Annotated in this window: 50 protein-coding genes (1 of these 50 cut by a window edge); 34 read left to right on the forward strand and 16 right to left on the reverse strand. The window is 60.4% G+C overall.

Annotation, left to right across the window (positions count from 1 at the left end; all coding sequences use genetic code 11):
• Together ACILSI_RS15440 and ACILSI_RS15445 are read right to left on the reverse strand one after the other, a co-directional pair.
• Positions 1-492: hypothetical protein (locus ACILSI_RS15440; RefSeq protein WP_395722791.1), on the reverse strand; the 492-nt coding region annotated here is incomplete at its 3' end.
• Between the two features lie 4 nt (positions 493-496).
• Entirely contained in the window at positions 497-715 is a 219-nt protein-coding gene (locus tag ACILSI_RS15445; RefSeq protein ID WP_395722792.1) for a hypothetical protein, read from the reverse strand.
• A 337-nt stretch (positions 716-1052) separates the two neighbouring features.
• On the opposite strand from ACILSI_RS15445, the gene ACILSI_RS15450 reads away from it, so the two are divergent.
• The 5 genes from ACILSI_RS15450 (at position 1053) to ACILSI_RS15470 (ending at position 7011) form a co-directional block, all read left to right on the forward strand.
• Positions 1053-1466, forward strand: coding sequence for a hypothetical protein (locus tag ACILSI_RS15450; RefSeq protein WP_395722793.1), 414 nt, complete (start codon positions 1053-1055; stop codon positions 1464-1466).
• 71 nt (positions 1467-1537) lie between these two features.
• A complete protein-coding gene (locus ACILSI_RS15455; RefSeq protein ID WP_395722794.1) occupies positions 1538-2668 on the forward strand; it encodes a tetratricopeptide repeat protein in 1131 nt (376 codons plus the stop codon).
• A gap of 150 nt (positions 2669-2818) precedes the next feature.
• Complete coding sequence (locus ACILSI_RS15460; RefSeq protein WP_395722795.1) at positions 2819-4591, forward strand: polyprenyl synthetase family protein; 1773 nt, start codon at positions 2819-2821, stop codon at positions 4589-4591.
• An 87-nt stretch (positions 4592-4678) separates the two neighbouring features.
• Positions 4679-5776 (forward strand): sensor histidine kinase, encoded by a 1098-nt coding sequence (locus ACILSI_RS15465; protein ID WP_395722796.1) that lies wholly within the window; start codon positions 4679-4681, stop codon positions 5774-5776.
• A complete protein-coding gene (locus ACILSI_RS15470) occupies positions 5773-7011 on the forward strand; it encodes a sigma-54-dependent transcriptional regulator (protein ID WP_395722797.1) in 1239 nt (412 codons plus the stop codon). The genes ACILSI_RS15465 and ACILSI_RS15470 overlap by 4 nt, the downstream gene beginning before the upstream one ends.
• An 86-nt stretch (positions 7012-7097) precedes the next feature.
• Here the strand turns inward: ACILSI_RS15470 and ggt are convergent, their stop codons facing one another.
• Together ggt and ACILSI_RS15480 are read right to left on the reverse strand one after the other, a co-directional pair.
• Positions 7098-8759, reverse strand: a complete 1662-nt coding sequence (gene ggt, locus ACILSI_RS15475; protein WP_395722798.1) for a gamma-glutamyltransferase — start codon at positions 8757-8759, stop codon at positions 7098-7100.
• A gap of 68 nt (positions 8760-8827) precedes the next feature.
• Entirely contained in the window at positions 8828-9061 is a 234-nt protein-coding gene (locus ACILSI_RS15480) for a PEP-CTERM sorting domain-containing protein (RefSeq protein ID WP_395722799.1), read from the reverse strand.
• 205 nt (positions 9062-9266) lie between these two features.
• Between ACILSI_RS15480 and ACILSI_RS15485 the strand changes: the two genes are divergently transcribed.
• Complete coding sequence (locus tag ACILSI_RS15485) at positions 9267-10589, forward strand: homoserine dehydrogenase (protein WP_395722800.1); 1323 nt, start codon at positions 9267-9269, stop codon at positions 10587-10589.
• A gap of 75 nt (positions 10590-10664) precedes the next feature.
• Positions 10665-11708, forward strand: a complete 1044-nt coding sequence (gene lpxD / locus ACILSI_RS15490; protein ID WP_395722801.1) for a UDP-3-O-(3-hydroxymyristoyl)glucosamine N-acyltransferase — start codon at positions 10665-10667, stop codon at positions 11706-11708.
• On the opposite strand, the gene ACILSI_RS15495 is transcribed toward lpxD, so the two are convergent.
• From ACILSI_RS15495 to ribD, 4 genes are read right to left on the reverse strand one after another with little or no spacing between them, the layout of a single operon-like run.
• Positions 11709-12455 carry a CAAX prenyl protease-related protein gene (locus ACILSI_RS15495; protein WP_395722802.1) on the reverse strand — a complete coding sequence of 249 codons (747 nt, stop codon included), beginning with the start codon at positions 12453-12455 and terminating at the stop codon, positions 11709-11711.
• A gap of 12 nt (positions 12456-12467) precedes the next feature.
• A complete protein-coding gene (locus ACILSI_RS15500) occupies positions 12468-13757 on the reverse strand; it encodes an NAD(P)/FAD-dependent oxidoreductase (protein ID WP_395722803.1) in 1290 nt (429 codons plus the stop codon).
• Positions 13758-13762: 5 nt separating this feature from the next.
• Positions 13763-15133 carry a class I adenylate-forming enzyme family protein gene (locus tag ACILSI_RS15505; RefSeq protein WP_395722804.1) on the reverse strand — a complete coding sequence of 457 codons (1371 nt, stop codon included), beginning with the start codon at positions 15131-15133 and terminating at the stop codon, positions 13763-13765.
• Between the two features lie 52 nt (positions 15134-15185).
• Complete coding sequence (gene ribD, locus ACILSI_RS15510) at positions 15186-16250, reverse strand: bifunctional diaminohydroxyphosphoribosylaminopyrimidine deaminase/5-amino-6-(5-phosphoribosylamino)uracil reductase RibD (protein WP_395722805.1); 1065 nt, start codon at positions 16248-16250, stop codon at positions 15186-15188.
• A 133-nt stretch (positions 16251-16383) separates the two neighbouring features.
• Between ribD and ACILSI_RS15515 the strand changes: the two genes are divergently transcribed.
• From ACILSI_RS15515 to ACILSI_RS15525, 3 genes are all read left to right on the forward strand, one after another.
• Positions 16384-17379, forward strand: a complete 996-nt coding sequence (locus tag ACILSI_RS15515; RefSeq protein WP_395722806.1) for a type II secretion system F family protein — start codon at positions 16384-16386, stop codon at positions 17377-17379.
• Positions 17380-17510: 131 nt separating this feature from the next.
• A complete protein-coding gene (gene recA, locus ACILSI_RS15520; protein WP_395722807.1) occupies positions 17511-18617 on the forward strand; it encodes a recombinase RecA in 1107 nt (368 codons plus the stop codon).
• 111 nt (positions 18618-18728) lie between these two features.
• Entirely contained in the window at positions 18729-19166 is a 438-nt protein-coding gene (locus tag ACILSI_RS15525; protein WP_395722808.1) for a hypothetical protein, read from the forward strand.
• A 5-nt stretch (positions 19167-19171) separates the two neighbouring features.
• Here the strand turns inward: ACILSI_RS15525 and ACILSI_RS15530 are convergent, their stop codons facing one another.
• Together ACILSI_RS15530 and ACILSI_RS15535 are read right to left on the reverse strand one after the other, a co-directional pair.
• The gene (locus tag ACILSI_RS15530) at positions 19172-19642 is read right to left on the reverse strand and encodes an RNA pyrophosphohydrolase (RefSeq protein ID WP_395722809.1); all 471 of its coding nucleotides are present in this window, start codon (positions 19640-19642) and stop codon (positions 19172-19174) included.
• A 13-nt stretch (positions 19643-19655) separates the two neighbouring features.
• Entirely contained in the window at positions 19656-20171 is a 516-nt protein-coding gene (locus ACILSI_RS15535; protein ID WP_395722810.1) for a peptidoglycan endopeptidase, read from the reverse strand.
• A gap of 88 nt (positions 20172-20259) precedes the next feature.
• On the opposite strand from ACILSI_RS15535, the gene ACILSI_RS15540 reads away from it, so the two are divergent.
• Both ACILSI_RS15540 and ACILSI_RS15545 read left to right on the forward strand, forming a co-directional pair.
• Positions 20260-21195: a ThuA domain-containing protein gene (locus ACILSI_RS15540; RefSeq protein ID WP_395722811.1), complete on the forward strand. Its 936-nt coding sequence runs from the start codon at positions 20260-20262 to the stop codon at positions 21193-21195.
• Between the two features lie 26 nt (positions 21196-21221).
• Positions 21222-23264 carry a carbon starvation CstA family protein gene (locus ACILSI_RS15545; protein ID WP_395722812.1) on the forward strand — a complete coding sequence of 681 codons (2043 nt, stop codon included), beginning with the start codon at positions 21222-21224 and terminating at the stop codon, positions 23262-23264.
• Here the strand turns inward: ACILSI_RS15545 and ACILSI_RS15550 are convergent.
• The gene (locus ACILSI_RS15550) at positions 23224-23697 is read right to left on the reverse strand and encodes a hypothetical protein (RefSeq protein WP_395722813.1); all 474 of its coding nucleotides are present in this window, start codon (positions 23695-23697) and stop codon (positions 23224-23226) included. The genes ACILSI_RS15545 and ACILSI_RS15550 overlap by 41 nt on opposite strands.
• A 218-nt stretch (positions 23698-23915) precedes the next feature.
• On the opposite strand from ACILSI_RS15550, the gene ACILSI_RS15555 reads away from it, so the two are divergent.
• From ACILSI_RS15555 to ACILSI_RS15605, 11 genes are all read left to right on the forward strand, one after another.
• The gene (locus tag ACILSI_RS15555) at positions 23916-25151 is read left to right on the forward strand and encodes a PQQ-binding-like beta-propeller repeat protein (RefSeq protein ID WP_395722814.1); all 1236 of its coding nucleotides are present in this window, start codon (positions 23916-23918) and stop codon (positions 25149-25151) included.
• Positions 25152-25158: 7 nt separating this feature from the next.
• Positions 25159-25362 (forward strand): hypothetical protein, encoded by a 204-nt coding sequence (locus ACILSI_RS15560; RefSeq protein ID WP_395722815.1) that lies wholly within the window; start codon positions 25159-25161, stop codon positions 25360-25362.
• A 57-nt stretch (positions 25363-25419) separates the two neighbouring features.
• A complete protein-coding gene (locus ACILSI_RS15565) occupies positions 25420-27495 on the forward strand; it encodes a DUF1549 domain-containing protein (protein WP_395722816.1) in 2076 nt (691 codons plus the stop codon).
• Positions 27496-27761: 266 nt separating this feature from the next.
• Positions 27762-29489 (forward strand): biosynthetic-type acetolactate synthase large subunit, encoded by a 1728-nt coding sequence (gene ilvB, locus ACILSI_RS15570; RefSeq protein WP_395722817.1) that lies wholly within the window; start codon positions 27762-27764, stop codon positions 29487-29489.
• 48 nt (positions 29490-29537) lie between these two features.
• Complete coding sequence (locus tag ACILSI_RS15575; protein WP_395722818.1) at positions 29538-30413, forward strand: DNA-methyltransferase; 876 nt, start codon at positions 29538-29540, stop codon at positions 30411-30413.
• Between the two features lie 56 nt (positions 30414-30469).
• Complete coding sequence (ilvN, locus tag ACILSI_RS15580; protein WP_395722819.1) at positions 30470-31015, forward strand: acetolactate synthase small subunit; 546 nt, start codon at positions 30470-30472, stop codon at positions 31013-31015.
• Between the two features lie 78 nt (positions 31016-31093).
• Entirely contained in the window at positions 31094-32389 is a 1296-nt protein-coding gene (locus tag ACILSI_RS15585; protein ID WP_395722820.1) for a glycosyltransferase family 4 protein, read from the forward strand.
• Positions 32390-32419: 30 nt separating this feature from the next.
• Entirely contained in the window at positions 32420-32833 is a 414-nt protein-coding gene (locus ACILSI_RS15590; protein ID WP_395722821.1) for a Minf_1886 family protein, read from the forward strand.
• A complete protein-coding gene (locus tag ACILSI_RS15595) occupies positions 32830-35397 on the forward strand; it encodes a M16 family metallopeptidase (RefSeq protein ID WP_395722822.1) in 2568 nt (855 codons plus the stop codon). Before ACILSI_RS15590 ends, ACILSI_RS15595 begins: the two co-directional genes overlap by 4 nt.
• Positions 35398-35526: 129 nt before the next feature.
• Positions 35527-35952: a hypothetical protein gene (locus ACILSI_RS15600; protein WP_395722823.1), complete on the forward strand. Its 426-nt coding sequence runs from the start codon at positions 35527-35529 to the stop codon at positions 35950-35952.
• A 283-nt stretch (positions 35953-36235) separates the two neighbouring features.
• On the forward strand, positions 36236-36817 hold the full coding sequence (locus ACILSI_RS15605) for a D-glycero-alpha-D-manno-heptose-1,7-bisphosphate 7-phosphatase (protein WP_395722824.1): 582 nt from the start codon (positions 36236-36238) through the stop codon (positions 36815-36817).
• Between the two features lies 1 nt (position 36818).
• Here the strand turns inward: ACILSI_RS15605 and ACILSI_RS15610 are convergent, their stop codons facing one another.
• Positions 36819-38264 carry an N-acetylmuramoyl-L-alanine amidase gene (locus tag ACILSI_RS15610; RefSeq protein WP_395722825.1) on the reverse strand — a complete coding sequence of 482 codons (1446 nt, stop codon included), beginning with the start codon at positions 38262-38264 and terminating at the stop codon, positions 36819-36821.
• Positions 38265-38461: 197 nt separating this feature from the next.
• On the opposite strand from ACILSI_RS15610, the gene gpmI reads away from it, so the two are divergent.
• The 4 genes from gpmI to ACILSI_RS15630 all read left to right on the forward strand — a co-directional run bounded on the left by gpmI (position 38462) and on the right by ACILSI_RS15630 (position 40991).
• The gene (gene gpmI / locus ACILSI_RS15615; RefSeq protein WP_395722826.1) at positions 38462-40012 is read left to right on the forward strand and encodes a 2,3-bisphosphoglycerate-independent phosphoglycerate mutase; all 1551 of its coding nucleotides are present in this window, start codon (positions 38462-38464) and stop codon (positions 40010-40012) included.
• 7 nt (positions 40013-40019) lie between these two features.
• Positions 40020-40154 carry a hypothetical protein gene (locus ACILSI_RS15620; RefSeq protein WP_395722827.1) on the forward strand — a complete coding sequence of 45 codons (135 nt, stop codon included), beginning with the start codon at positions 40020-40022 and terminating at the stop codon, positions 40152-40154.
• A gap of 30 nt (positions 40155-40184) precedes the next feature.
• Positions 40185-40340, forward strand: coding sequence for a hypothetical protein (locus ACILSI_RS15625; protein ID WP_395722828.1), 156 nt, complete (start codon positions 40185-40187; stop codon positions 40338-40340).
• Between the two features lie 171 nt (positions 40341-40511).
• Entirely contained in the window at positions 40512-40991 is a 480-nt protein-coding gene (locus ACILSI_RS15630; protein ID WP_395722840.1) for a peptidylprolyl isomerase, read from the forward strand.
• Positions 40992-41058: 67 nt separating this feature from the next.
• Here ACILSI_RS15630 and ACILSI_RS15635 read toward each other — a convergent pair whose 3' ends face one another.
• Positions 41059-41907, reverse strand: coding sequence for a PIG-L deacetylase family protein (locus ACILSI_RS15635; protein ID WP_395722829.1), 849 nt, complete (start codon positions 41905-41907; stop codon positions 41059-41061).
• A gap of 129 nt (positions 41908-42036) precedes the next feature.
• Here ACILSI_RS15635 and ACILSI_RS15640 point away from each other — a divergent pair, with 129 nt between their 5' ends.
• From ACILSI_RS15640 to ACILSI_RS15650, 3 genes are read left to right on the forward strand one after another with little or no spacing between them, the layout of a single operon-like run.
• On the forward strand, positions 42037-42489 hold the full coding sequence (locus tag ACILSI_RS15640) for a GatB/YqeY domain-containing protein (protein ID WP_395722830.1): 453 nt from the start codon (positions 42037-42039) through the stop codon (positions 42487-42489).
• A gap of 17 nt (positions 42490-42506) precedes the next feature.
• Positions 42507-43172, forward strand: a complete 666-nt coding sequence (gene ispD, locus ACILSI_RS15645) for a 2-C-methyl-D-erythritol 4-phosphate cytidylyltransferase (protein WP_395722831.1) — start codon at positions 42507-42509, stop codon at positions 43170-43172.
• Positions 43173-43182: 10 nt separating this feature from the next.
• Positions 43183-45666 (forward strand): MFS transporter, encoded by a 2484-nt coding sequence (locus ACILSI_RS15650; protein WP_395722832.1) that lies wholly within the window; start codon positions 43183-43185, stop codon positions 45664-45666.
• Here the strand turns inward: ACILSI_RS15650 and ACILSI_RS15655 are convergent.
• On the reverse strand, positions 45626-48349 hold the full coding sequence (locus ACILSI_RS15655; RefSeq protein WP_395722833.1) for a DEAD/DEAH box helicase: 2724 nt from the start codon (positions 48347-48349) through the stop codon (positions 45626-45628). The genes ACILSI_RS15650 and ACILSI_RS15655 overlap by 41 nt on opposite strands.
• Positions 48350-48361: 12 nt before the next feature.
• Positions 48362-50872, reverse strand: coding sequence for a transglycosylase domain-containing protein (locus ACILSI_RS15660; RefSeq protein ID WP_395722834.1), 2511 nt, complete (start codon positions 50870-50872; stop codon positions 48362-48364).
• Between the two features lie 74 nt (positions 50873-50946).
• Here ACILSI_RS15660 and ACILSI_RS15665 point away from each other — a divergent pair, with 74 nt between their 5' ends.
• Together ACILSI_RS15665 and nagB are read left to right on the forward strand one after the other, a co-directional pair.
• A complete protein-coding gene (locus ACILSI_RS15665; protein WP_395722835.1) occupies positions 50947-51984 on the forward strand; it encodes a class I SAM-dependent methyltransferase in 1038 nt (345 codons plus the stop codon).
• A gap of 157 nt (positions 51985-52141) precedes the next feature.
• Complete coding sequence (nagB, locus tag ACILSI_RS15670; protein WP_395722836.1) at positions 52142-54028, forward strand: glucosamine-6-phosphate deaminase; 1887 nt, start codon at positions 52142-52144, stop codon at positions 54026-54028.
• Positions 54029-54051: 23 nt separating this feature from the next.
• On the opposite strand, the gene ACILSI_RS15675 is transcribed toward nagB, so the two are convergent.
• Entirely contained in the window at positions 54052-54528 is a 477-nt protein-coding gene (locus ACILSI_RS15675) for a Fur family transcriptional regulator (protein ID WP_395722837.1), read from the reverse strand.
• 389 nt (positions 54529-54917) lie between these two features.
• Here ACILSI_RS15675 and ACILSI_RS15680 point away from each other — a divergent pair, with 389 nt between their 5' ends.
• Both ACILSI_RS15680 and ACILSI_RS15685 read left to right on the forward strand, forming a co-directional pair.
• A complete protein-coding gene (locus ACILSI_RS15680; RefSeq protein ID WP_395722838.1) occupies positions 54918-55427 on the forward strand; it encodes a hypothetical protein in 510 nt (169 codons plus the stop codon).
• Positions 55428-55466: 39 nt separating this feature from the next.
• Positions 55467-57169 carry the 5' portion of an ATP-binding protein gene (locus ACILSI_RS15685; RefSeq protein ID WP_395722839.1) on the forward strand. It continues 310 nt past the right edge of the window, so only the first 1703 of its 2013 coding nucleotides appear in the window; its start codon is at positions 55467-55469; the stop codon falls past the right edge of the window.

Below are 57169 nucleotides of genomic sequence, written 5' to 3' on the forward strand. Positions count from 1 at the left end.
GGCGCTGGTGCCAAGATTGCCAAAATGCTGGGACAGCAAGACGGCAGGCCCTGTTCCTGTTAGCGAGGCCGCATCCACCCGTCCTTCGTTGCCGCCTAAACCACCGATAAAATCCGGGCTATGAATCCGCAGGTAGAGAGAGTCCTGTGGCTCATTGCCATAACTGGAGTTAGGCACTCCAGACCCAAGCCCCACAAGCATCAGCCCTTGTGTGTCAAAGGGGGAGTTCAACGTGACCTCAAAAATGAAACTTGTGTTGAGGTAGTCACCTGAAATCGTGCTGATGTAGGCGCGGTCTGCCGGGCCTGTGGAACTGGCCCTCTGAATCGTGCCTCCGGAGATCGTGAAAGCAGCGGATGGGTTCTGGAGGTTCGCATCGAGGCTGCCGCTAAAATCTTCCGTGAAAAACGCGGCCGCACTGACTGGAGTTACAGATGTGCCGGCTAACAGAAGCAGGGTGGCGAACAGATGGGGGGGGAAGGGCGGTTTCATCAATTTAGGGCGTGGCGTATTGGGAGAGCGATCCTCTTAGCGGCCCGGTGGCCTGCGTCACCGCCGCCGGGTCAGTGTTGTTGGTGAAGGAGAATGGCAGCGCTGTCTGATCATTGATGGATGCGCTAAAATCCACCAGCACAGCCGCAGCATAACTCACCGATGGTTGTGCGAGCAAAAACATGCCCACAGCAGCCATCAGAAGAGCACTGTTCGTCTTCATGGGACCTATGTTCTTAAATTTGGCCTGGTAGTTCAAGATGAATTTTTTGGGGGGATGGAGCATCCTGCTGTGCTGCGGACCAGGGCGCGGACAATGACTCCAACGAGAGGGAGCCGCCGTTGCGCTGGCCATCAGCGAGCTATGCTGCCGCTACTGGTATCCCATTTATGCCTACCTGCGCTGTCGTGGCTTTGACCGGCTGGATGCGCAGGACATTAAACAGACTTTTTTCCTTGCCCTCACCGCAGGTCTTGTGCAAAACGCGGATCAAAGTCGCGGACGCCTGCTCTCTTTCCTTCTCGGCTCGCTGGGCCGCCATCTGGCCACTACCTGCTCCATGAGAACGCCGAAAAGCGTGGCGGTTGCGCCATCGTTTTGCCGCAGGAGTGCCAGACGGCGGGAGGTCGCTACCGGCGCGAACTCATTGAGCATCGTGATTCAGAATTCCTGTATCTATCAACCTGGGCGCGTGAGTTGGTCGACCGGGTGCGCGAGAAACTGCGCACCCATTCAGCGTGGGGAGTTGTTCGATGCCCTGCAGGCGTGCCTGGGGATGGAGGATGAATCCACGCCCTACCGCGACCTTGCGCGGCAGTTCGAGGCCAGTGAGACCGCCATACGCCTCCAGGTTTTCCGTTTGCGCCGTCGCTTTGGTAAAATGCTGCGTGAGGAAGTCTCACAAACCGTGGAGACTCCGGCGGAACTGGAGCAAGAGCACGCATGGCTCGCCAAGACTCTGCGCCAGATGTGAGGGGCTGGTTCTTTTGCAGCCCCTCTGCATTTTGATGGTTGAGAGCGCCCGTGCCGGGCGTAATCTCCGGCATGAAGCGAGCGTTCTCCCCCGTGTTTCACCTTTGCATACTTCTCTTGGCGACTTTCATCGCAGGGCCGCTTTCCGCCCAGTCACAGCAGGTGGATGAGAAAGATCTGCGAAACTGGGCCGATCGTGGTGATGCCGACGCACAGTTTGAGCTGGGGCTGCGCATGATCACTGGCGAAGGGGTGAAAAAAAATCTCGCGGAAGGTGTGAAGTCCATCGAGAAGGCCGCGAAACAGAAACACCTCCGCGCCCAGCACATCCTCGGAACGCTGCATGAGGATGGCGTCGGGGTGAAAAAAGATCTGGCCAAGGCGGCAGAGTGGTACAAGACCTCGGCTGATCTCGGCTTCGCGCTTTCCCAGCACAGCCTGGCTGCGATGTATGAGGAAGGCAAAGGAGTGAAGAAAGACCCGGTCAAGGCGGCGGAGTGGTTCAAAAAAGCGGCGGACCAGGGGAATCCTCCTTCACAGACCGTTTACGCCTCCAAGCTAGAACGTGGCGACGGCGTGGCGAAAAGCACCGCCAAGGCCGCGCTGTGGTACCTCAAGGCCGCTCAGCAGGACTTCGTGCCTGCCATGACACGTCTGGCCAACTTGTACTACACCGGCCAGGGCGTGCCAGTGGACTATCGCCGTGCCGGTGCCTGGTACCAACGCGCCGCCCGCTCCGAAGATCCCTGGGCCTCGAACAATCTCGCCTGGTTCCTCGCTACCTGCCCCGAGGAGAACCTCCACAATGGCGAGACCGCCGTGCTGCTCGCCCGCCGTGCCTTGAAACTCGTCGCCGAAGTCGCTCAGAGCGATGAACAGCCTTATGAGATGATCGACACCATGGCCGCCGCCCTGGCCCGTAACGGTGAGTATAAGGAGGCTGAGCTTTGGCAGCAGCGTTCCCTGCTCATGCTCAAGGATGACAGCGATCTGCCCCAGGATGATCGCCAAAAGCTCAAGAGTGAGTTTGAGACACGCCTGAATCTTTATCAAAAAGCCACTCCCTTTGTCGAACCCGGCCCAAAGGGCGAGGATGACGCCGAGCCGCTGCCCCAGGACACCATTTTGCAAGATGAGGGGCTGCCTGACTCCAAACCGCGCAACAAAACCACGCCGAAGAGCAGTCGTGGCACGGTGGTGTGACAGGTCGTTTCAGGCAACAGGGCACCCTTCGGAGTTTTTTGTCAGCGAGCAAGATTCGCACACCGCGCCGCAATATCTGCAAGACAACCGGCCTCTCACACGGTTAAAGCGGCACATTCGTCATTCTGAATTCGTCATTTTCCTTCCCTCATGTCCACAGTCGCCGTCCGTTCTGCCGCTCTTCCGCCGCCCATTCCCGGCCTGAACCGTCGTATCCGCCAGCCGAAGAAGAATATCCCGCAGACCAAGCCGGAGCGTGATCAAATCCTCGGTTGGGTGCGTGCCTATGCGGAGGAGCAGAAACTCGTACCGCCGGTGCCTCTGGCAGAGCTTCAGGAGCACACGGACAAAATCATGGCCATCTACGCCATCGACAAAATTCACCGCGATTACGTCGGCGTCCTGCTTGCCAATGAAACCTGGCGTGAGTCCCTCGCCACCGTGCCGTATGAAAAGCGTCTGCTGCTGATGCCGAAGTGCCTGCGCGTCGAAAGCAAATGCCCCGCGCCTTTTGATGAATTTGGCCTGCTCTGCAAACAGTGCGGCCTCTGCTCCATCCAGGACTTCCAAAACGAGGCCGAGAAGCTTGGTTACGCCGTTCTCGTCGCCGAAGGCAGCGCCATCGTCATGTCGCTCATCCAGACCGGTAAGATCGAAGCTATCGTCGGCATTTCCTGCCTTCCCGTGCTTGAGCGCACCTTCCCCTACATCGAAGCCGCCGCCATTCCCGCCGTCGCTGTGCCGCTGCTACAAGATGACTGCATCGACACCCTCGTCGATATCGATTGGGTCTGGGATTACATCCATCTCACCAGCGACGACAAAACCCGCCGCTTAAACCTCAACGCGCTTCACGACGAGGTGAAGACTTGGTTCACTCGCGAATCGCTGGATGCCCTCATGGGTCCGTCGCGCGGTCACAGCGACGACATCGCGCGCGAATGGCTTGCCCGTGCCGGCAAGCGCTGGCGTCCCTTCCTCACCGTCGCCGCTTATCAGGCGCTGCGCGAGGATCCTGAAGGCCCGGTCTCCGACACCGTTAAAAAAGCCGCCATCGCTGTTGAAATCTTCCACAAAGCCTCTCTCGTTCACGATGACATCGAGGACGGCGATGCCGAACGCTACGGCGAAACCACGCTTCACACCGAGCACGGCATTCCCGTGGCCTTGAACATCGGCGACCTGCTCATCGGCGAAGGCTACCGTCTCCTCGCCGACAACGATGCCGCCGCGCACATTCGTAGTGCTGCCATCCTTGTGGCGGCTGAAGGTCAGCGTGAGCTCTGCATCGGCCAGGGTGCCGAACTGCTCTGGACGCGCCATCCGGTCGCTCTCAGCAGCACCCAGGTGCTCGAAATCTTCCGCAGCAAGACCGCGCCTGCCTTTGAAGTCGCTCTCAAAGTCGGTGCCGCGCTCGCAGGCCAGCTCGACGAATGCGCTGACGTGCTGCACGCCTACAGCGAGAACCTCGGCATTGCTTATCAGATCCGCGACGACCTCGACGACCTCGGCGAAGACTCCGCCGCCGGCAACGAGTGGAACATGCGCCCCAGCATCGTCCTGTCCCTCCTGCGTGAAAAAGGCAAAAACGAGGTCAAAGACCAGATGGAAGCCCTCTGGAACGGCGTCGCCGCCACCAAGCCCGACAACGCCACCATCCGCCAATGGGCACTCGACAGCGGCGCTCATGAAAAGGCGATGACCCTCCTCGAAAGCTACAAGGAAGCCGCCATCCGCTCCCTCCAGGAAGTCGAACTCCCCAACCTGAAAGGCCTTCTGCGCCGCGTGATCGGCAAAATCTTCAACGAACTCGAGATCAAAGGGTGGTGCCGCGAGTTCGAGCAGAAGAACCTCAATCCCGAACTCCGCGCCGAAGCCGCCAAAGCCGCCGAGCACCTCGTGCCGAACGTCGTGTCTGCGTAAAGTGTGATTCGCTCACTTCCAGTGCGGCAGGCGAGCGTTCCTTGATTCCGAGCGCCGCACAGAGGACTGTGCGGACCACTTTCCCGCGTGTCCGCCTCCTCCACCAGACTCCGCCTCACCTTCGGCCTCGGCTTTCTCGCGTTTGTCGTCGCGGGATCGTTGTTGCTGCTAGCTTGGTTGCGCCAGCGCGAGCGTGAGGAATCGAATCGCTTGTTTCATGCGCTGGCACAAGCCGATGCCGAGTTTGTGCGCCGGATGAATCTGCCACGCAGCGAAAAACTCGCGGGTGATCTTGAGCAGCTCCTTGGCATGCAGATTGAGTTCCGCGAAGCTGGCAAAGGCGTGGCGAAGGACGACGACACGCTCGTCGTGCGCCTCGATGACAAGAACGACATGGTTTTCACGCGCAGTTCTGTCCCATCACAACTTTCGTTGCGTGATCCCGCCACGCGGAATGCCTTCATCACGTTCTGGCTTGTCTCCGGCGTTGTGGGATGGCTGCTCGCGCGTGAACGCCTCAAGCGTGCGCAGTCCGAACGGCTCGCGATGCTGGGTCGTGTGGCGACGAGTCTGGCGCACGACATCAAGAATCCGCTCGCCTCGATTCAACTGCATGCGCAGTTGATGACTCCGAATGATGGCGAGGATGCGAAGGCGCTGAAGATGATCGAGAGCGAGGCCGAGGTCATCGCCGGACTCGTGAATCAATGGCTGCATCTCGCCAATCCTTTGCCGCCGAAGCTGGTGGAGCTCGATGCGGCCGAATGTGTTGCCGCCGTGGCTCGAAATCTGGAAGCGCAGGCATGGCATGCCGGGGTTGAGATCGAAAACGGCCTCATCGGCCCGCTTTGGGTGATGGGTGATGCGCAGCGGCTTTCACAGGCGTTTCGGAATCTTCTCGTGAATGCGTTCCAGGCGATGCCACGAGGTGGGAAGCTGCAAATCAGCGCCGAGAGCCATGAAAACACCGTTTCGCTTCGTTTTGCCGACTCAGGCCTCGGTTTCTCCGAGCCCGCGCTCGCTCGCGGCACGGAGTTGTTCTTCACGGAGAAGGAAGGCGGCATGGGCGTAGGGTTGAACATCGTCGCCACCATCGTGACGGCGCATGGCGGGCGGCTTGAATTGCAGAATGACCCCAAGGGCGGGGCGGTTATCCTCGTGTCGCTTCCCTCACTCGCCGCATGAACGCCCATATCCTCATCATCGAAGATGAATACGCCCTCGCCGCCGCGCTCTCGACCGTGGTGCGGCGTCTCGATGCCACGCCAGTCGTCGCGGCAAGCGGGCAGGGGGGAATTGACAAACTCGGCTCGCAGAACTTCGCGCTCGTTATTCTTGATGTTGGATTGCCGGACATGAGCGGACTGAAGGTGCTTGAGAAGATTCAGGCGCTGCCAAAGCCGCCGCCAGTGCTCGTCATCACCGCGCATGGCACGCTCGACACCGCGCTGGAGGCCCGCAGGCTCGGCGCGCGCGAGTATTTCCTAAAACCGCTGAATCTCGCGGATCTCCAGCGGACGATCCGCGAGATCCTCACGCCTGCGAAGATGGAAGCGCCTGCGCAGACGACTATGATTGGCAGCAGTGCGCTGATGCAGCGCGCGTTTGCTGTCATCGCCCAAGCGAGCGGCAGTGACGCGCCGGTGTTGCTCCAAGGCCCGCCCGGCAGCGGCAAAAACCTCGCCGCCGAGGTGATTCACCGGCATAGCGCGCGCGCGGGTGAGCCGTTGGTCGTGTTTCGCGCCGATGAATGGCCTGCGGACCGTGTGGAGGCTGCTTTGGACGACGCCATCGAAAAAGCGGGCAAAGGCGTGTTGTTTCTGGATGAGATCAGCACCTGGTCAAAGCCGCTCCAAGCCGCGCTGATGCACCGCTTGGGCGCTTTGAGGGCGCGGTTGTTCAGCGCATCAAGCAGTGAGCTGGCGGCTCTGCGTGAAGATCTGTTTTACGCGCTGGCGGTGCTGCAAGTGACGCTGCCACCGTTGACGGAGCGCACGAGCGACATTCCGTCGCTGGCCGCGTCATTTCTCGATGATCGCGTGCTCTCCGCCGAGGCCATGGCCGCGCTCAAAGCACACCTTTGGCCGGGCAATGTGCGTGAGCTGAAAGCGGCGATGGCCCATGCCTCGGCGGTTTGCAGCGGCAGCACTCTTCTGCCTCATCATCTGCCTGCGAATCTTCAGAACACCGAGGATGGAAATCATCTCGAAGACACCATGAAGCGCGGCCTTGCCGCCTGGCTTGACCAAAAGACCACCGGCGCGGACGAAACGATGCCTGCCTATGATGATCTGCTCGAAACGGTGGAAGCTGCGATGCTGGAAACGCTCTTGAAGCGCTTCGATGGCAAACCGACACGCCTTGCCGCTGCATTGAAGATGAACCGGGCGACGCTGCGTAGGAAGCTGAAAGAGGATTGATGGCGGAAGCCGTCAAGACTTGTCAAGCATCGTCAAGACGTCACCTGCTTGACCTCTTGACGGCGAGCCATCTTGACGCCGCTCTTTCACTTGCCGTCCGCCTTGCCTGGCACGCGGGGATCGTTCGCGGGGAAGAAAAGTTTCTTTTCCTGATCGAAGAAGATGGCCTGGCAGGCACCGAAGGTGGTTGTCTCTGCGAGTTTGTGGCCGAGGGCTTTCACGCGGCTGAGAGTGCCTTCGCCGAAGGCTTTTTCGATCTTGAGCTCGTCCGGGTTCCACTGGTGGTGGAAGCGGGGTTCGGCCAGGGCGGCGGCAGGGAGCATGCCGTCGTCGATGATGTTGCTGATCAACAGGAGTGCTTGGGTGATAATGGTGGGACCGCCGGCAGCGCCGGTGACGATGAAGGGTTTGCCGTCTTTGAGCACGATCGTCGGACTCATGCTGGAGAGCGGACGTTTGCCGGGGGCGATGGCATTGGCTTCGGCTCCGATGAGTTTGAAGGCGTTAGGCACACCGGGCTGCACGGCAAAGTCATCCATTTCGTTGTTGAGCAGGACACCGGTGCCAGGGATGACGACTTTGCTGCCGAAACCGGTGTTGATGGTTTGATTGAGGGCGACCCAGTTGCCCTGGGCGTCGGCGGTACATAGGAAGGTGGTGTGCTTGCCGAATATGTCGCCCTCCCAATGCGGCGGCATGCCGTGGCCGGTCACCTGCGTGGCATGGTCGAGGTCGATTTTCTTCGCAAGTTCGGCGGCGTAGGCAGGATCGACGAGACCACGCGGCACTTTGGCGAAATCGGGATCGCCCAGCCAGTGAGCGCGGTCGGCAAAGGCGAGCTTCATGGCCTCGGTGATGACATGGATGCGGCTGCTGGCGCGGAAATGGCGGATGGGGAAGTGTTCGAGGATGTTGAGGATTTGCGCGACGTGGACGCCACCGGAACTGGGCGGCGGCATGGTGATGAGGTCGTAGCCGCGATATTTGGAGCGGATGGCCTCACGTTCGGGTGCTTTGTAGTTCGCGTAATCAGCGGCGGTGGTGATGCCGCCGTTCGCTTTCATCCATTCCTCGGTTTTTTGGGCGAATTCGCCTTCATAAAACCAGGCGATGCCTTTTTCAGCCACGGCTCGGTAAGTGGCCGCGAGGTCGGCTTGGACGAGCGTCTGGTCCTTTTCGAGCGGTTTGCCGTCCTTGAGGAAGATGGCGGCCGAGGCGGGGAACTGGGCGAGTTTGGCAGCCGTGGCGGCGAGTTTGCGGGCATAGACCTCATCAAGGGGGAAACCCTTTTCGGCGATCTCGGCGGCGGGGAGCAGCAGATCGGCGAGTTTGAGCTTGCCGTGCTTCGCTTGGGCGGCGGCGCAGGCTTTGAGGTAGCCCGGCACACCGGAGGCGAGCGCACCGGTCTTGCTGGCCTCGTCGTCGAGCTTGCCGTTGATGACATACATGTCCCGTGATGCCTTGGCGGGGGCCATTTCACGGCCGTCAATGCAGGTGACGGTGCCGTCAGCGGCGTGGATGACGAAGAAACAGCCGCCGCCGATGCCTGAATTGTGCCCGTCCACGACGCCGAGCGTCAAACCGGCGGCGATGGCCGCGTCGATGGCATTGCCACCCTTTTCAAAAGCCTGCATGCCCGCCTGTGTGGCCAGCGGATGCACGGTGGCGATGGCATGTTTTGGAAACGAGACGTCTGCGGCATGCAGGAGACCGCCGACAAGGCAAAGCAGGGCAGGGAGCACTTTCATGCCCTGAGGCTAGCAACGCCCGCACGGGCGTCGATGAAAAAAGCCTCGCCAAAATCAGCGACCCAGCCTCAGATCCCGCGCTTCCAGTTCAGCCAAGCTTTGCGGTAGGTGAAAGCCATGGCCATGATCCCGGCGAACAGCAGCAAAGCTCGGCTGGGTTCTGGCACAGGCTTCACGGAACTGGCATCCAAGTTGGTGAGGTTGAAAACATCAGGATTCACCAGCCCGGGCTCTGCCGCGCCGACAGCAATGACGGCGAGGGCGCTACAAGCGAGCCAGTAGATGACAGGTCGGAATGACATGGAATTAACTAAACCTTTATTCAATGAATGGGGGGATAGACAAGACTTATTTTGCGACAGTTCTGTTCTAATGATCTCATTTTCAGGCGTTTGATGTACTATACTTAGGAGATTGGCTTGTGTGTTCAAAGGGTGCCTTCCTGCTTGCGAGTTCACCGGGCCTCCGCCATGACTACGGCCCTTCAACCCCGGCTTCTCTTCCATCATGTCCAACGTTAGTTCTCCGCGTGTCATCAACATAGGCTTGGCCGGTTTAGGCAATGTGGGGGCGGGTGTGTTCAAGAATCTCGAAAAGAATCGCGCCCTGATCAGCCAGCGCATCGGTGCCGAACTGCGCATCACACGTGTGGCGGTGCGTGATCTGACCCGTCCGCGAGATGTCGAGGTGCCGAGTGAGCTTTTGACCACGGATTGGAAGGACTTGGTCAACGACTCGGCCATTCCAGTGATCGTCGAACTGATCGGCGGCACGACGACGGCTTACGAGATGGTGGCTGCAGCCCTGCGGGCCAAAAAAATCGTCGTCACGGGCAACAAGGCGCTGCTGGCCGAGCGCGGGAAGGAATTGTTCGCATTGGCCGAGGAGTGCGGCGTGCCGATTTACTTCGAGGCGGCGGTGGCGGGCGGCATTCCGATCATCCAGGTGCTGCAGGAGGGCTTGGTGGGAAATCACATCCGCTCCATCCACGGCATCATCAACGGCACCTGCAACTACATCCTCACCCGCATGTCCCAGGCCGGACTGAGCTACACGGACGCCTTGGGCGAGGCGCAGGAAAAAGGCTATGCCGAGGCCGATCCCACGCTGGATGTCAGCGGCTGGGACGCGGCGCACAAGGCGATCATTCTCGCCTCCTTGAGCTACGGCTTCTGGATTCCGCAGGACAAGGTGCATGTCGAGGGCGTGGAGCGCGTGAGCATCACGGATTTCAAATTCGCCGCCCGCCTCGGCTACACGATCAAGCTGCTCTCGGTGATCCGTGCGGATGAAAACGGCCTCGTCGAGGTGCGCACGCAGCCCACGCTGGTCCCGCTTTCGCATGTGCTGGCCAATGTGAGCGGTGCGTTCAACGCCGTGCTGGTCAATGGCGATGTCGTGGGCGAGACGCTCTTTTACGGCCGTGGCGCAGGGCAAGATCCGACCAGCAGCAGTGTGATCAGCGACCTTTGCGAAGCCGCCGCCGTGCTGATGCATGGGGCGCGTCACAGCGGCTTCGTGCCGCATGGCCTTTACGGCAAATCCAAGCCGATCGATGACACAATCTCCCATTACTACCTGCGTCTGACCGTGGACGACGTGCCTGGTGTTCTTGCGCAGGTTGCCACGGTGCTGGGAGAGCGTGGTATTGGTATTTCGTCGATGATTCAGCCGGAAGATCTTGAGGACACCAGCGGCGAGACCTCGCTGGTGCTCATGATCCATGATGCACGCCTGGGTGACATGAAATCAGCCCTGGCGGCCATCAGTGAACTCAAGTGCGTGCGCGGCGAACCAAGCTGGATGCGTGTGGAAACGCTCCAGGGCTGAAGGGTTGCGTGACAAAAGTCCAGCGGCCCAAGTTTGACATGGCGACAGCCTAAAAAGCGTGAGAGTTTGCGATTCATGAAAATCGCTCTCACAGAACTCGCCACCCTCGTCGGAGGCACACTCAAAAATGGTGATCCCACGCTGGAAATCACCGGCTTTGCCTCGCTCAAGGAGGCGGTTTCTGGCGATCTGAGCTTCTTTCATGACACTCGCTACAACGACCGCCTGCTGAAAACAAAGGCATCGGCTGTGCTGGTGCCTGCTGATTATGCGGAACTGCCGCCGCAAGCGGCCTACATCGCGGTGACGGACCCTTCACGTTCCTTTGAACTCATCGTGGAGACCTACGGCTTCCAGCCTGCGCCGTTTGAGCCGGGCGTTCACCCCTCGGCTGTGGTCGCGGATTCGGCCAAGTTTGACGCGACGAAGGTTTGCGTGGGCCCGAACGCGGTGATCGAGGCCGGAGTCGAGCTGGCGGATGGAGCCGAGATCGGCGCGGGCTGTTTTGTCGGACGTAATGCGAGTATCGGCGGCGGGTCCAAGATGTTTGCCAACTCGACCGTGCATGCGGAGTGCATTCTCGGCAGCGGAGTCATCCTGCATTCCGGTGTGGTCATCGGCGGGGATGGATTTGGTTACGAGTTCAGCCAAGGGCGGCATCGCAAGGTGCGCCAGGCGGGCATCGTGCAGATCGACAACGATGTCGAGATCGGCGCTGGCACCACTGTGGACCGTGCGCGTTTTGGCCGCACCTGGATCGGCGAGGGCACAAAGATCGACAACCTCGTGCAGATCGGCCACAACGTGGTCATTGGAAAGCATTGCATCATCGTCGCCGGCACCGCCATCGCGGGCAGCGCGATCGTGGGAGATTATGTGGTGATCGCGGCGCAGGTCGGCATCGCCGGGCACGTCACCGTTGGCTCGCAGGCCACCCTGGCTGCCCGCTGTGGCGTCACACGCGACCTTCCAGGCGGGCAGACCTATCTTGGGTTCCCGGCGATTCCGGCGTCTGATGAGAAGCGCCGCCTTGCCAGCATCAACCGCCTGCCGCAGTTGCAGGCCCGTGTGAAGGAATTGGAAGCGCAGCTCAAGAGCAACGGCAGCAGCGCTGCCTGATCACCAAAAGCCCCACTGCTGCGTCTTCATGACGTAAAGACCGAGCGCCAGATTGCCGACGGCGTGCATGAACACGCACGCGCCGAGGTTTTTCGTCCGCACGGCCACGAAATACATCAGTGATCCCCAGACGAACGCGCCGAGGTAGTCCTCCGTGTTGTGAATCAGCATCACAGCCACGGTGACAATCCAAAACACCTTCCAGGCATGCGTGCCGAAGGCGATTTTTTCAAAGCGCCCGTCTTCGGTGAGCAGAAAGCGCATCAAAAAGCCGCGCCAGAACAATTCCTCGACCAGCGGCACCACCAGCACCATGCGCGCAAAGCGCAGACCTACGACCACGCCGAACCACAGCGGCGAATCCTTTGCGATCATCGGATCGAAGCCTTCAGTGCGCTCAGCGAGTCCAAACCACTCCCACCATTTCGCTGGTTCATGTCCGCCTTGAATCAAGGCCTCACGCAGTAGCGCCGGAGCGACCCAGAAGGCGATGCCAACGATGCCGAGCACGAAAGCGAGACCCAAACCACGCCATGGCGCCAGCGTGTAGTGTTTGCGAAACAGCACGAGCATCACGGCGCAGATCACAGTCTGCAGCGGATAGACCCAGTGCTCCGGCGCACGCACATGCCAGGGCAGCTCGGAGTTTTCGATGCGGAAGATGCCGGGGACGGCGTTCAGCAGTGTGAACAGCACCAGCGGCAGCACATGCGCGGCGGTGGGGGAGGCAAGCAGGCGCGCAAACATCAGGAACGAGGGTTAGGGCAGTGCCAGTTCCTTGGCACGATCCTGATTGAGCAGCCATTTGGCGCAGTGTCGCAGGTAGCCACGGTTCATCGGTGACCTCGTGGAGGCACCGGTCGCCATCATGGCAAGCATGCGCGAGGTGACGCTCTCCATCGTGTTGCTGAACCAGCCGGGGTGGTCCGTCTTCAACTGCATGCCGCGCTCGTAGAAGGCCACGATGCGGCCGTCGTAGAAATACTCGATCAGCTCATGCCACGCGGCGTGCCAGGCGCGCTGGCGCTTCTCGTAGCGGCCGAGTTCCCTCATCAGGCGCTCCGGTGAGTCGAGCAGCTTCTCGCCATGCTTCGCAAACATCGCGCCCAGGGTTTCGGCGGCATCCAGGGCCAGGAAAACGCCCGGTGAGAGCATCGGATCGACAAACCCAAACGCATCTCCGGCTGCCACCCATCCCGGACCATGCGCACGGTCGGAAATGAGCTGGTAGTTCGTGTAGGTGTACACATCGGTCACGCGCTGGCGGTTCTGCGCGAGGGGTGAGAGGATGCCATCCGTCGTCAGCACCTTTTCAAGCCGGGCTTCGGCGGTCGCGCCGAACTCGGGCAGTGATTTCGGGTTCATCACGATGCCGAAGGAGAGCCGGTCCGGCAGCGGAATGCGCCAACTCCAGCCCCAGGGATGATAAGTGATCGCGATCTGCCCCGGCTCATACGGATGCTCAATGCCGGTGAAGTGCGCGAAGTGCGCTGTGTCACGACGCGGGCCTGTTGTAGACCCGATGCCGAGCAGCTTGGCCGAGGTGCGCGAGCGTCCGCTGCAATCGACGATGAGATCCGGCTTGGCACCGTGGTGATAGCCACCTGCCTCAAGCGCCGCCACATCGAGCTCCAGTTCCGGTTTGCCACCCGGATGCGCCACGAGCCCGGCGCGGTGTTTCACAAATGGCACGCCGAGTTCTTTGGCGTAATCTTTGAGTACATCATCAAACGCGGGGCGCGGGATGTTGTAAGCATAAGGCGGCAGACGGCCCTTCACCGACATGAAATTGAAGTGCATCTGCGTGCCGCGATGATGGATGAAGCTGGCCCCAGGCTTGCGCTGCGCGATGGCCGCCACGCGGTCCTCAATGCCCAGGCGCTGGATGATCGCGACGATGGCGGGGATCATGGACTCGCCGACAAGCAACGGCGGACGCTTTTCATCATCATAGACGATTGGCTGGATGCCCTGGCGAGCGAGCAGAGTTGCCAGTGCGCTGCCCGCAGGCCCGGCGCCGAGGATGGCAATGCGTGGGGGACGATTCATGGGTTTCAGTAGCGGCGGAGTTTGCCGCTGGGGGTCAGCGGCAGCTCGGAAACAAACGTGTAGAACAACGGCACTTTGTAGGCGGAGAGTCGCTCCTGGCAAAGTTTTCTCAACTCATTCACCGGTGGCGGCGATTCGGCGTTTTGCGGGATGATTTCCGCCGAAGGCATCGCTCCAAGTGCCGGATGCGCACGACCGGAAACGCGGGCGGCTTTCACACCTGGATGGCTGCAAAGAACGGCCTCAACCTCCTCAGGAAAGCACTTCAGCCCGCCCACATTGATCACACTGCGCACCCGGCCACGCAGGTAAAGACAACCGTCCTCGTCCATTTCGGCGATGTCGCCGGTCGCGAACCAGCCATCGTGCAACACGGCATCACGCGGCTGCCAGGGCGTTAGATAAGCGTCAAAAATGCCCGGACCGCGCAGCATGAGTTCGCCATCGTTCAGTTTGACCTCAAAGGCGGGTTGAGGCTGGCCGATTGAGGTCGGTTTGTCCTTTGCATGTTCCAGATTCAAGATGGGAAGACCCGCTTCGATGATGCCCATGCCCTGCGTGAGATGCAGCCCGGTTTTGCTCGCGAAAAGTTCGGCCACTTCATTCGTCAAAGCGAACGCCGTGGAAACCGCGAGACGCAGCGAGCCGAGCGATGCCGCGTCCGACTGGCCGGAGAGCATCGTGTAATGGTAGGGCGAGCCATACATCACCGTCGCGCCATGTTCGCGCATCATCGCGAGCATCACCTTCGGGTCACTTGCGGGAGCGAGGATCGTGGTGGCGCCGTGGTAGAGATAAAGAATGATCGAAACCGCGAAGTGGTGCGCCATTGGCAGCACCCACAGCACGCGATCCTGCGACCCGATGCGCAAACCCTCGTTCGCCGCCGTGATGCGGCCCAGCAGTGTCTCATGCGAGATCACAATGCCCTTCGACGTGCCCGTCGTGCCGCTGCTGAAGCGGATGAAAGCCGGATTCAGCGCTTCGAGGGCCGATTCATCGAACGCAGGCGGTGAGTCATGTGCCACCGCCTCAATGCGCCAGTCTTTCGCGTTCTTGGCAAACACGATGGCATCGAGTGCCGTCGATTTTGCGAGCTGCGCACGCTCGCTGGCCGTCAGCTCGGCCGGGATCGGCACAAAGCACGCGTTTTGCTTCAAGATAGCCAACGCCACCACGATGTAGTCCGCGCCGCTCGGCGCATCGAGGCCAATGCGCGGACGATTTTTCCCCGGCCAGGCCGGATCGGCGTTCATGCGCTGCGCACAGGCGTTCATGCGAGCCTGAAGCTCGCCAAAGGTGAGCTGGAGTTCCGGGCTGATGACGGCGGGATGCGCGGCTGTGCTGCGTGCAAAGATGAGATCGACGATGTTCACTGAGGCCGGGATATGAACGCTCTCGCATGCGCTGGCAAGGCGAGGCTTTGCGTCAGTCCTGTTGGCTCTGCCATGTCGGAAAGCCGTGCATCATCACATTGTCGCCCATCGGGCGGACGGTGACGTTTTCGAGCTCGATGGACTGCGGCAGAGCGGGTCCGGCCAGGGAAGGGCGGCCGCCACCGCAGAAGCGCGGGGCGATATACCAATAAACCTCGTCCACGAGTCGCTCGCGGAAGGCCTGGCCGAGGAGGATGCCGCCGCCTTCGATGAGAACGGAGAGGACGCCGCGTCTGGCCAGATCTTTGAGAACGTCCGGCAGATCCTTGCCGAGCATGATGAGCGTGCGGTCCTTGAACTCGTCAGTAAGGATGTGGGAGTGCGGTGGAATCTCGCCGCTGCGGGTGAGGACGACGCGCCAGGGCTGCAATTTACCGCTGCCCACGCTGCCATCCCGCAAGGTGAGCTGCGGGTTGTCTTTGCGGATGGTTTCTGCGCCAACGATGATGGCGTCCACGCGCATGCGCAGTCGGCGTCCATGAGCGCGGGCGGCGTCATTGGTGATCCACTGGCTTTCACCGGCGGGACGTGTGATGCGGCCGTCGAGGCTCTGTCCGGCCTTGGCGATGACATAAGGCATGCCAGTGGTGATCCATTTGGAAAAGGGGCGAATAAGCGCAGCGCATTCGGCCTCCAGCACACCTGCAGTGACTTCGATGCCGGCGAGCAGAAAAATATCGCGGCAGCGTCCGGCGTGCTGCGGATTGGGATCGTTCGCGCCATAGACGACGCGTTTGATACCCGCGGCCTTAATGGCCTCTGTGCAGGGCGGCGTGCGGCCCTGCGTGCAGCAGGGTTCGAGCGTGACATAAATCGTCGCTCCCGGCAGCAGCTTGGGATTGAACTGCCGGGCATCGCGGATCGCCTCCACCTCGGCATGCGCCTCTCCTGCTTTGTGATGATAGCCCTGCCCGATGACTTTCCCCTGCGCGACGATGACAGCTCCCACAGGAGGATTCGGACTGGTCAGGCCGACGCCACGCTGCGCCTGGTCGAGAGCGAGGTGCATCCAGCGCTGGTCAGAGGTACTGTCTTTTTTGTCGGAGGGAGGCGGCATTGGGAAGAGAAGAGAGTAAACAACAAAGCCGGTGTGAGAAGCAAGAATTCCGTCACGCGGCGAACAGGATGGCAGGCGGAATGATTTTGTGCTCGCCGTGGCGTGTGGGTGGCGGTTTACTCTGTGGCAGTTGATGAAACTCTCCCAAAAAGCGCTGCTCTACCGCGAACTGGCCAAGCTGGTGGGCGCGGATTTTCATCTGGACCGGACAATCCAACTGCTGCTCAACCAACGGCCCTCGCATGCGCGTCAGACGTGGCTGCTGGGGCTTCAACGCGGTCTGGCGGAGGGGAAGGGGATCACCGAGTCGCTGCGAATCCACTGCGAGGTGTTCACTGGCACGCTGGAGCTGGCCTTGATCGAGGCCGGGGAGCGCAGCGGACGCCTCAGCGACGCGTTCAGTCATCTGGCGCGTTATTTTGAGGCATGGGACGTGGCGATGAGGCAGGCAATGAGCGCGGTGATCTATCCGCTGGTGCTCGCACACCTTGGCATCGTGCTGCCGGAACTGCCCGCGCTCGTGATGGCGTCGATGGAGGGGCAGAGTCTCTCGTTGCGTGGTGTTTTCATGCCGCTGGCCGTGCTGTGGCTCATTTTGCTGTCGTCGTTTTTGCTGTGGCGCTGGTTCTCGCGGCGGGGGGCGGAGTCGGCGGTGATGGATGAATGGCTGGGGCGCATCCCGCTCATCGGCGGTGTGCGGCGGCATTGGGCGCTGGCGCGGTTTGCGCAGGTGTTTCATGCCTGCCTGCTGGCCTCGATGCGGATGACGGAGTGCATGCAATTGGCTGGGGCGGCCTCGCACAGCGGGCTGCTGCGACGCGCCTCGAAGGATGCGGCACAGCGCATTGCTGCTGGTGAGACCATCGCCGGGGCGATGGCGGACGTGCATGGCTTTCCCATCGTCTTCGTGCATGGCGTCTCCACAGCGGAGGAGGCGGGCACTTTGGACCACGAGATGAACCGCTGGGCTGCCGCCGAAGCCATTGAGGCCAACGACGCCGTGCAGCGGGCGGCGCAGTGGCTGCCGAAGATCGGGTATGGCATCGTGGTGCTCTATGTGTCGTATCGCATCATCAGCATGATGAGCGGTTATTACGGTGGCATGCTGAAGCAGCTCGAAGCCCTTTGATTCGGGCCGGTTTGACCGGTCTGGTTGAAATAAATCCCCGTTGTCGGGTGAAAAGGCTTTACGTCTCGCTTTGAATGCGCTTTCTGTTCGGCCGAACAGCTTTTTAATCACCAACACACACCTCCACGACCATGGCCCGCTCCCCTTCCAAAGAAACCGCCGAAGCGACCCCGAAGACCGACAAGCTCGCCGAAGCCCGCGGCCGCAACCTCGACCTCGCCATCCAGCAGATCCAAAAAGACTACGGTGAAGGAGCCATCCTCCGCATGGGCGGCGAAGGCATCAAATCCGACATCAGCGTCATCCCCACCGGCAATCTCCTGATCGACCAGGCGCTCGGCACCGGCGGCTTCCCGCGTGGACGTGTGGTGGAAATCTACGGCCCGGAATCTTCTGGTAAAACAACTCTCACCCTCACCGTCATCGCCCAGGCGCAGAAGACCGGCGGCCTTGCCGCCTTCATCGACGTGGAGCACGCCCTTGATCCTGCCTACGCCCGCCGACTCGGTGTTAAAATGGACGAGTTGCTCGTCTCGCAGCCCAGCTCCGGTGAGGAAGCCCTGCGCATCTGCGAAACGCTCGTCCGCTCCAATGCGCTTGATGTCATCGTCATCGACTCCGTGGCCGCGCTCGTGACACGTCAGGAATTGGAAGGCGAGATCGGCGACTCCACCGTCGGCGCCCAGGCACGTCTGATGAGCGCCGCCTTGCGCAAACTCACCGCCATCATCGCCAAGGCCCGCACCTGCTGCATCTTCACCAACCAGATTCGTGAAAAGATCGGCGTCATGTTCGGCAACCCCGAAACCACCCCTGGCGGCAAGGCGCTCAAGTTCTACGCCAGCGTGCGTGTGGACATCCGCCGCATCGGTGCCATCAAGACCACCGACGGCACCGTCACCGGCAACCGCACCAAGGTCAAAGTGGTCAAAAACAAGCTCGCCCCGCCCTACACCGAGGCCGAGTTCGACATCATGTACAACGAGGGCATCTCCAATGTCGGTTCCTTGCTCGATCTGGCGATGGACTTCGAGATTCTGCAAAAACGCGGCTCCTGGATCAGCTACAAAGGCACCCAGCTCGCCCAAGGCCGTGACGCCGCCAAGGAAGTCCTCCGCAACGACGCCACCGTCTATGCCGAGATCGAGGCCGCCGTGAAAGCCAAGCAGGCCGAGAAGGGTGCTGCCGCCGAGAAAGGCTCGTCGAAAGCCGCTCCTTCTGCGGATGCTGAGGAGTAAGTTCGCAGAAAGTAGATGGCGGGTAGAGAATAGAAGGTAGGGGCTGGCTTCTCTATCTTCTTCCCTCTGGTTTCTATTCTCTGGCAGGATGCCTCATCGTCACCTCCCCGTTTGACTTTCCTGCCGCTGTGCGCCTCTTTTCGCGGTCACTCCGCGACTCGTATGGCTAAACACGGCCAGCACCAGCAGGAAACCTCCGCGCACGATGCCAAGTCGTCATGCGGTGGACGGCAAATCGTCGTCGAGCTGTGTGAGGTCTCCGCCTGCGGGCTGGTGTTCTGGTCGCGCTGTCGTTTTGACATCGGCGCCGAGGTGCAGGTTCGCATCCGGCGTTCCTCCCTACCACTGCATTCACAGATGGTGGTCGATTCGGACAGCCCTTGGGTCACACTGAAGGGGCTGGTGGTCGCCTGCCCGGCCCTGCGGCGTGAGGATGGTTCTTCCGGCTTTGAAGTCTCGTTGCTCGTCGAGCAGTTGCCAAAGATCCGGTCGAAAATGCGCTGGTTCAAACCACGGCTGCCTGGTTTGCGGTGTTTTGGCCTGAACTGAGCCGACTACGCGAACTCGACGCCGAAAAAGTCGAGCATCACCTGCCGGTAGACCGTGCGCTTGAACTTCGGCACCCAGTCCATCTGAAACTCAGACGGCTTGATCCAGCGAAAGCTGGCAAACTCCTGGTGGGTGGCGGCGAGATTGAAATCGGTGTCCTGGCCCAGGAAGCGGCACAAAAAATACGTCTGCTCCTGCCCACCGTAGATGCCGTACTTCAGCCGTCCTTTGGCAAAGGCGTAGCGGTAGCCGTCGCGGCGTTGCAGGATCTTCAGCAGGTCACGCTTCACGCCGATCTCTTCCTCGATCTCACGAAACATGGCCTGCTCCGCGTCCTCCCCCTCGTCAATGCCGCCCTGCGGGAACTGCCAGGCGCCTTTGATGTTGATGCGCTCGGCCACAAAGATGTCCCCGTTCTCACGCTGGAGGATGGCGGCGACGTTCGGGCGATAGACGATGGCTTCGGCGGGGATCATGGTTGGAAAATCATCACAGGCCTGAGGGATGCCTCATTGAATAACCCTTCGAGGGGCGCGAACGGCTGCTCCAGCGCGGGCCATCGCTGTCAGCATCACTGTAACCCGTGTCGAGCCTCAGCCCGGCCACTTCCATGAACACATGCCCCTTGCGGGCATAGACGGTGATCCACTTGCCCTTGCCGCTGCGACCATAACTGCGAAACGCTGACGAAATAGTGGGCGCGTCCAGCTTGCCCGCCGCATGCAGCACATACGACACGGTGCCGGAGCAGTCATAGGCGCTGTCCTCGAATTTGGCATGCCCGCCACCGCGACGATAGGGCTTGGTGCAGATGCGATTGCCCGCCGTGACCGCCCGCAGCACTTCCTCTGGGGCGTTTGCAGGCGGAACAGCCCTGCCACCGATGATAACCGCCGTCTTGCCCGGCGCATATTTGTACTCCCAGCGGTTGCTGGCACTGGAGCCGCATTGGCAAAGCAGCACACACAGCGGCAGCAGAAGAAGATTCAGGAGAAGTCGCATCATCGCCGCCATCGTATTACGCACTTGTGAAATGACAAGGTGCGCAACACTGCCTTGCCTTGTTTTCAAAAACCCGCCAGAATCGCCCGCCATGCTGAAAAAACTCGCCGCTCCATTGCTTCTCGCCGCCGCTGTCTGCGCCGTGGCGTTTGCCGCCGCTCCTGCCAAGCGCAAGATCCTCTTCTTCACCAAATCGAGCGGCTTTGAGCACAGCGTCATCTCCTGGAAGAACGGCCAGCCCAGCCATGCGGAAAAGGTGCTGCTGGAGCTCGGCGCAAAGAACGGCTGGGACTTCGAGTTCTCCAAGGACGGCTCCAAGTTCAGCAAAGATTACCTGAACCAGTTTGACGCCGTCTTTTTCTACACCACTGGCGATCTGTGCAGCGAAGGCACCGACAAGCAGCCGCCGATGTCCCCCGAGGGCAAGCAGGCGCTGTTTGATTATGTGAAGGCGGGCAAGGGCTTCATCGGCACCCATTCCGCCAGCGACACCTTCCACACCAACAACGAGTCGAAAAAAGGCCCGGATCGTTATTTGAACCATGGCGAGAAGGCCGATCCGTATGTTCGCTTCCTCGGTGGCGAGTTCATCAAGCATGGTGCACAGCAGGTCGCCAAAAACACCGTCACCAATCCCAAATTCCCCGGCTTTGAGAATGTCGGCGCCGAATACGGCTTCCAGGAGGAATGGTACTCGCTCAAGGACTTCACGCCTGACATTCATGTGCTCAGTGTGATCGACTCCCCGGCCATGACCGGCAAAGAATACGAGCGCCCGGCTTTCCCGAGCACCTGGGCCCGCAAAGAGGGCGATGGCCGCGTTTGGTACACCGCCATGGGCCATCGCGAGGACGTCTGGACCAATCCTACCTTCCAAAACATCCTCGTCGGCGGCGTGAAATGGGCGCTGGGCGATGTCGAAGCTGACATCTATCCCAACCTCAAAGAAGCCGCGCCCAACGCATTGACCAACCCGCCCTACGTCGAACCTCCGCCGCCGAAGCCTGCCAAACCGGCCGCCAAGTAACTAAAAAAACGCGCACAGACACGACCATGCCCAAACCCCTGCAAGTTCTCATCTGGATCGCCATCTCCGCACTCGGTGCTGGTTCCGTCGCATTCTCCGCTTTCCACAAAGGCGAAACGATCAACGCCCTATGGCTCGTCGTTGCCGGCTTGTGTTCCTTTGCCGTCGCGTATCGCTTTTACAGCAAGTGGCTCATCACCAAGGTGCTCGTTTTGGACGGCCACCGTGCCACGCCCGCGCACACGAAGCAGGACGGCAAGGACTTCGTGCCCACGAACAAATGGGTCGTCTTCGGCCATCATTTTGCGGCCATCGCCGGACCTGGACCGCTGGTGGGGCCGGTGCTCGCCGCGCAGTTTGGTTATCTGCCGGGCATGCTGTGGATTTTGATTGGTGCCACGCTCGGCGGTGGTGTGCATGACGCGATTGTGATGTTCGCGTCCATCCGTCGCGGTGGCAAATCAGTGGGCCAGATGCTCAAGGAGGAGGTCAATCCCCTCGTCGGCTTCGTGGCGATGGTTTCCGTGCTGGCGATCATGACGATCCTGCTCGCCGTGCTCGGCCTTGTGGTGGTCAAAGCGCTCGCCGAAAGCCCATGGGGTCTCTTCACCATCGCCATGACGATCCCGCTGGCCTTCATCATGGGCTTCGGTCACACGATCTTCAAAGTCAGTGTGCGCGACATCACCATCTTCGGCATCGTCGGCCTCATCGTCAGCGTGTGGGCTGGCAGCAATCTCAAGGAATGGGGCATCGAGGACTTCTTTGACTACAAAGGCGAGACCATCGCGTGGTCGATCATGATTTACGGCTTCGCTGCCTCGGTTCTGCCGGTGTGGATGCTTCTCGCGCCGCGTGATTACCTCAGTACCTTCATGAAGATCGGCACCGTGGCTGTTCTGGCCGTGGTGGTCATCTGGGTGGCTCCTGATCTTCAAATGCCGAAGCTCACGAAGTTCGTTGATGGCTCCGGCCTCGTCTTTCTCGGTTCCGTTTTCCCGTTTGTGTTCATCACCATCGCCTGCGGAGCCATCTCTGGCTTCCACGCGCTTATTTCATCGGGAACAACACCGAAACTGCTCGATCGCGAAGATTCTATCCGCAGCGTCGCTTATGGCGCGATGGTCACAGAAATGCTCGTCGCCTTGATGGCGCTCGTCGCCGCTTGTGCGCTGCAACCCGGCGAATACTTCGCTATCAATGCCGGCATCAACAAGACTATGGCCCCGCAGGAAGTGGTCGGCGTCATCTCCACCGCCGGATTCCCCGTCACCGTGGCAGGCATGGACAAACTGGCCGCCGACATCGGCGAAAAGACCATGTTTGGCCGAGTGGGTGGTGCGCCGACCTTTGCCGTCGGCATGGCGCAGATGTTCGCACGTGCTTTTGGCCCGGCGTGGATGTCGTTCTGGTATCACTTCGCCATCATGTTTGAGGCGCTGTTCATTTTGACGACCATCGATGCGGGCACACGAGTGGGGCGATTCATTCTGCAAGACTTCCTCGGCGGTATCTGGAAGCCACTGGGCAACACGCGCAGCCTTCCGGCGAACATTTTCGCCAGCGCCCTGCTCGTCGCCGCGTGGGGTTACTTCCTGTATCAAGGCGTGGTCGATCCGTTGGGCGGCATCAACACGCTGTGGCCGCTCTTTGGCATCGCGAACCAGCTCCTAGCGGTGATCGCCTTCTGCCTCGGCACCACCATCCTCATCAAGATGGGCAAGGCCCGCTACTTGCTCGTCACCGTGATCCCGCTGCTCTTCCTCATGAGCGCCACCTTCACGGCTGGCTACATCAAGCTCTTGGACAAAGATCCGCGCATGGGCTTCATCTCCGGCGCGAAATTCTACGGCGACAAAATGGCTGCCGGAGGCACGCCGCAGGAAATGAAGACCTGGGCCGCGCAGCAGTTTAACTTCACTGTCGATACCGTTGTCACCGCCTTCTTCCTTTTCGCCGTCGCCATCATCTTCCTCGGCTGCCTGCGCGAGTGGATCAAGCTCCTCAGCGGCTCGAAGAAGATCGTGCTCAACGAAGATCCGTACGTGGCGCTGCCTGAGAGCGCGTGATGGGGCTGACCCATTTCTCGTATGCTTCGTCAAAGATTGCGCTTCGCGTCATGGAATCTGAAGCGTCGAAGTAACGACGGGCGGTGGCAATGACTTGTTCCTTCTCACGTTCTCCTGCCTGCTGATAGAAATCCCAAAATAGGGTGCGCAGCGGGTAGTGCCCTGGTGGTGGGCCATGGCGAGGGAGTTGTAACCAAAGATTGTTGCTTTCGAACAGCCACCAGACGGGTTCATGCGCCCCTGCAATCACCTTCTCACTGAGCCACCGTGTGGTCTCGCTGGGTTTTCCCAATACATAAGGGCTGATGCGCATCGTGGCCCAAGTCAGGCAACTCCGCATGGCTGCCGTGCGATCTTCCATCTCTTTTCTCGTGCCTAAGGGCAGCAGCACAAAGAGAGCTCCCAAAGCGATATGTCTCTTGCGGAGTGACATGGGTCAATGGTGTGGATTTAATCCTGGCACAACAAGCACATTTTATTGTCCCGCTGCTGAAGACGCTTGATTGGCGCGTCAGCGTCCTGGAGTGCTCCAGCCCTCTGGAGCTTTTCGTGAACCTGGAGACTTTCGAAAGCGCCGGAGGACCGGCGCACTCCAAAACACTGACCTGCTCTTTGCAAACGCCTCCTTTTTGCGTGCGTTCTTTCCGCCTCATGCGCACCACTCTCGTCCTCCTTCTCTCGACCTCGTTCCTCTCCGCCGCCGACTGGCCGGAATTTCGTGGCTCCAATGCCCAAGGCCATTCGGAAGCCACGAATCTGCCGCTGACTTGGAGTCCGACGGCGGGCATCGCTTGGAAGGCGCCGTTGGAGGGCATCGGCTGGTCTTCGCCAGTGGTGATCGGGGAGCGCATATTCCTCACTTCCGCGCTGCCTGTCGGTGGTGTGGAAGATCCGAAGGCTGACCGCTCGCTGCATGCGCTGGCGCTCGATGCGGCCACGGGGAAGCCGGTTTGGGACGTTGAAATCTTCACCGCTACCTCGCCGCGCACGCATCGCAAGAACAGCCATGCCAGCCCGACGCCAGTCTATGAAGATGGCAAACTCTACGTCCACTTCGGCCACCTGGGCACCGCCTGCCTCGATGCGGCGACCGGGAAAACGATCTGGAGCACGCAGGAGTTTGCTTACTCGCCTGTGCATGGCAATGGCAGCAGCCCGGTGCTGTTTGAAGACCTGCTCATTTTCTCCGCCGATGCCGAAACGGACCCCAAGGTCATCGCGCTCGACAAAACCACCGGCAAGCAGCGCTGGGCCTTCGCGCGGCAGTCGGACGCAAAAAAGAAATTCTCCTTCTGCACCCCGCTCATCATTGAGGTGAACGGCCAGAAGCAGCTCATCACTCCCGGCAGCGGCGTCGTGAACGCGTTGAACCCCAAGGAAGGCACGGAGATCTGGCGCTTCAACTACGACCAAGGCTACTCCGTCGTCCCGCGTCCCATCTTTGCTCACGGCCTGCTTTTCATCAGCACCGGCTTCGACAAACCCGTCGTCCTCGCCATCAAGCCGGATGGCAAAGGCGATGTGACCGCCACACATCTCGCCTGGAGCATCGACAAAGCCGCCCCGCACGACCCCAGCATGGTTGTCATCGGCGATGAACTCTACTTCATCGCCGACAACGGCATCCTCTCCTGCGTCGATGCCAAAACCGGCCAGGTCCACTACCAGGAACGCTGCACCGGCCCCATCTCCGCCTCCCCGCTCTTCGCCGACGGCAAACTCTACCTTCAGGACGAAAAAGGCCTCGGCGTCGTCGTGAAACCCGGCAAGACCTTCCAAATCCTATCCAAGAACGACCTCGGTGAGCACACATTGGCCTCCTATGCGGTCGTCGGCTCTGATCTGCTCATCCGCACGGAGGGGAATCTGTACCGGATCAAAAAGTGATGCTTTCATGCTCGACTTCTTGCACGCCATCTTCGAATTCTTTGCGGCAATCGGTTCTGCCGACAAATCACTAACCGAGAACTCCCTACTCGGTGAAACGGAGCTGAATCGGGAGGCTCGGCGGTCCTGGATGCGCCTTGGATTCGGCTGCATCGCGTTGGTGGTGTTGGGTGCCTTGACCGCCATTGGCATCTTCTTGCTATGGGGCTGAGTAGCGGGTTGAAATCGCAATTGCACAGCGGCGGGAGTTGATCAGACTGCGTGCACTATGAAAACGAAGCTCTTGCTTTTGATCGGCCTGCTGACCACTGCGGCACTCGCGCAAACGACGCCGCGCACCTGGACCGATGTGCAAGGGCGCAAGGTGCTGGCGGTTTTTGCTGGCCTGGATGGCGAGTTCATCAATCTGCAAACGAGCGACGGGCAACTGCACCGCTTTCCATTCGCGTCGCTGAGCGCGGAGGATCGTGAGCTGGCGAAAAAGCTGCCCGCACCGCAGATCAACGTACCTTCCAACATGAACGCGGCCCAAGCGGCGGCGAAGATGGACGCGCTGGTGAACAAGATGCTGGTAAAGCAGGGTTTGAAGCCGAATGGCCCAAGCAGCGATGAGGAATTCGTGCGCCGGGCCTTTTTGAACATCGCCGGCCGCATCCCGATGGCAGATGAGGCCGCAGCATTTCTAAATGACAGCGCACCGACGAAGCGCGGCAAGCTGATCGACATGCTGCTCGATTCGCCGGGTTATCAGAGTCATCTCTACAATTACTTTGCCGACATGTTTCGGGTACGTGATCCCGAAGGCATCGCGATGGTCACGGCGCAGCCATACATTGACTGGCTGAAGGAGCAGATCGCGGCGAACCGGCCCTACGACCGCATGGTTTACGACATGCTCACTGCTACCGGCAAGCTTTGGGACAACGGTGCCACGGGTTACCTGCTGCGTGACAGCGGCATGCTGCTGGACAATTTGGCAAACACCTTCTCCGTCTTTTTGGGCACGGACGTCGCCTGTGCCCAGTGCCATGACCATCCGTTTTCCGAATGGACTCAAATGCAATTCTACGAGTTGGCAGCGTTCTTCGGCGCGACGATCACTCAGGTCACCGATCAGAATCTGGAGAACGGTGACCCGCAGGAGCGCATCATGGCGCAGCTGCGTGAACTGGCGGAAAAAAGCGGCGGCGATCCGAAGACGGTTGAAGACGCCGCTGGTCGTGTGGGAGACATCATCAATGCCAACCGTGTCGAGGTGCGTGACATCAAGGAAAACCGCCTGCGCCTGCCGATGGACTACAAGTATAAGGGCGCCAAGCCAGGGGAGATGGTGAAGCCCAAATTCATCCGCTGGAGCGCCGAGGATCGCAACAACGGTGCCTACCAGCAGAACCGCAACAAGGAAGAAAAACTGCGCATTTCCTTCGCCTCATGGATGACGCATCCTTCGAACCCGCGCTTCGGCATCACCATTGCCAATCGCCTCTGGCAGCGGGCCTTTGGCTATGGCGTCGCGGAGCCGGTGCGCAATGTGGATGATCCAAAAAGCGCGGCCAATCCTGAACTGCTGGCGCACCTCGGCCGCGAGATGCTGCGGTTGAAGTTCAATTTGAAGGAGTTCATGCGCGTCGTGTACAACACGCAGGCCTGGCAGCGGGCCGCCACGACGACTCCGGTTCTCATGGGTATGCCATATTACTTCCAAGGGCCGCTGCTACGCCGCATGTCGGCGGAGCAGACTTGGGACAGCTTCATGACTCTCGTGCTCGGTAATCCCGACGCTTATCGCAATGAGATGGGCACCTATTATGAGCGCAGCATTGACATCGACATCGACAAGAGCACTGGGCTGACAATGGCTTCGAAACTGGCGGCGTTCGAGAAGCTGGAGCAGATGAAGCAAGCCAAGATGGGCGGCTCCATTGCCGATGCGGGCGGGATGAAGGGCAAAATTTTGACCTATAACGGCATGCAACTGATGCGTGCGGCGGAGCTGGAGCAGCCCGCTCCCCCTGGGCACTTCCTGCGCGACTTCGGGCAGAGCGAGCGCATGTTCATTGATGCCAGCCACACGATGGGTAGCCAGCCACAGGTGCTGCTTCTCATGAATGGGCCAGTGCAGGAGATGATCACGAACCCCGACTCTCTGCTGATCCGCAGCGCGAAGAAAAACGAGACTACGGAAGATCAGGTGAAAAACGTGTTCCTCACCATCCTTTCCCGCCACCCCACCCCCCGTGAACTGGCTCAATCGCTGGCCTTGCTCAAGGAATCTGCGGACACTGGCAGTTCGGACCTGATCTGGTCCCTGCTCACGGGACTGGAGTTCTTGTTCATCCAGTAGCCGCCTACAGCAATCGTGGTCGGTTGAACGCTCCCGCAAGTCATCCGCTTGACGCGAACGAATGCTGGAAAGTGTCCAGCTTGACTGACGATCATTTTTCGATCATCACATCTTGATTTTCGATGTTTTGGTCAAAATGGGTCATTTTTAAAGGTGAGTCGCCTGTATAAATTCACTTTTGCTGCCTAAACGGCAAACTTTAGATTGATAAATTCACTTCCAATCCCATTTTGCCCATCTAAACCGCAATTTTCACCCCAATCACCATGAGTCAGCAAAAAATGGACGGCGCACAGGCGCTCATCAAAACCCTCGCCGACCTCGGCATCGAATACATCTTCGGCTACTCCGGCGGCGCTGCGATTCCGATCTTCGATGCCTTGGAGACGGTCAAGACGGACATGAAGTTCATTCTCGTCCGCCACGAGCAGGGAGCCGTTCACATGGCCGATGGTTACGCTCGTGCCACCGGCAAGCCCGCCGTCGTCCTCGTCACCTCCGGCCCCGGCGCTGGCAATACCGTCACCGGCCTCATGACCGCACAGATGGACAGCGTGCCGATGATCGTCCTCTGCGGCCAGCAGGTCACCTGGATGCTCGGGAAGGATGCCTTCCAGGAGGCGGACATCTTTAACATCACGGCCCCGGTCGTGAAGCACAACTTCCTGGTGAAGAGCTCGAACGCGCTGCCCCGCATCGCCAAGGAAGCCTACCACATCGCCACCACGGGCCGCCCAGGTCCGGTGCTCATCGACATCCCGAAGGACATCAGCCAGGGGCCTTTCACCGGCACGTTTGACGAGCCGATGGATCTGCCTGGTTATCATCCTGAGGAGAACTTCAAAATTGATCAGACGGGTATTAAAGAAGCCGCTCGCCTCATTTCCCAGGCCAAGCGTCCCGTGATCCTCGCCGGTCAGGGAGCCATGATCGCCCGTGCGGACAAGGAACTGCTCATGCTGGCCGAAACCCTCGGCTGCCCGGTCACCACGACCCTGCTCGGCAAAGGCATCTTCCCCGAAACGCACCCGCTTTCGCTCGGCATGCTCGGCATGCACGGCACCGCGTATGCGAACAAGGCCATCTGCGAAGCCGACCTCATCTTCAATGTCGGCTCCCGCTTTGACGACCGCATCATCGGCAAACCGCACATGTTTGGCCGCAACGCCAAGCTCATCCACATCGACATCGACGCGGCGGAGTTCAACAAGATGATCAAGGTGGACGTCACGATCAAAGGCGACGCGAAAGCCGCGCTGAGTGACCTCCTTCCTCTCGTCGAGAAACTGCCCACCGAAGACTGGCTCACCCACCTCGACGGTTACAAGAAAAAGTTCCCCCTCTCTTATAAGAAGCAGGGCGGTCTGCGCATGCAGCAGGTCATTGATGAACTGTACAACCTCACCAAGGGCAAAGCCATCGTCTCCACCGACGTGGGCCAGCACCAGATGTGGGCCGCACAGTTCTACAAGAACGACTCCAGCTACCACTGGCTCAGCTCCGGCGGTGCCGGCACCATGGGCTTCGGCTTCCCCGCCGCCATCGGTGCCCAGCTCGCCTGCCCAGACAAGACGGTCGTCTCCATCTCCGGCGACGGCGGTTTCCAGATGACTCTCTTTGAACTCGCCACCGCTGCGATTCACAAGCTGCCGATCAAGATTCTCATCCTGAACAACAGCTACCTCGGCATGGTCCGCCAGTGGCAGGAGCTCTTCTTCGAGAACCGCGAAAGCGGTGTCGATCTCATCGGCAACCCCGATTTCGTGAAGCTCGGCGAAGCTTACGGCATCAAAGGCTGGCATATCCGCCGCCCCGCTGACGTGGAGCGCATTCTCCAGCAGGCCCTCGATTACAACGACGGCCCCTGCATCATCGAAGCCGAGTGCATCAAGCTCGAAAACGTCTTCCCCATGATCCCTGCCGGTGCCGCTCTCGAAGACATGCTCACCGAGGCGCCGAAAACGAAAATGGAGAAGCCCACCGGTTCGACCTAGTCGCATCTCCCGGAGTGCGGATGACATCATCCGTGTTCCCATCGGCCGATGAAAACCAACTGCATCATCCACGGCGACGCCCTCCAGGAACTCCAAAAGCTCCCCGATGCCGTCGCCCAAGCCATCATCGCCGATCCGCCTTACTTCAACGTTCTCGAAAATGAAGCCTGGGACACCCAATGGAAAACAGCCGCCGACTACCTCGCCTGGTGCGAGGCGTGGGTGGCTGAATCCATGCGCGTCCTTCGCGAGGACGGCCTCTGCTTCATCTTCGGCCAGCTAGGCAAACGCGAGCACACTTTCCTCCACCTCATGTCCCGCCTCACCCAGCAGCACCAGTTTCACGATCTCATCATCTGGGATCGTGCGGTGGGCTATGACGAGCGGCGGGACAGCTTCACGCCGCAGTACGAGATGGTGCTCGTGATGCGCAAAGGCGCGAAGGTGAAGTTCAACAAGGACGCCGTGCGCATCCCCTACGATGCGAAGACCATTGAGACCTACCTCAAGGACAAGCGCTACAAAGACATGGACGCCCGCCGTGCTCATCTCGAAGCCGGCAAGTTCGCCACCAACATCCTCCGCGTGCCCAGTTTGAAGGGCATCTCGAAGGAAAAGTGCGGCCACCCGTCGCAAAAGCCCATCGACCTCATCGAAAAACTCGTCGCCTGCTCCACGGACGAAGGCGACCTTGTCCTCGACCCTTTCCTCGGCTCTGGCACCACCGCCGCCGCTGCTAAACGTCTCCAGCGCAAGTGGCTCGGCATCGAAAAAGACTCCAACTACATCCAGATCGCGACCGAACGGCTCAAGGCGATTGGAAGCGGTTCAGCCAGTGTGAAATCAAGTGCTCAGTGCTCAGTGCCGAGTGCTCAGTCTTCGCATTCGCTGCCTGACCTCTTTGAACTGAGCACTGAGCACTGAGAACTTCCCTCGCCACCCACGATCCTTTTTTCATCAACCCGCCCCCGTCACACGCCATGCCCGACCGCATCCCCGCCACCACCGACAAAAAGCCCGCCCCGCAGGCTGACATCATCAACATCCACACGCTCAGCGTCATGGTGAACAACCAGCCTGGCGTCCTCGGCCGCATCTGCGCCGTGTTCAGCCGCCGTGGCTTCAACATCGAGTCGCTCGTCGTTTCCCAGACGCGTGATCCGCGCTTCAGCCGCATGACCATCGGCATTAGCGGTCATCCCGAAGGCCTGCACCAGATCATCATGCAGGTGAACAAGCTCATCGACGTCATCCACTGCATCGAGCACACCGACCGCGACGCCGTTTCCAAGGAAATGGTGCTCATCAAGATCGCCGCCGGAGCCGGGGAGCGCACCGAGATCCTCCAGATCATCGAGCACTACAACGGCAAGACCGTCGATCTCCAGGAAGACAGCCTCATCGCCCTGATCAGTGGCAACACCGACAAGCTCGACGCTGCCGTCCGCCTGCTCACCAAATTCGACATCGTCGAGACCGTGCGCACCGGCAAAGTCGTCATGGCTCGCGGCTTGACCGAGACGTAATCCAAAATGACGAATGCCCGGCGGTGTTCAGCTTGGGTCATTCCTTCGTCATTCTGAATTCGCCCTTCGTCATTTTCCATGCGCATCCTTCACCTGACCCCCGGCACCGGCAATTTCCACTGTGGAAGTTGCCTGCGTGACCATGCGCTTATCAAGGCTTTGCGGGTGCGTGGGCATGATGCGCTTATGGCGCCGCTTTATCTGCCGCTGGTGACGGATCGTGAGTTCGGCACGCAGGAGCTGCCGGTGCAGATCGGCGGCATCTCGCTGTTTTTGCAGCAGAAGTTCACCTGGTTTCATAAGCTGCCGAAATTCGTGCATCGCTGGCTGAACGCGCCGGACAAGCTGCGCAAAGCCGCCAAACGCATGGGCATGACCAGCGCCAAATCGCTGGGTGAAATGGCCCTCGGCAGCCTGCTGGGTACCGAAGGCCGCCAGTGGGGCGAATGGCAGAAGCTCATCGAATGGATTCGCAGCCAGGGGAAATTCGACGTCGTCTCTTTCTCAAACAGCCTGCTCAGCGGCCTCGCGCCCACGATTGCCAAAGAACTCGGCATCCCCGTCGTCTGTTCTTTGCAAGGCGAGGACAGCTTCCTCGACACGCTGCCCGATCCGTATCGCGAGCAATGCTGGGAGGCCCTGCGCACCAATGCCCGCAGCATCCGTTGCTTCATCGCGCCGAGCCAGTTCTACGCCGATCTCATGCGAAAGCGCCTGGATGCCACCGAAGGCCAGATGAAGGTTATCCCCAACGGCATCGACACCACCAGTTTCACCACTTCGTCACCCGATCCGAACTGGCCCACCATCGGCTACTTTGCCCGCATGATTCATGGCAAGGGCCTCACCACGCTCGTCGATGCATTCATCGACTTGGCGAAACGTGGCAGTGTGCCACGCGTCAAGCTGCGCATCGGCGGCGCCAAAACGCCCGTGGATGAGAAATACGTCGCCGGCTTGCAGCAAAAGCTCGCCGCCGCAGGTCTCGCGAACCGCGTCGAATGGCTCCCGAACCTCGATTTCAAAGACAAGGTGCATTTCTTTCATGACCTGACCGTCTTCAGCGTCCCCGCCACCTATGGCGAGGCATTCGGGCTCTACGTCATCGAGGCCGCCGCCAGCGGCGTGCCCGTGGTGCAGCCGGATCACGGGGCCTTCCCCGAACTCATCGCCGCCACCGAGGGCGGGGTGCTCTGCAAACCCGACGATGCCAAAGCGCTCGCCGACGCGCTCGAATCCCTGCTCGGTGACGATGAACTTCGTGAGAAAATGACCAAGACAGCGATCACCAAGGTCCGCCAGGAGTTCAGTGCCACACGCATGGCCGAGCGATTTGAGGCCGTGCTGCTTGAAGCGACCGCCAGTGCCGCGTAACACTCGGAACATGCAGCCCTCAGTCCGCCCATGACCTCCATCAGCTTTGCCGATGCCGTCAGGCGCTCGATTCAAAACGACCCGCGCTACCACCCTGCCGCCTACGAGCTGGTGCGCGACGCCCTGCACATCGCCGCGAAGAAATTCCGCGATGAAAACGCTGACGACCAGCACGTCAGCGGCCAGGAGCTGCTGGCAGGCTTTCGTGACCATGTTCTCTCTGAGTATGGCCCCATGTCCAACATCATCCTCGATCAATGGGGGCTCCAGCGCGGCGAGGACGTGGGCAACATTGTTTACAATCTCATCGACGTTGGCTACTTCGGCAAAAACGACGGCGACAGCCTCGAAGACTTCGCTGGAGGCTATGAATTCGCCACCGCGTTCAGCGAGCCGTTCCTGCCGTCTTCCGCCCGCTCCACACGGGCATCCTCCTCTTCATGAAAAAAGTACTGAGCCGTTCCTCATCTGTCTCAAAAACCGCCTTCACTGTGCCCGCGCCTGACGCCAGCGTCACCACGTTGCCAAACGGCCTGGAGGTCATCATCCGTGAGGATCACGCGCATCCGCTCGTCAGCGTGCAAGTGTGGATCAAGGCGGGCAGCCTGCACGAGGAACAGCATACGGGCGCGGGTATCGCGCATTGTGTGGAGCACATGCTTTTCAAAGGTACGGAGAAACGCGACCCCGTGCAGATCTCCCAGGGCATCCAGGCGCTCGGCGGTTATGTGAATGCCTACACGTCCTTCAATCGCACGGTTTACTGGATTGACGGTCTTGCCGAGCACACGGATGGCTATCTCGACATCCTCGCCGACATGGTGCGGCACTCGAAGCTCGACGCCGACGAATTGGACCGCGAGAAGGATGTCATCCGCCGTGAAATGGCCATGGGTCATGACGATCCTGGCGACACGATCCAGCATCTCGTTCAGGCCACCTCTTTCCGTCGTCATCCGCTTCGTCATCCGATCATCGGGCATCGTGAGGTCTTCGATCAAATCACTCGTGCCGATATTCACGGCTTCGTGCAGCGCCATTATGTGCCGAACAACGCCTTCATCGTCATCGCGGGCGATGTGGACACCCAAGCAACGCTGGAGGCCATCACCAAGCTGTTTGGTGACTGGAAACGCCGCGCCTTCGATCCTGTGCTGCTGCCGGACGAGCCACGGCAGCAAGGCACGCGCTTCGCTGCAAAAAACTTCGCCACCGACCTCACGCGCATCGCCCTGGGCTGGCAGATTCCTGGTGAAAACCATGCCGACAAGCCAGCGCTCGACGTGTTGGGCTTCCTGCTCGGCTCAGGACGCAGTTCACGGCTGTATCAGGAGTTGCGCGAGAAAAAAGCGCTCGCGCATTACGTCTATGCCGGCGCTTGGTGTGCCCCGGAGTGTGGTTTGTTCAGCGTCGAGGCTGAATGCAATCCTGCGGACGCCACAAAGCTTCGCCAGGGCATGCACGAGGTCATCGAGCAGATGCGCAAAACAGGCCCCAACCGTGCCGATCTCGAAAAAGCCGTTCGCGCGACGCTTAGTGGCCAGTTGCGCACCTTGAGTAGCGTGAAGGGCCAGGCTAGCAGCCTCGGCAATGGCTGGCTGCTTTCCGGCTCGCTGGATTACCAGCGCCAGTTCCTCGCCGCCATCACTGCTTTGACGCCAGATGTCATCCGTGATGCCGCGCGGCGCTATCTGCTGCCAGACGCCGTCAGTACCGTGCTCGTCGGCCCCGAGGTCGAAACCGCGAATGTTTCCGCCAGCGGGACGGACTCCGCCCGTGCTGAAATTCATCACCTCAAGCTCAAGAACGGCCTCACATTGCTTGTGGGTGAAAATCCCCGTCTCCCGCTGGTCAGTGTGCGCGCGAACTTTCTCGCTGGCGTGCCCGCTGAGACTGATCTCACCGCTGGTGTCACGCAAATCTCAGCACACATGCTGCTCAAGGGCACCAAGAAGCGCGCCGCAGCGCACATTGCCTCGGAACTCGAAAATCGTGGCGGCCAGCTTGCCTGCAACGCCGACGCGCACCGCTACATTCTCGGTGCCGATGTCATGCGTGGGGATGAAGCCGCCGCGCTTGATCTCATCTCCGATCTCATTCTCAATCCCACGCTGCCTCAGGCGAGCCTGCCGGATGTGAAGAAGCGCCAGATCGCGAACATCCTCGAAGAACAGGAAGACCCGCTCACCGTCGCGATGCGCAAGGCGCGCCGCGAAATCTTCGCCGGGCAGCCTTTCCACCGCACCGCGCTCGGCACGGAGCAAACCATCACGAATTTGAAGCTCGGCGACTGCCGGGACATGTTGCGTGTCAGCCTCACCACGCACAACGGTGTCATTTCCGTCTTTGGCGACGTGAAGGCCGCCGAAATCAAAAAGGAGGTCGAAAAAGCCTTCGCCAAGCTGCCCAAAGGCCCGCGCCATAGCACCCACAGCCGCACCTATCACGCCAGCGCCAAGCCCGGCGTGTGGACCGAGCATCTCGACAAAGAACAGGCCGTCATCGTCGTCGGTTTCCGCACCGTGGGGCTCGAAGACCGTGATGTGCATGCGCTCAATCTTATCGACGAGGCATGCAGCGACATGGGCAGCCGCTTGTTCAACCGCATCCGCGAGGAGCTCGGCCTGGCTTATTATGTCGGTGCGCAAAACTTTGCCGCCATGGGCGCGGGGGCGTTCTACTTCTACGTCGGCACCGATCCGAAGAAGGTGAAGCTCGCCGAGAAGGAACTCATGGCCCAGATCAATGATCTTGCCGCCAACGGCCTCCACACCGATGAAATCGACCGCGCCCGCGTGACGTGGCGCAGTTCCTGGCTGCGGGCGCAACAGGGTAATCCTGGCATGGCCGACACGCTGGCTTGGAACGAGCTCAACGGACTCGGTTGGGATCACTTCCAAAAGCTGCCCGGCATCATGGCCGACATCAGTTCCAAGGAAATCCAGCGCATCGCCGCGAAGTATTTCGGCGAGAACAAGGCCTTCATCGTTCGTGTGCTGCCGAAGTGAGGAGAGGGATCGGCTTGATCCCTCCTTCTTAAACCGGGGCCGCCTGCCCAGGAGCGCCGGCACCACGGTGCCAATTCGGCATGACATTTGAGCGTGACAGGTCGGCCAGAGATTTGATAAGCCTGTGACATGCCCGCAGAAGACTATCCGACTTCCCCGAACCGCGATGCGTCCGCCTCCCTGATCAAAACGCCTTCTTTCAGCGTCCGCAGTGTGGCCGCGGTGCTCATGGCGTTGCCGCTTTGCTATAACACGCTCATCCTGCTTCGCGTGCCGAAGTTTCAGAACATGTTCATGGACCTGCTCGGCTCCAAGGACAAGCTGCCCACCCTGGCGCTGTTGATTCTCGATCATTCCATGCTGCTGCTGGGAACATTCTGGCTGCTTGCCGTGGTGGCGGCGATGGTGATTTTTTTCTCCCAGCGCGTGCTCAAAGTCTGGATTGCCGCAGGGCTGTCGGCATTCCTGCTGGCCGTGGCCGGCGTCATCATCTCCCTCGGCATCTTTCTGCCGCTGGCAACGCTGATGCGGCAACTCGCGGGCCACGGATTTTAATTTTCTGAAAATCCCCGCCAAAGTTGGCCCGACGGCTGCTTTATCAAGAACTCGGTTGGGGCGCAAGCCACACAAACAATTTCCCGGGTTCGCCTGGGGAAACACACAACGAGCTGGAGAGTCGCTTCATGGTTGGGGACTCTCCGGTCACCTAAAGGCCCGGAGGAATTTTGGTTGGGTTCCTCCGGGCCGAGTTGTTTCCAGGCTCCAACGGCGGGGGCTTCGATCTGCCGCCTGCAAAGATGTGTTTCCTGACGCCGCCCCCCGGCTATGCGTGAGCCGCATGCCTGCCGCCAACTCTTCCCGCCCCGCTGTTTTTTTTGATCGTGATGGAGTCGTCAATGTCTCGCCCGGAGACGGCTATGTGCTGCGTGCGCAAGATTTCCATTTCGCGCCCGGCACCATCGCGGCGCTGGCGCTGTGCAAAGCGCGCGGGTTTGCCACGATTCTCGTCACCAGCCAGCAGGGCGTGGGCAAAGGCCTGATGACGCAGTCCGGCCTGGATGACATCCATGCGCGCATGCAGGATGAGCTGGCACGACACGCCGCCGCCTTTGACGGCATCTATGCCTGTACGCATCTCTCCGGCACCTGCACCTGCCGCAAACCGAGTCCCGAGATGATTTTCCGCGCCCAAAAGGATCATGGTCTCGATTTGACGCGAAGCTGGCTGGTTGGCGACCATGACCGCGACATCCAAATGGCGATCAACGCCGGTGTGCCGCGCACGATCCGCATTCTAAGCCACCATGCGCCGAAAGTAGCCGCCGAGTTCACGCTCGACGACACGGCAGAGCTTCCAGCGTTGCTCTCCAGATGCTTGCTGCTCGATTCTAGCATCCAGCCACCAGCATCCAGCATCTAGCTCAGCGCTTCGCCATCGCGGTTTCGAGCGCCTTGCGGTAGTTCACCACGGCGTCACCGATGGCGGCGGAAACCTGCTGGCGGTAGGAGTCGGAGGCGACGAGGAGACATTCTTTGGCGTTGGAGACGAAACCGCCTTCAAACAGGATGCCGGGGCGTTTGCAGCCGGTGAGCACGCTCCACTGGGCGCGCTTGATGCCGCGATCGACGAACTTGAAGCGGCTGATGACGTTCGCATGCACGGCGGTGGCGAGCGCGATATTTGCGGAGTCCTGCTTGTTGCCGGTGACGCCGTTGACGTTGTAGCCGCCGCCGCGCGAAATGGTGGCTGCGGCGCTCTGCGGTGTGAGCGCCCAGGTTTCGATGCCGCTGGCGGCGGAACCGCCGGAATTGAAGTGCAGGCTGATGAAAATGCTCTTCGGCGTCTGGTTGGCGATGGCCACGCGCCCGCCAAGGGTGAGGAACGTGTCGTTGGCACGGGTCAGGATGACCTTGAAGCCGCGCTGCATCAGGGCCGTGCGCACCGTCATGGCCATTTTCAGGGCGAAGTCCTTTTCATAGCCATAAACACCTCGCGCACCCGCGTCATGGCCGCCGTGGCCGGCATCGAGCACCACGGTGTCGAAGTATTCGGCGTTCTGGATGTGGCTGGGGCAGAGCACCGGATCAATGAGCTTGCACAGATCAAGGCGGGAGAACAGCACCTTGCCGTTGTGGGTCTGCACCGGGAAACTGAGGATGAACTTGATGTTGTTGATCAGCATTTCCTGGGAGCCGACCTGGGCCTTGAGGATCAGCTTTGAGGAACCAAGCCAGAAATGACTGCCCTGGAGGCGGAAGGTGGTGAAACCGTAAAGCGGGTTGTAGAAATTACGGATGCTGTCTGCCGACACATAATCGCGTCCGCCGATCTTGACGATCTCCCAGCCGCCGTTCGCCGGCAGGGTGGTGATCGGCTCCGAGCGCAAGGTGGAGGGCTTGCCGTCGTCGTCGGGCTTGAACTCACCTTCCCCTTTCATCGGAGCCTCGTTGCCTTTGGCCACGGACTTGGTGACATCCTGGATGGGCTCTTCTTTGGGCTGGGCCTTGGCCGTTTCCGACTTGCCAGTTTTCTTGGTGGTTGGAACAGGGCTGTCGAGCTCAACTTTTTTAGTGCCGCCACCCGGTCTTGTGGTGGTGATGATGACGCGTGGTGGCCTGCCGGTTTCGGTGGAGGCTTTGGCAGCCGGTTTTTTCTCCGCCGTCGTCTTTTTGGCAGGTGTGGGTGCCGGGGCGGGCTTGGTGGGCTCAGGAGCAGGAGGGGCCTCCTCCTTGCCGCCGCCGAAGAGTTTTTTGAAGAACCCAGGCTTGTCATCGGCGCGCGCCGTGTCGAACGACGCGCTGAACAGAGCGACTACGAGCGTGAGAATCGCGGCCTGGGTGGTTTTGGAGTGCAGTCCGGGGATCATGACGGGAGTGACGGCGGAAATCGGGGAAAGGCAGCCTTTTATAGTCCGAGTCGGCCCGCAGCGCAAACGTTCTGACACGGACTGGGAAACGAGCCCGGAGGTCAGGGGCTTGTCAAGTCGCGGTCAAGGTGGTCAAAAGGGTGCTTCTTGACCCGGCCTTGACGGCAAAGCCACCTTGACCCATTGACCATGCAGCCATGACCAAAAAACCTGTAGTTCTCATCATCCGCGACGGCTGGGGCATCAACCCTGGCGGTAAAGCTCAAGCCGCCGCCAATGGCGACGCCACGCTGCTGGCGAAGACCCCTTTCCACGATCACCTCTACGCCACCTACCCGCGCGGCACCGTCAGCGCCAGCGGTGAAGACGTCGGCCTGCCCGACGGCCAGATGGGCAACAGCGAAGTCGGCCACCTTAATCTCGGTGCCGGTCGTGTGGTATATCAGGACCTCACCCGCATCAACAAAAGCATCCGCGATGGCGAACTCGCCACCATGCCCGTGCTCGTGGAGGCCTTTCAGCAGGCCAAAGGCAAGCGTCTTCACTTCCTAGGCCTCATCAGCGATGGCGGCGTGCATTCCCATCAGGATCACCTCGCCGCTCTGTGCAATGCCGCCAAGGCCGCCGGAGTCGAAGACCTCATGGTCCATGCCATCACCGATGGCCGCGACACCTCACCCACCGGCGGTGCCGCCTACATGGCGAAGCTGGGAAAAGACCTCGCCCCCAGCGGAGCCAAAATCGCCACCGTCATCGGCCGCTACTACGCCATGGACCGCGACAAGCGTTGGGAGCGCAACAAGCTCGCCTGGGACGCCATCGTCCTCGGTCGCGGCGAAGTCCGCACCGACCTCCCCAGCGCCGCCGTGCAGGCCGCGTATCCGAGCGATCCTCGCGGTGATGAGTTCATGCAGCCCATGATCTTCAGCAACGCCAACGAGCAGCGCATTCGCGATGGCGATGTCATCCTCTGGTTCAACTTCCGCGCCGACCGCGCCCGTCAGCTCAGCGAGGCCTTCTTGAAGCCCGAGTTTGCAGGCTTCGACCGCGAGGTCACACCCAAGACCGGTTACTACACGCTCACCGAATACGACGCCACCTACACCGATCTCGGCGCGAAGGTCATCTTCGGCACCGAGACCCTGAACAACAACCTCGGCCAGGTCGTCGCCGCTGCCGGACTCACCCAGCTGCGCGCCGCTGAAACCGAGAAATACCCGCACGTCACCTTCTTCTTCAACAGCGGCGTCGAAGAGCCCAATGCTGGCGAAGACCGCTACCTCGCCATTTCACCCAAAGAAGTGCCCACCTACGACAAAAAGCCGCAGATGAGCGCCCCCGACCTCACTTTTGAAGTGCTGCGTCGCCTGGAGAAATACGATCTCGTCATCATGAATTACGCCAACCCCGACATGGTCGGCCACACCGGCGTCGTCGAGGCCGGCGTCCACGCCTGTGAAACCATCGACCTCGGCGTGCGCATGATCGTGGAGAAGGTGCTCGAACTCGGCGGCAAGCTCTTCATCACCGCCGATCACGGCAACTGCGAGCAAATGCGCAACGCCGACGGCTCCCCGCACACCGCCCACACCACCAACCTCGTCCACGGCATCTACGTCGCCGCCGATGCTGCTAACGTCACCGTCGCCAACGGCAAACTCGCCGACATCGCCCCGACGCTGCTCGACATGCTCGGTGTGGAGAAGTCGGCGGAGATGACTGGGAAGAGTCTGTTGGTGAAAAAATGATTTGTTGATGCGCCTCCTCTTCCTCTGCTCTCGCAATCAATGGCGCAGCCCGACGGCGGAGGCGGTTTATCAGAATGATCCGCGTGTTGAAGTGCGCAGTGCTGGAGTCAGCACGGTCGCACGGCGGCATGTCACCGAATAGCTGCTGCTTTGGGCGGATCGTGTGCTCGTCATGGAGCACGAGCACAAACAGCGGCTGCGGGAGCAGTTCCCCGACCTCTTCCACGATCTGCGCATTGAGGTGCTCGACATCCCGGACGATTACTCGTTCATGGACCCCGAACTGGTGGCGCTGATTCGCCAGCGCGTGGAGCCGCTTCTCGTTTGAGGCGATTTTGATCATTGCAAATCAAGGGCTTCGTGGCTCATTCGCCGCCCTTACCAACCCACTATGAAATCAATCGCCCCGACTCTGGCCGCCTTCGTACTCTCGTTTGCTGCTCTGACCGGCACAACCCCCGCCCAAACCGTGAGTGACGCAAAACCTGTGAAAATTGTGATGGAGACCTCCAAAGGTACCCTTGAACTCGAACTCGACGCCGCCAAGGCCCCCATCAGCGTCGCCAACTTCGTCAAGTATGTGAAGAAGGGCTTCTACGACGGCCTGATCTTCCACCGTGTGATCCCTGACTTCATGGTGCAGGGCGGCGGCTTCACTCCCGACATGCAGCAGAAGGAAACCGACGGCAACATCGAGAACGAGGCGAAAAACGGCCTCAAGAACGTCAAGGGCACCCTCGCCATGGCCCGCACGCCGAATCCGCACAGCGCCAGCTCCCAGTTCTTCATCAATCTCAAGGACAACAGCTTCCTCGACTATCCGGGACAGGATGGTTGGGGCTACTGCGTGTTCGGCAAGGTGAGCAAAGGCCAGGAAGTCGTCGATGCGATGGCCGCTGTGGCCACCGGACGCAAAGGCCCGCATGGTGACGTGCCGGTCGAGCCGATCATCATCAAAAGCGCCAAGGTGGCGGAATAATTTCCGATCCCGACTCGATTCAAACTTCAAGATGCCAGCCGGTCGCTCCGGCTGGCATTTTTTATGATCACATGAACTTCTTCACGCGGTCACGCACATCGTTTTCGAGGCGCTTCACATAGTTCACGGAGTACTCGATGGGGGACATGTCGTCATCTTTCGTGAGCGGTGTCAGATCCATCGCAAAGGTCAGCAGGCTGGTGTTGTCCGTGGTGTGGGAGTCAAAGTAGGTCGCGTTCGCGTGGCGCAGGCCTTCCTCGGCTAGGTCGTAGCGCTTTCCGCCGCTGATCTGTGAATCAAACACGCCGAGCAGCGGGCGCAGCATGTGCGGGTGCTTGTCCACCCACAGCATCACTTTGTCGTCACTGAGCAGCCAGTCGAGCTTCCGCCAGACTTCGCAGCCATAGACTTTTTCCGGGCGCATCTCCGGCGGCAGCTCGCGGATGGCCTCCAGGCAGCGCAGGAAGGTGGCCACATGCGTGTCATGCCGGTCACAGGGATTGTGAAGATACAGGATCTTCGGCTGCGCGTGTTCGAGGATGAAACGAATGTCCTCCACCGCAGGCGCGTGTTTCGGCAGCTTGATCTCATCACTCGGGTAGCCGAGCTGCACCATGATGCTGTACTCGCCCACATAGGCCGCCTTGCGCTGCTCCACGAGGCGCACTTTCTGCATCTCTTCGTCCGTGTACTTCTCATACGGCCCCTTGCGCGGGCTGCCCGCGCCGTCTGTCACCACCACGCCGCCAAACCATTGATCCTCCATTTTAAAGCACTCGGTGATGCCGTGATACGCGGCGATTTCGAGGTCGTCCTGGTGGGAGACAATGCCCAGATGCGTCACTCGGCGCAGCGCGGTCCAGGGTTCGGTTTCGTCAGGGATGTATAGATCGTGTTTGGGATGTCGGAATTGCACGGGGGAACGATCATGCACGGGGGGCGGGGCAGCGCAAAGGCTATCCCATGCCACGTCGCCTATCGTCTGGACAACGGCCCCTGCCACGCCATGATCGCGGCCCAGTTTCACCCAACCACCGCCTTTCCCATGAGTTTCATCGCCCAAATCTCCGAAGACCTGAAAAACGCCATGCGGGCCAAGGACACCGTGGCCCTCAACGTCATCCGTAACCTCAAGTCCGCCCTCAAATACGCCGCCATCGAAAAGCTCGGCGCTGATGGGGAACTAGGCGACACCGACGCCCTCGCCGTCGTGCGCAAGGAGATCAAGAAGCTCCAGGATTCGGTGGAAGGCGCGGAAAAAGCCGGTCGTGCCGAAGCCGTGGACGCCGCCAAGGCCGAGATCGCCGTGTTGGGAAAATACCTGCCTGCCGCCATGAGCGCGGAGGAACTGGGCACGCTCGTCGAAGCCGTCATCGCCGAACTCGGCGCCACCTCGAAGAAAGAGATGGGCGGCGTGATGAAAGCGTTGCAGGAACGTGTGGCCGGTCGTGCTGACAGCAAGTCCATCTCGACCGAGGTCGCCAAACGCCTCGCGTAACTGATTCAACGGCCTTCATGACTTCCGCCATCATCGTCGCCGCAGGCAGCAGCAGGCGCATGGGCTTCAACAAGCTCATGACCCCGCTCTGCGGCGAGCCGGTGCTGCGGCGGACGCTCGGGGTGTTTCAAAAGTGCGCGGCCATTGATGAGATCATCGTGGTGACGAGCGACGCGCTGCGCATGGAGATCGACGTCTGGCGCGCCAGCGGTTTTGAGAAAATCACGAAAATCATCGCGGGCGGCGCCGAACGTCATCTTTCGGTGCATGCCGGTCTTCTGGCGCTGAATCCGGCCTGCGACATCGTGGCGGTGCATGATGGGGCGCGGCCTTTGATCTCGGTGAATCAAATCACGCGCTGTGTCGAGGCCGCTCGCACGCAAGCTGCCGTCGCCTGCGCACGCCCCATGACCGAAACGCTCAAGCGCTGCGACAGCGACGGCCGCATCACCGATTCCATCGACCGTGCGAACGCGTGGATCATGGAAACACCGCAGGTTTTCCAACGCGAGCTGCTCGCGCGCGCCTACGAGGCCGTCATTCGCGACTCACTGCTCGTCACCGATGAAGTTTCCGCCGTGCAGCACCTTGGCGAGCCTGTCTTTGTGGTCGAAAACGCCGAACCCAACCCCAAAATCACGTTCCCGGCCGACATCCTGCTGGCCGAACGTTTCGTGGACTGATCGATCACCCATGCCCGACATCCAAGACCTCGACCAATCCCCCCATCTGCCACGTCGGAACTGGGTGTCCATCGTGCTCGTGCTCGTGGTGCAGGCGCTTAATTCGTTCAGTGATAATTTTGTCAAAATGCTGCTGATCGCGCTGTCGATCATCATCGCCAAGGACTCGTGGGTGGGACGCCACATGGAGCTGTGGCTCGGGGCTATCTTTTCGTTGCCCTACATGATCTTCGCGCCGTTGGCCGGTTACTGGTCGGACCGTTTCTCGAAGCGCAATGTCATCATCTGGATGCAGGTGATGCAGATCTTTTGCTTCATCTGGCTGACGCTCGCGCTGTGGATGCAGCGCGTGCCCGGTTCGCTCGAAATCTGTCTTGTCGGATTCTTCCTCCTCGCCGTGCAGGCGGCGGTGCTTAGTCCCGCCAAAATGGGCGTGATGAAGGAGCTTGCTGGGTCTCGCCGCCTTGGCCGCGTGTCCGGCTGGTTGCAGGTGACCATGCTCGCCGGCATCCTTGGCGGCATGTGGGCCGGTGGCATCTGGTATGGCACCGAGTATGAAAAAACGGGTGATGCATGGATGTCCGCGCTGTGGCCGTTGATCATCATCAGCATCCTCGGCATTGGCGAGTTGTTTGCCTCGCTCGGCATTCAAAAGACTCCATCGCATCCCGAGGTTCACTGGCGCAAGTCGATGGCCTGGGAGCACTTCGAAAGCGTGAAGATCGTCTTCCGCCGCCGTTCGATCCGCCTCGCGGCGCTGGGGGTGACTTATTTCTGGTTCATCTCGAACGCGCTCAGCTTCATCCTCGTGACGCTGACCAAGGAGCTGCATCCCGACACCGGTCATGGCGATGGGCCCATGGAACTTGCCAAAGTCGCCGGCATTCTTGGCATCGGCGTCATCAGCGGCAGTTTTTTTGCCTCGCACATTAGTCGCAATCGCATCGAGATGGGCCTCATCCCCATCGGCGGCTTTGGCCTCGTTGCCGGTCTGCTCTGGTCCGGTCTGGCCACGCTCGGCAGCAGTTGGATGTACGCGGGCATCATCTTCACCGGCGCGGCGGGCGGTTGCTTCATGGTGCCGTTGTATGCCTTCGCCCAGGACAAGGCGGAGAAGCAGGAGAAGGCACGCATTCATGCCGGGATGAACCTGATGGACTGCCTTGGCACGCTGGTGGCCGTGGCCGTCGTCGCCTTGATGAAATGGGCGGGCTGGAGTTCCTCCACCCAGTTCATCGTGCTGGCCGTTCCCACCCTGGGCGCCGCACTCTACACCATGCGTTTGCTGCCGGAGGATCTGGTGCGTTTCCTCCTGCTGGCGGTCGTGCGCTTCATCTACAAGGTGAGGCCGGTGCATGCGGAGCGCGTGCCGCAGACTGGCGGTGTGCTGCTGCTTCCGAACCACGTCAGCTACATGGATGCTTTTCTGCTCGGCGCTGCCTGCCGCCGTCCGGTGCGCTTTGTCATGTGGGAGGCGCTGTACAACCTGCGCTGGACGAAGTGGCTCATGATCCTCGTCGGCACCGTGCCCATTTCCAACACACGCGCCAAGGACGCCATCCGCGCCGTCGCCGCCGCGCTGAAGGAGGGCGAGATCGTCGCTCTTTTCCCTGAGGGCCAGATCACCCGCCACGGCATGGTCAATGATCTGCGCAAAGGCTTCGAGCTCATGGCCCGCCAGGGCGATGCCCAGGTCGTGCCCGTCTATCTCGACGGTCTCTACGGCAGCATCTTCTCCTTTCAGGGCGGCAAGTTCTTTGCCAAGCGCCCCAAGCATCTGTTTGATCCCGTCGTGGTGCATTTCGGCACGCCGCTCGCCGCGCGTGAGGCCACCGCGCTGGTCGTGCGTCACGCCATGCTCGCCTTGAGCAGCACCGCCTTCCTCCAACGCAAAAGCTGGGCGAAGGCCGGGGACGATCTCGTCGCCTTTGCCAACGCGCTTCGTCTTGGCGAGGCGGAATGGTGCCGCAAAGGCGATGTCCTCCTCTGCCTGGAGCCTGAAGGCAGCCTCATCCACCGCACGCTCAAGGCGCTCACTCAGGTCATTCCAGGCACCCAATGCATCAGCGATGCGAGTGAGGCGAATGGCTGCCCCATCGTCGCCTTCGGCACCCGTGCCAGCCTTGGAAAGCTCACCGGCCAGGAACGTCTCGCCTTTTGCCTCGACAACGATTTCGCTCCACCGCCATCCACCACCGTGCTGCGCGGTTACATCGACGCCGCTAGCGGCATCCTCGCCGCTGCCGAAGTTCCCGACCCAGAAATGCCCGAAGGCGAGGAAGGTTTTCAGCTCGGCAAAAAAGCCGGTTCACTCGGCCGCCTGCTGCCCGGTTTAAACCTCGAAGCCACCGACAACGGCGTCCGCATCAGCGGCTTGATGCCGGGCAAAGACACGGTCGTGAACCTCGCGGGAGTGAAGCTTGATGAGCAGGGATTCCTGATGGTCGAAGCCGTTACTCCACCGCAAACAGCGCCTGGATGTCTGCCTGGGTGAGCTGGAGTTTGTCGGTGCGGCCGGTGAGGAGGCCTTCGACGAGGGCAGCTTTCTTTTGCTGCATTTTAACGATGCGCTCCTCGATGGTGCCTTCGCAGATGAGCTTGTGGACGAAGACGGGCTTTGTCTGGCCGATGCGGTGGGCGCGGTCGCTCGCCTGTGCTTCGGCGGCGGGATTCCACCAGGGGTCGTAGTGGATGACGGTGTCGGCGGCGGTGAGGTTCAGACCTGCGCCACCGGCTTTGAGGCTGATGAGGAAGACAGGCACGTTGCCCGTTTGGAACTCGCGAATCGGTGTCTCGCGATCCTTGGTGCTGCCGGTGAGTTTGACGAACTTGGTACCGTCTTTTTTGAGGCGGGCCTCAATGAGGGCCAGCATCTCGGTGAACTGTGAGAAGATCAAAATCCGGCGGCCTTCTTCGATCAGCTCGGGCAGCAGTTCATCCATCAAGAAGGCGGTTTTGGCGGATTCCTCGATGTTCTGGGCGCTCTCTTGTTTCAACAGGCGTGGATGGCAGCAGACCTGGCGGAGTTTGAGCAGCGCGTCGAGCACGACGATCTGCGAGCGATCCAAACCGTTCACGGCGATGGCCTCGCGCACGCGTTTGTCCATCGCGGCGCGGATGGTCTCGTACAAATCGGTCTGCGCCTTGCCAAGCTCGATGGTGTTGAGGATTTCGGTCTTCGGTGGCAGTTCCTTGGCCACAGCATCTTTTGTGCGGCGCAGCAGCAGTGGCTGAATGCGGGTGCTGAGCTGTTTTTGGCGTTCGGCATCGGCATCGCGCTCGATGGGATTGCGGTAATGCTGGCGGAAGGTGTCGGCGTCGCTGAGCAGGCCGGGCATGAGGAAGTTGTAGAGGCTCCACAGCTCGCCGAGGTGGTTTTCCATAGGCGTGCCGGTGAGACAGAGGCGATGTTTGGCCCTCAGGCCGCCGCAGACCTGCGCGGCGAGGCTTTTGGGGTTCTTGATGTTCTGCGCCTCATCCAGCGCGACGATGTGCCACTCCTGCGCCTGCATGACATCGACATCCCGCACGAGCAGCGGGTAGCTGGTGATGACGAGGTTGTATTGCTTCAAATGCTTGAAGTCACTTTTGCGTGACTGGCCGTGCAAAAGCAGCAGGCTGAGCGTGGGCGTGAATTTGATCGACTCGTTGATCCAGTTCCGCAAAACGCTCGTGGGTGCCACGATGAGGCAGGGATGCGTCATGCGGCCGCTTTCCTTCTCGATGAGGATGTGCGTGAGCGTTTGGATCGTTTTTCCGAGGCCCATGTCGTCGGCCAAAATGCCGTGCAGGCCGAACTCGCGCAGGAATTGCATCCACGACGCGCCTTCGAGCTGATAATCGCGCAGGCTGGCTTTCAGCGTCGCAGGCGGGTCGATGAGCGCGATGCGCTGGAAGCTGCCGAGACGCTGCGAAAGCGCCGAAAGCTCCTCCGGGGCGCGAATGGGCATTCCGTCGAGTGTGGCGAGTTGTGCGGCGCGGAGTTTATCGAGCTGGAGCTTGCCGTCTTTTCGCACAGGCCGCGTGGCGAGCAGCTCATCAAAGAAACGCAGCAGCACGAGCAGGCGCTCCGCAGGCACGGAGAGCACGTTGTCACTGTCGCCACCGAGCGAGAGCAGGAAACGCTGGTTGAGATTTTTCTCCAACACGGAGGCATTGAGCCCCTGGTCGATGCAATCGACGAGCAGCGGCACGAGCGAAAGCCGCCGGCCTTCGATCTCGACGCCGAGATCGAGCGCGAACCAGTCCTTGCCGCCTTGATCGCTCTGGAGATCACTGAACCACGCGTCCTCGCCCGCCTCGTGGATTTGGAAGCCGATGCCTTCCGGCACTTCGACCCGCCAGCCGGTCTCGCGCAGCTTCGTGACTTGGTCTTTGAGGAATTGCGCCCAGAACAACGCCTGATCACCCGAGACGGCCATGTAGCCGAGCGTGGATTCATCCGCCTTGGTTCCTGGCAATGCCTCGGCGAAGGGTTTGAAACCCAGCGCGGACAAATCGGTGAGCAGCAGCCGCTCGGAGCGCAGATTTCGCAACACGGTGTGCTGCTGGCCGCTTTCATCACTCCACTGATGCGCCGGGCTGCGAACGAGCATCTCAAAGCGGCGCGCGCAGCCCTCATACTCCACGCACGGTTGCGCGATGGCGATGCTGCGCGGCGTCCAGCCGCCAATACCGCGTTTTGCGGTGATCTGCGGCACCTCCACCGCGATGCGGCGCACCACGAGCACCGGCTTGGGCTCTGCCGGCGGCAGTTCGACGGTTTCAGGCGCTGGAGCATCGTGCTCCTCGGGCGCGGGCGAGGCTTTCTCCTGCACACGGGCCATTTTCTCAATGCGCTGGCGGCCTTCCTCGATGTCGAGCATCAGCATGAGCGCCGCGGCATGCTGGCAGAGCGTTCCCTGCACGCAGGTGCAGTGCGAGGTCATGGACAGCGAGCCATCGTCACGCAGCCGCAGATGTGCCGTGACCGACGCGGTGTTGAACAAACCGGTGCCGATGCCCGCGATGATCTCCACTTCGGTCTCCGCACAGACATTCACTCCGGCGAGGCCGATGTCGCCATGCTTGATCAACCGACCGCCTTCTTCGATCTGCTGCCGACGGAAAAGCCAGAGCCAAGATTTTGAGCGCACCTGCGCCCAGAGCTTGGGAAATGAGAAACCGCCGATGACCATGATGGCAGCGGCTCACAGCTCGATCTTCATCGGCGGCGGCGGGGCAAGTTTCAAAGCTGGGCCGTCTTCTTTCTCGCTGGGACCGTCCACCGGCAGGGCTTTGCGCACAGGGGTGCCGTCGTCATTGACGGGCCGGGCACGGGGAATGGCCTGCTCGGAAGCGTACGGATCCTCTCCGATGACGGTGAGGGCCTGCATGCGTATCGGCTCGATGTGAACCCACTTCGCGGCGTCGGCGATCATGGGCGCGGTCTCAATGCCAAACGTGTTCTGGTGCTGGAACTGGGCGATCTCATTGGGCAGTCCCTCGCCGGTGTGCGCCGGGCAGAAGCCTTCCAATGGCGTGCCTGGGCGGATGTATTCGAAGTAGGTGGCGCGCACGGATTTTTCCTTGCCCGCGGCATCCTTGACCTTCTCGTAGCAGTAGTCGGTGGCGCGCATGCCGCTGCGCTGGCAGATCTCCACACGCTCGGCGGTCTGTGGCGGAACGATCTCCTGAGGGGCGTAGCGCGCGGTGCTGGCGTTCATCATTTCCACCCAGGCGGGCAGCAGCACACGATTTGAGAAAGCGCCGGGGTAGATGGTCTTCTGCTTGTCAAAGCCCGTCCACACACCGCAGGTGATGCCGGAGGTGTAGCCAAGGAACCACAGGTCTTTGAATTCGTAATGCGTGCCGGTTTTGCCACCCGCGACATACTCTCCCAGCTTGTAGTCCGTGACCGCCGGGCTGCCTGTGCCACGGTGCAGGGCATCGACGAGGCAGGTGTGCGTCTGATACGCGGCGATGGGGTCCATGCTTTGCGTCGTCTGCAACTCGGTCTGCGCGATCTGGAAAACCACCTTGTCAGTGCTGTCGGTGATGCGCTGGATGAGGTTCAGCTTCTGCGGACGGTTGCCAAGCGTGGGGAAGTTGGAGTAGGCCAGGCACATCTCACTCAGGCGCGCCTCGCTGGCACCGAGAAAGGTGGAGGGGTAGTCCCGCATTTCGGAGGTGATGCCTGCTTTTTGCGCGACCTGCTTCACCATTGGCACCCCCACTCGTTCGCCAAGACGGACGGTGGCGGAGTTACGGCCCTGCACCAGCGCCTCGCGCGAGCTCATGGGTGCCTGCGACCATTTGGGGTCAGCCACTTCCGCCCCCCACTCACCCAGAATGCCGGTGAGACCGCCGATCATCACACGGCGGTTGTCTAGCGGTGCGTCATCGACCTTGGTGCCGGGATAGAGGCCCTGGCTGCTAAAAGCGGCGGCATAAACGAGCGGAGTGAAGGCCGTGCCGACCGGACGCACACCATCGGTGGCGCGGTTGAACTGACTGTCGCCAAAGTCACGCCCGCCCACCATCGCCAGGATGCTGCCGTCTTTGTTGTCGATCATCATGGCGGCTGACTGAAGGTATTCAGGCACCGGGCGCGGGGTGGTGGGATCGATCTCGCCGCGTTTCAGCCGGGCGCGGTAGTCGCTGATTATGGTGCGGAACTGGGCGAAAGTTTGATGCTGATAGCCTGGACGTTGTTCCACCTGCGCAATCTGTTTGTTCAGCGCGGTCTCGGCGGCCTTCTGCAGATCCTGGTCGATGCTGGTGTAAATTTGGAAGCCGCCGATGGAGGCGCGTTCCTCCCCCACGATTTCCACGACTTCACGGCGCACGGCGTCGAAGACGTAGCTGAGGCGCGGATCGCTGGTCTGTGGCGCGGTGATGAGCGGCTTGTTCTTCAGCCGGGCCGCATCCTCGTCCGAAAGTGTGCCCTCGGAGGCCATGCGCTCCAGCACATAGTTGCGCTCTTTCAGGGCGCGTTGCGGATTGCGCAGCGGTTGGATGTTGTTCGGGCTTTTGATGAGGCCGCAGATGGTGGAGGACTCTTCGATGGTCAGCTCCTTCACATCCTTGCCGAAATATCCGCGCGCCGCAGCCTGCACACCGTAGAAATTGAGGCCGAAAAAGATGCGGTTGAGGTACAATTCGAGAATCTCCGGCTTCGAGTAGTGCTTCTCGATGCGCTGGGCGATGAAAGCCTCCAGGATCTTGCGCTTGTAGCTCTTCTCCAAGAGCTGAAACGTCTGCCGGGCGAGCTGCTGAGTGATGGTGCTGGCCCCCTGGGTCACCTGGCCGGCGCTGAGGTTTTCCTTCATGGCACGGGCAAGGCCGATGTAATCCACGCCGTCATGCTTGAAGAAGCGGGAGTCTTCCTGCGCCACGAGCGCGTCGATGAAGTGCTGCGGCACATCGGTGATCGGCACGGGTGTGCGGTTGAGGACATAGAGGCGGGCCATTTCGTCGCCATTGCGGTCAAAGATGATGCTCGCGGACTCCAGTTTTTTGAGCTCCTCCAGGTCAAACTTCTCCGCATCCCGCCGCAAAGGGGCGACGATCACGCTATAAATGCCAAACGCGGCCACGATGCCGAGAATGAAGAGCGCCACCAACGCGCTGAACCAGCCGCGGCGGTAAAAGGGGAGTTTCAGGCCGGCCTCACCGCGCCAGTTGCGCTCAGGCTTCACATCGAGATCATCACGAAACATGGCGTAGGGGAAAGAATTGGGCCGGGAAACTACCCGCCCTTCACAAGCCGCGCCAGTTCTTTCCCGCGTCCCGCATGCCCTCCTTGCCTCAAATTCTCCGTGAGCAACTGCTCGCCGCCGGACCGCTGCCCTTCGCGCAGGTCATGCAACAGGCGCTTTATCATCCTGAGCATGGTTATTATGGTGCCGGGCCGAGACGAATTGGACGGCAAGGCGACTTCTTCACCAGTGTGAGCGTGGGGCCGTTGTTTGGCAGACTGCTGGCCCAGCAAGCCGTTCAGGAATGGCAGGCGCTCGGCGAACCGGAGGACTTCACGATTATTGAGCAGGGAGCGCATGACGGCCAGCTCGCCGAGGATGTTTTGAGCGCTCTGAAAGGTCGCCCTATCAAGTATCTCATCGTGGAGCCGAATCCGCGTTACCGGGAAGCCCAATCGAAGCGTCTTGGCGACCGCGTGCATTGGATCCGGAGCCTCGCCGAGCTGCAAACCGGTCCGAAACATGGCTTTTTCCTCTGCAACGAGCTGCCGGACGCTTTTCCCGTGCATCTCGTGCGCTGGGATGGCGGGCGCTGGCGTGAACTGCATGTGGATGCCACCTTCCAATTCGTTGAGGGTGATTTTTCATCGCCAGAACTCGCCGTGGAGGCCGAAAAACTGCCGACTGATCTTCAAACCGGCCATACCCTCGAAATCAACCTCGCCATGCTCGTCTGGATTCGTGAACTGGCCCAGGCCGCGTTTCGCGGAGCCATCTTCATCGCCGACTACGGCCTGGATGCGGAGGAGTTCTTCGCTGACTCACGCGCCAGCGGCACGATCCGCCGTTACCGCCAGCATCAGATGGATGGCAATGTTCTGGAAGACCTCGGCGAGTGTGATCTGACCACGCACATCAACTTCACGCGTTTGATGGAAGAAGCCTCCTGCCGGGGGCTCAAGCAGCGCGAGTACGATCTTCAAGGCCGTCTGCTGGGTCGGCTGGCGCTGCCATGGCTGAAAAGCCTCGAAGGGCAGGGCCTTGATGCCGCGACGATGCGTCAGTTCCAGTCGCTCACCCATCCGGCGTTTCTGGGCAGATCCTTCCGCTGTCTGGTGCTGGACAAGTCTTGAGAGTGATTTTGAAAGCAGGGTTGCAGGGGCTGCTTTGCCGGGTTTTTTGGAGCCTGCCTGGAACAACCGACAAAACTAATCTGCCACACCTGTATTGAATCAGGTGCCGCAGAGAAGTCTGCGAAAACGCCCCCAGACATTTCCCAACCCACCCGCCATGCCCATCCGTTCTCACGCCGAAATTTACGAGAAAGTTCCGACTTCGATTTTTCCTGATTCCGCCACGGCGGCCCGAACTCTGGCGCAGGAGGTGAAGCAACTCATCGAGGCGAAAAACCAGGCTGGAAAGCCCGCCGTGCTGGGCATGGCGACGGGCTCGACGCCCGTGCCTTTTTACCGTGAACTGATCCGCCTGCACAAGGAGGAGGGGCTGAGCTTCAAGAAAGTCATCACCTTCAATCTGGACGAGTATTATGGCCTGAGCGGGGATCATCCTGAAAGCTATGCAAGGTTCATGGCTGAGCAGTTGTTCGACCACATCGACATCCCAAAGGCGAACATCAATCTTCCCAGCGGAACGGTGCCCGGGGACCAGGTGTTCGTGCATTGCCGGCAGTATGAGGAGAAAATCCAAAGCGTGGGCGGCATTGATCTGCAGATTCTCGGCATCGGCCGAACCGGCCACATCGGCTTCAATGAGCCGGGATCGAGCCGTGACTCGCTCACGCGCCGCATCACGCTGGACCGCGTGACGCGTCAGGATGCGGCGAGTGATTTCCGGGGCGAGCAAAATGTGCCGCACTTTGCCATCACCATGGGGGTGGGCACGATTCTGCGCGCAAAGAAACTCGTGCTCATGGCCTGGGGAGACAACAAGGCCACGATGGTGGCAAAAGCGATCGAAGGACCGATGACGGAGGCGGTTTCGGCCTCGTTCCTGCAAGACCATCCCGACGCGAGGTTTTTCATCGACAACGGTGCCTCGCGTGAGCTCACACGCATCAAGCTGCCCTGGTTGGTCGGACCGGCCTCCTGGACGCCGCGTGAGACGCGCCGCGCGATGGTGTGGCAGGCGTTTAAGACCAAGCGGCCGATTTTGAAGCTCATTGACGAGGATTACAACGAGCACGGCCTTTCTGATCTCCTTTCTGAACAAGGACCGGCCTATCAACTCAACATCCGTATCTTCAACCAGCTCCAGCACACGATCACAGGCTGGCCGGGTGGCAAACCGGATGAAGATGACACTTACCGCCCGGAACGTGCCCGCCCGTATCCGAAGCGCTGTCTCGTTTTCAGTGCGGAGCCGCAGGACGCGGTGGTGGGCATGGGCGGAACGATCGACCGCCTGATTGAGCAAGGACACGACGTGCGCCTGATTTCGCTGACCTCCGGCAGCTTGCGCGTGCCAGACAGCGAGGCGGACAAATTCGCCGGCACATTGCTGGAACTGGCCTCGAACGCCGTCCACCCCGAGGTCTGGAGCCCGCAGGTGGAATATGCGCGCGAGGCACTGGCGTTGCTGGAAGAGAAGGGGGAGTTTGGCGAGGATCCGCCGCTCCTGCGCCAGCTCAAGGCGCTCATCCTGCGCGGCGAGCTGCGTGACGCGGCGCATACGCTTGGCGTTTCCGCCGAACATGTCGTCTTTGCGGATCTTCCTTTCTATGAGGAAGGACGCTACCGCCGTTTCAAAAGCACCCAGGCAGACATCGACGCGATGACGCGGCTGCTGCAGGATCACAAACCGCACCAAATCTACATCACGGGCGACTCGGCAGATCCTTCCAGCGTGGCCGGCATTTGCTTCCGCCTGCTTGTTGCGGCGCTTCAGGCCTGCGCGGGCGAGGAATTCGCCGGTTCATGCAGTGTGTGGCTGTATCGCGGCAAGGAGCGTCCGCTGGAGCCGCATGAGATCGACATGGCGATTCCGATGAGCCCGTTGCAGCTCGAACGGAAAGCAAACGCGATCTCCCGCTACGGTGCTTTGTCATCCTTGGAAAAAGAGGCGCCGGAGACCAGCCGGGAAAACGCACGGCTCTATGATTCACTCGGTCTGGCCGAGTACGAGGCCATTGAGTCCTTTCAGCGCTGGCGGCGGGCATGAATAAGGCCCGATGAGGGCTTGCATCAGGCTTTCGCTAGCTGGGCTTCGCGGTAGCTGCATTTACCCAATCGCATCAGTTCATCGCAGTGCGCCTCGATGCGCATGCTCTTCATGCTGGGCTGAAAGCCGAGCCTGCGGGTGATACAGTCGTGCAGCAGGGCGGTGTGATCGTCCTCAAACTCCACCACACGGTCACAATCCAGGCAGATGAGATGGTTGTGCTGCGGCTTATCGAGGAAATTGGGGTCGTAATAAGTCTGGTCACGGCCGAGATCGACCTCCCGCAGCAGACCGCACTCCACTAGAAGGGTCAGGGTACGGTAAACGGTGGCCCGAGACACAGTGCTGTCGAGTTTTCGGGCTTTTTCGAGTAATTCCTCGGCTTTGAAATGATCGTCGGTGGCAAACGCAGCTTCGACAATGACATCGCGCTGCTTGGTACGTCGCAGCCCCTGGCTGGCGAGATGGGCCTCCAAGCGTTGAATGATACGTTCGTCCATGAATCGCCGAGGTTAGACAAGTCTGGCACCCGGCGCAAGGCAGTGCTCCAACCTTGATGGGCATTTTCTCTGATTTTTAAGCCGAGATCGTGCGAACTGTTCTGATAATTGGCAAATGTCAGAAAAACTAAGTCGCTTATAAGCAACATTTTAACACGAACTCAGCTCAGGCGTTTTGCGAGGGAAAAAAGGCCGAGATGACATTCAATCTGAAGCAACTATTCAAATAAATGTGAAAAAATTATGGATTTTATTGTTAATATTGTTAAAATTACATCAATTGCCTGATTCCACACATGCCTTTACCTTTTTCATTCTCGACACAACGCCATAGTCCTGAGGGCCACACGCCTGACATGACTGGCGCTACATCTGCGTCTGAAATGATCATGCAGCAGGCACCTGGGCACATCAGCACCGAGCCCCTGCTGGGAACGCCGGGCAACACCTTTTCTCCTCCTGTGCTCGAAAACGCTCCTCACACTGGAGGGGAGCAGCAGAGGCAAGTGCGGAACTTTTTGCCGCCTGCTCCATCCCCCAACCAGCGTTTGGAATCAGATGCCGAGTTTTCACGCCCGCCAGCGCTGATAGCGGAGACGTTGCAATTGGCTCCTCCGCCGGTGCAGGCACCTTCACGCTCCGTGTCTCAGCCGACCCAGGAATGGGCGGTCCAGATCGAGCAGTTGCGCAACGACATCTTCAGCATCGCCATGAACGTGAGCGCCTTGAACGACCGGATCGACCGTCTCGATACGCGTGGAGCACAGGTTGCCGGTCTCGCCACCCTCCGTGGCGAGATTGAGACATGGCTGGAAAACCATCTCAACGCGGCCGTGGAGCAATGCATGCACCGCATCATCAGCCGCACAGCGCCGCCTGCCTCCGGCTCAGTCAATTAAACCCGCCCAAGCTTCGTCCACCACTCCACCCACCACATCATGAACTCCCTGCGACTGCGCATTCTCTTCCCCCTCTGGCTGTTCGGCTTCCTGCCGGCCATGGGTGCCACACGCCTGATGGGCCATTCTCTGGACTGGTTCTTCGGCATCTCGGGCGTCCTGCTCGGCGGAGGTGTTTTCCTGGGGGCTTATCTTATTTCCGGCTGGCTGCTCAAGCCGACCACGGCTGTCATGAAGGGGACCACGGCGGTGCTCCGCGGCGTGCCGCCGGACGCCCATTCCGCCGAGTGGCTGCCCTCCGACTTCTGGAAGCTGCGCTGTGACATCAACATGATCTTCGCCAAGCAGCGCCAGGCGCTCAACGCCGCCGAGCAGCACGCCTGCCAGACCGCCCAGCGCCTCCTCAATGCCGAGCGTCTCCTGCGCGAGGCATTCACCGCTCTTCAAGGCCTCTTTGCCGCCAGCGACGAAGGCGTGCTCGTCGTCGATGCGCAGGGAGCTATCATCGCTTCCAATGCCAAGCTGGACGACTTCCTCGGCAAGCCGGTGGAAGAACTGGCCGGTCGTGATGCCACCCGCCTGCTCTCAGCTCTGGTGGAACGTTTCCAGGAAAAGGCCGTCATCACCGCCTGGATCGAAAAAACCGCCTCCAGCATCGAGGCCCAGGACGAAACACCGCCGCTCGTCGCCAACGACAGCCGCGTCTTCTCCCTGCGCTCCAACCCCATGCGAACGGATGCCGGCGAGATCATCGGCCGCATCTGGATCGTGAAGGACCGCTCCGCCATGCGTGTGCTGGAGACCCAGCTCCGCGAATCCCAGAAGATGGGCACCATCGGCCAGCTCGCCGGCGGCATCGCTCACGACTTCAACAACCTCCTCACCGCCATCCGTGGCAATCTGACGCTCGCCGAGCTCACTCCGGCCACCAATCAGGCGGGGGTGCGTGACAAGCTGCAAAACGCCAACCACGCCACCACCCGCGCCGCCGAGCTGGTCAAATCCCTCCTCGGTTACTCCCGCCGCAGCAACGGCACCAGCATTCGCAAGACGACCAATCTCAAGCGCCTTCTGGCCGATGTGCAGAACCTCCTCAAGCACAGCGTTGATCCCCGCGTCACCATCCAGATGCGCGGCGGCATGGACGCCTCCTACGTCACCGCAGACGCCACCCAGATCGAGCAGGTCATGCTCAATCTCTGCCTCAATGCCCGCGACGCGTTGCCCGCTGACAAAGGTGTCATCGAGATCGCTGTCGAAAATGTCACTCATCAGAAGCCTTCCGCGACGGGCGCTCCGGCCGAGGCCTCCGACTTCGTCATGCTCGTCGTGCGTGACAATGGTCACGGCATCTCCGAAGAGCATCGTGGGCGCATTTTTGAGCCCTTCTTCACCACCAAGTCATCCACCACCGGCACCGGCCTCGGCCTTTCCACCGCCCAGGACATCGTGCGCGAGCACGGCGGCTGGGTCGAGTTCGACAGCGAGGTTGGGCGCGGCAGCGAGTTTCGCGTCTTCCTTCCGCGTGTGCTCAATCCTGAGCAGGTCGATGACGAAGGCCCCGTCGATAACGGCCCCACTGTCAACGCCCCTGCCGGTGCCCAGACCACCATTCTTGTCGTCGATGATGAGGCCCCGGTGCGCTCCATCGCCATGAACATGCTCGGCTTCCTCGGCTACCGCGTGCTGGAGGCCGGCGACGGCCAGCAGGCGCTCGACATTCTCCTGCGCAGCGGTGAGAA

Origin of the sequence: Prosthecobacter sp. (genome assembly GCF_044232965.1) — a bacterium.
In the GTDB taxonomy this organism is placed as follows: domain Bacteria; phylum Verrucomicrobiota; class Verrucomicrobiia; order Verrucomicrobiales; family Verrucomicrobiaceae; genus Prosthecobacter.

What these genes read in the sequence shown, in the direction of transcription:
- ribD (WP_395722805.1), bottom strand. Translation starts at nt 16,250, where the DNA reads ATGCCGCCTCCCTCCGACAAAAAAGACAGTACCTCTGACCAGCGCTGG.
- ACILSI_RS15660 (WP_395722834.1), bottom strand. Translation starts at nt 50,872, where the DNA reads ATGTTTCGTGATGATCTCGATGTGAAGCCTGAGCGCAACTGGCGCGGT.
- ACILSI_RS15620 (WP_395722827.1), top strand. Translation starts at nt 40,020, where the DNA reads ATGCGCCTCCTCTTCCTCTGCTCTCGCAATCAATGGCGCAGCCCGACG.
- ACILSI_RS15605 (WP_395722824.1), top strand. Translation starts at nt 36,236, where the DNA reads ATGCCTGCCGCCAACTCTTCCCGCCCCGCTGTTTTTTTTGATCGTGAT.
- ACILSI_RS15445 (WP_395722792.1), bottom strand. Translation starts at nt 715, where the DNA reads ATGAAGACGAACAGTGCTCTTCTGATGGCTGCTGTGGGCATGTTTTTG.
- ACILSI_RS15485 (WP_395722800.1), top strand. Translation starts at nt 9,267, where the DNA reads ATGTCCAACGTTAGTTCTCCGCGTGTCATCAACATAGGCTTGGCCGGT.
- ACILSI_RS15495 (WP_395722802.1), bottom strand. Translation starts at nt 12,455, where the DNA reads ATGTTTGCGCGCCTGCTTGCCTCCCCCACCGCCGCGCATGTGCTGCCG.
- ACILSI_RS15655 (WP_395722833.1), bottom strand. Translation starts at nt 48,349, where the DNA reads ATGGTCATCGGCGGTTTCTCATTTCCCAAGCTCTGGGCGCAGGTGCGC.
- ACILSI_RS15590 (WP_395722821.1), top strand. Translation starts at nt 32,420, where the DNA reads ATGACCTCCATCAGCTTTGCCGATGCCGTCAGGCGCTCGATTCAAAAC.
- ACILSI_RS15630 (WP_395722840.1), top strand. Translation starts at nt 40,512, where the DNA reads ATGGAGACCTCCAAAGGTACCCTTGAACTCGAACTCGACGCCGCCAAG.
- ACILSI_RS15535 (WP_395722810.1), bottom strand. Translation starts at nt 20,171, where the DNA reads ATGATGCGACTTCTCCTGAATCTTCTTCTGCTGCCGCTGTGTGTGCTG.
- ACILSI_RS15545 (WP_395722812.1), top strand. Translation starts at nt 21,222, where the DNA reads ATGCCCAAACCCCTGCAAGTTCTCATCTGGATCGCCATCTCCGCACTC.
- ACILSI_RS15675 (WP_395722837.1), bottom strand. Translation starts at nt 54,528, where the DNA reads ATGGACGAACGTATCATTCAACGCTTGGAGGCCCATCTCGCCAGCCAG.
- ACILSI_RS15625 (WP_395722828.1), top strand. Translation starts at nt 40,185, where the DNA reads ATGGAGCACGAGCACAAACAGCGGCTGCGGGAGCAGTTCCCCGACCTC.
- ACILSI_RS15455 (WP_395722794.1), top strand. Translation starts at nt 1,538, where the DNA reads ATGAAGCGAGCGTTCTCCCCCGTGTTTCACCTTTGCATACTTCTCTTG.
- ACILSI_RS15565 (WP_395722816.1), top strand. Translation starts at nt 25,420, where the DNA reads ATGAAAACGAAGCTCTTGCTTTTGATCGGCCTGCTGACCACTGCGGCA.
- ACILSI_RS15540 (WP_395722811.1), top strand. Translation starts at nt 20,260, where the DNA reads ATGCTGAAAAAACTCGCCGCTCCATTGCTTCTCGCCGCCGCTGTCTGC.
- ACILSI_RS15650 (WP_395722832.1), top strand. Translation starts at nt 43,183, where the DNA reads ATGCCCGACATCCAAGACCTCGACCAATCCCCCCATCTGCCACGTCGG.
- ACILSI_RS15640 (WP_395722830.1), top strand. Translation starts at nt 42,037, where the DNA reads ATGAGTTTCATCGCCCAAATCTCCGAAGACCTGAAAAACGCCATGCGG.
- ACILSI_RS15575 (WP_395722818.1), top strand. Translation starts at nt 29,538, where the DNA reads ATGAAAACCAACTGCATCATCCACGGCGACGCCCTCCAGGAACTCCAA.
- ACILSI_RS15470 (WP_395722797.1), top strand. Translation starts at nt 5,773, where the DNA reads ATGAACGCCCATATCCTCATCATCGAAGATGAATACGCCCTCGCCGCC.
- ACILSI_RS15555 (WP_395722814.1), top strand. Translation starts at nt 23,916, where the DNA reads ATGCGCACCACTCTCGTCCTCCTTCTCTCGACCTCGTTCCTCTCCGCC.
- ACILSI_RS15500 (WP_395722803.1), bottom strand. Translation starts at nt 13,757, where the DNA reads ATGAATCGTCCCCCACGCATTGCCATCCTCGGCGCCGGGCCTGCGGGC.
- ispD (WP_395722831.1), top strand. Translation starts at nt 42,507, where the DNA reads ATGACTTCCGCCATCATCGTCGCCGCAGGCAGCAGCAGGCGCATGGGC.
- ggt (WP_395722798.1), bottom strand. Translation starts at nt 8,759, where the DNA reads ATGAAAGTGCTCCCTGCCCTGCTTTGCCTTGTCGGCGGTCTCCTGCAT.
- ACILSI_RS15665 (WP_395722835.1), top strand. Translation starts at nt 50,947, where the DNA reads ATGCCCTCCTTGCCTCAAATTCTCCGTGAGCAACTGCTCGCCGCCGGA.
- ACILSI_RS15550 (WP_395722813.1), bottom strand. Translation starts at nt 23,697, where the DNA reads ATGTCACTCCGCAAGAGACATATCGCTTTGGGAGCTCTCTTTGTGCTG.
- ilvN (WP_395722819.1), top strand. Translation starts at nt 30,470, where the DNA reads ATGCCCGACCGCATCCCCGCCACCACCGACAAAAAGCCCGCCCCGCAG.
- lpxD (WP_395722801.1), top strand. Translation starts at nt 10,665, where the DNA reads ATGAAAATCGCTCTCACAGAACTCGCCACCCTCGTCGGAGGCACACTC.
- recA (WP_395722807.1), top strand. Translation starts at nt 17,511, where the DNA reads ATGGCCCGCTCCCCTTCCAAAGAAACCGCCGAAGCGACCCCGAAGACC.
- ACILSI_RS15450 (WP_395722793.1), top strand. Translation starts at nt 1,053, where the DNA reads ATGAGAACGCCGAAAAGCGTGGCGGTTGCGCCATCGTTTTGCCGCAGG.
- nagB (WP_395722836.1), top strand. Translation starts at nt 52,142, where the DNA reads ATGCCCATCCGTTCTCACGCCGAAATTTACGAGAAAGTTCCGACTTCG.
- ACILSI_RS15600 (WP_395722823.1), top strand. Translation starts at nt 35,527, where the DNA reads ATGCCCGCAGAAGACTATCCGACTTCCCCGAACCGCGATGCGTCCGCC.
- ilvB (WP_395722817.1), top strand. Translation starts at nt 27,762, where the DNA reads ATGAGTCAGCAAAAAATGGACGGCGCACAGGCGCTCATCAAAACCCTC.
- ACILSI_RS15595 (WP_395722822.1), top strand. Translation starts at nt 32,830, where the DNA reads ATGAAAAAAGTACTGAGCCGTTCCTCATCTGTCTCAAAAACCGCCTTC.
- ACILSI_RS15560 (WP_395722815.1), top strand. Translation starts at nt 25,159, where the DNA reads ATGCTCGACTTCTTGCACGCCATCTTCGAATTCTTTGCGGCAATCGGT.
- ACILSI_RS15680 (WP_395722838.1), top strand. Translation starts at nt 54,918, where the DNA reads ATGCAGCAGGCACCTGGGCACATCAGCACCGAGCCCCTGCTGGGAACG.
- ACILSI_RS15515 (WP_395722806.1), top strand. Translation starts at nt 16,384, where the DNA reads ATGAAACTCTCCCAAAAAGCGCTGCTCTACCGCGAACTGGCCAAGCTG.
- gpmI (WP_395722826.1), top strand. Translation starts at nt 38,462, where the DNA reads ATGACCAAAAAACCTGTAGTTCTCATCATCCGCGACGGCTGGGGCATC.
- ACILSI_RS15480 (WP_395722799.1), bottom strand. Translation starts at nt 9,061, where the DNA reads ATGTCATTCCGACCTGTCATCTACTGGCTCGCTTGTAGCGCCCTCGCC.
- ACILSI_RS15530 (WP_395722809.1), bottom strand. Translation starts at nt 19,642, where the DNA reads ATGATCCCCGCCGAAGCCATCGTCTATCGCCCGAACGTCGCCGCCATC.
- ACILSI_RS15585 (WP_395722820.1), top strand. Translation starts at nt 31,094, where the DNA reads ATGCGCATCCTTCACCTGACCCCCGGCACCGGCAATTTCCACTGTGGA.
- ACILSI_RS15460 (WP_395722795.1), top strand. Translation starts at nt 2,819, where the DNA reads ATGTCCACAGTCGCCGTCCGTTCTGCCGCTCTTCCGCCGCCCATTCCC.
- ACILSI_RS15610 (WP_395722825.1), bottom strand. Translation starts at nt 38,264, where the DNA reads ATGATCCCCGGACTGCACTCCAAAACCACCCAGGCCGCGATTCTCACG.